The following is a 57671-nucleotide window of genomic DNA, read 5'->3' on the forward strand; positions in this document are numbered from 1 at the left end:
CGGTGGTCTTCTCCTGCCAGGTGGCGAAGTCCGTGACGCCTTCGGGCACCGACCACCACATGCGGCCGGGTCGGGAGAAATCGTCGGTCGGGCCGGTGTAGTAGATGCCGCCGGTGGCCGAAGGCGCGATCATGCACTCGATCGTGCGCACGGGTTCGGGAATGTCGAAATGGGACTTGCCGAGTTCGCGAATCGCCTCATCGGCCACACCCTGCATCCAGTCCCGCAGCGCCTCGGTGCCGTGCAGGGTCCGCTGCGGGTCGTTGTTGAGAGCGTCCATGACCTCGAACAGGTCGGCGCCGGGCATGATCTTCTCTGCCACTTCTCGCTGTTCGGCGTCGATGCGCTCGAGTTCTTCGAGGCCCCATGCATAGGTTTCATCGAAGTCGACCTCGGCGCCGAGGAAGTCGCGGGAATACAGCGCATATGCTTCGCGACCGCACGCTTCGTCGTCACCGGCGGCGGGCAGCACCTGTTCGCCGAGGAATTCAGCCAGGTCCGAGGCGGACTTGCGGGCCGCCTCGGCGTGGGTGTCGAGATCCGAACGCAGGGCGTCGGGAACATCGGCACCGGCGACGAGACGATCGAAGTTGCTGCCGGGCTCGGCCAGGGCGCGGGCCTGTTCGACGACCTTCTCGACCTGGATACGGGCGGCGACGCGACCGTTGTCACGCGCCATCGCCAGGGACTCCTGGTATCCGGCCAGCGAGCCGGGCACGGCAGCCAGGGTGGTCGAGATCGTCTCCCAATCGGCCACGGTATCCGTGGGCATGAGGTCGAAGGCGTCGCGGACCTGCTGCAGCGGCGATTCGATGACATTGAGGCTGGCGTGCTTGATCCCGGCGGCGAAGTAGTCCCGGTCGACGCCGAGGCGATCACGCATCGCATCGATGGTCACGAGGTCGACATCGTCGAGGTCGGAAGAGTCCGCGACATCATCGAGGCGAGCCAGCGTCCGCACGGTGACGTCATTGAGCGCGGAGAGTCCGGCCGGCGAGAAGTCGTCGAAGCCCTGTGCACCGTCGAGACCGAGGTAGAGGGCGAGCGAGGGGGAGAGGGCGAGCATGTCATCGACGTAGTCTTCAGCGACCGCATCGACGGCGGAAGGGGTTCTCTTCACAGTCATGATGACCACCCTATCGCGAGCTGAGTCACATCCGTGGTGGACCGGACCACGCAATCGCTGAGAACCCGCTAATGTGTCACTGTTCCCCGCAGGCAGCAGAAAGTGAGACCGATCTCCAGTGGCACGAGCGAAGCTGTGGACGAAGGACTTCATCGTCGGAATCGGGCTCAACCTCTCGATGTCGATGGTCTTCTACCTGCTCATGACGTCGATGGCCGGGTACGCGGTGGCGCGGTTCTCCGCCGGTGAGGCCGCAGCCGGCTTCGCCTCCTCATCGTTCGTCGTCGGTGCCGTGGTCGCTCGCGTGCTCACCGGGAAGTATCTCGACTTCATCGGCAGGCGCAAACTGCTCATCATCACCATGGCGGTCTCCGTGCTCGCCTCACTGGCCTATATCTTCGCTGGCGACCTCACTCTGCTCCTGACGCTGCGCATCGTCCACGGAATCGCCTTCGGCGCCGGGAACACGGCGATCATGACGGCCATCCAGAGCATCATCCCGGCCTCCCGCCGGGGAGAGGGCACTGGATACTTCGGCACGGCGACGACCCTGTCGACGGCGCTCGGACCGTACCTCGGCGTCATTCTGCCCCGCGAGTTCGACTTCGTCATGCTCTTCGTCGCCTCGGCGTTCATGTCCGTCCTCGCCCTCATCTGCTGTTTCCTCATCCGGCTGCCCCTGCAGGAGATCAGCGACTATCAGCGGCGCACGAAATGGCATCTCAAACTCGGCACCCTCGTCGATCGGGACGGGCTGCGGATCGGCTCGGTCATGCTTCTGGCCGGCATCGCCTACGCGGCGGCGCTGGTGTTCCTCGCCGGCTATGCGGCCGAACACGGCGTCGCCTCCGCCGCGTCCCTGTTCTTCGTGGCCTTCGCCGTGGCCTCCCTGTTCGCCCGTCTGTTCGTGGGACGGCTGCAGGACACCTTCGGCGACAATGCGGTGATCTTCCCCGTCTTCATCGCCGATATCGCCGGCAATGTCCTGCTGGCGCTGTGGCCGACGATGACGGGGATCGTCCTCGCCGGAGTGCTCATCGGCCTCGGCTTCGGCTCCCTCATGCCGTGCATGCAGGCAATCACCGTCAAATCCGTGCCGATGAGCCGCGTTCCCGTGGCCACGGCGTCGTTCTTCCTCCTCCTCGACGCAGGGTCCGGCATCGGCCCGGTCGTCCTCGGATTTCTCTACCCGTTCACCGGCGGAAACGGAATGTTCTTGGTCTGTGCCGGGCTCGTCGTGGTCGCCATCGGCGTGTACGTGTGGGTGCACGGACGTCGCCGAGGCGGTCGCCCCGGCCGCGAATACCTCACCTGATCCCGCTAATTGCTACCTGACGGGGGCCCAGCTACCTGGCGCGAGGTTGCTGGGCCCCCGTCAGGTAGTAATTGGGGAGATAGGGTGGAGGGAACGACTGGAGGATGAGAATGAAGTTCGCGCTCGCTCAGATCAACACCACCACCGAGGTGGCCGACAACCTTGAGAAGGTCCGTTCCTATTCCCGCCGGGCCGCCGCGGCAGGCGCACAGTTCGTCGTCTTCCCCGAAGCGACGATGTCGGCGTTCGGATCCGGCCTGCGCACCATCGCCGAGGAGCACTCCGAGACGTGGCGGGCCGCGCTGAGCGAGCTCGCCGCCGAGACCGGAATCACCGTCGTCGTCGGCGAATTCGCGGCCACGGACGACAAAGTCATCAACCTGCTCGCCGTCTATTCCCCTGACGGCCGGCGCAGCGACTATGCGAAGATCCACCTCTACGACGCCTTCGGATTCAAGGAGTCCGACACCGTCGAGGCGGGAGAGGCGCCGGTGCTCTTCACCATCGACGGCGAGGACATCGGCCTGGCCCTGTGCTACGACATCCGGTTCCCGAAGCTCTTCGCCGAACTCAGTCGGCGGGGCGCACGCCTGACCGTCGTCGCCGCCTCCTGGGGTGCGGGACCGCGCAAGGCCGAACAGTGGGAGATCCTCGCCCGCGCCCGTGCCCTGGACTCGAATATGTTCATCGCCGCCCTCGGCCAAGCCGATCCCGAAGTGACCGGCGTCCCGGTTCCGAAGAAGGGGCCGACCGGGGTCGGCCACAGTCTGGTCTCCGACCCCCTCGGGAAGGTGCTGAACTCACTCGACGGTGCCGAACGACTCGAACTCGTCGAGATCGACCTCAGCGCCGCCGATACCGCAGCGGAGACGGTTCCGGTGCTCACGAACGCGAAACTCGGGTACTGAACTTGAGACGGGCGCTCAACGCATTTCCGGTGAAAATGCAGCGACTGCAATACTGTTCCCATGAGTTCTGGTTCAGAGGTCCAAACGTCACCGCCGGTCGAGGGACTGCGCGAACGCAAGAAGCGTGAACGCGGGCAGGCTCTTCGCCGTGCCGCCATCGACCTGGCCCTGGAGAAGGGCTATCACAACGTCACCGTCGAAGACATCTGTGAGCGCTGCGGAGTCTCCCGACGAACCTTCTTCAACTATTACTCATCGAAGGACGAGGCGCTGCTCGGTCGCGCGGACACCGTCTTCGACGAAGAGGACCAACCGGCCATCGAGGAATTCGAAGCCGGGGGACCCCACGGGCGTCTCGTCGCCGACCTCGAACATCTGCTCGCATTCATCGTCGCCACTCGGATGGAGAAGCGCGACGATATGCACCAGTACCATCTCATGCTGAAAAAGGACCCGTCGCTGATACCGCTGCAGATGTCGCGGATGGGCAACAACGAACGGCTCTTCCGGCAGATCATCCAACGCCGACTCGACGGGACCTCCTCGGCGCCGGTGGACGTCATGGGGGCTCACTCCGGTGACTATGCCGACGACGATATCGAAGTCTCCCCGCGAGCCGAAGCCGTCGCCGCCTTGGCGATGATGGCGCTCAAGGCGACGTTCACCCGGATGCGACGAGTCGACGGAGATCCGGGACCAGTGATCGACAGACTCTTCGACGAACTGCGTGCGCTCTTCCGCGAAGAAGCCGACTAGAGAAACAGCAGACGGGAGTCCGTCGAGGGCCGGGTCCGGCGGGGCCTCAGCGACCCAGGTGCTGGTCCCAGGTCTGGGGGAGGCGCTTGCGCACATTGCGGCGTGGAGCCCGGAAACCCGCCCGATCGCCCTTGCGGGTTTCGGACTCGGCCTCCGCGCTGGCCTGCTGGGCCGCATAGGCGATCGCCACCTGACGGATCGCCACGACCGCGGCCACAGCCGCCGCACTGGCCATCTCGTCGCTGATCGGTTCGCCGTCATCGGCGCGCACCTGTGAGCGTCCCTCCACGGAGGGCACCCGCAGCGCCCCGTCTGAGGCTGTGGCCGCGCCCTCCTCGGCGGCCGCGTCCTCGCCGGGGCCGGTCACCTCGGCGTCGACTTCGCCGGGCAGGTCCGCCTCGGCGTCGGTCTGCAGATCATCGCTCATAGGGGGATGTTACCGTGCTTGCGCGCGGGAGCGTCGACGTGCTTGTTCTTCAGCGCACGCAGGGAACGCACGATCCGGCTGCGGGTCTCGCTCGGCTTGATGACGGCGTCGATGTAGCCTTCCTCGGCGGCCAGGTACGGGTTGAGCAGCGCATCCTCGTAGTCCTGGATGAGTTCGGCACGCGCCGCTTCGACGTCCTCTCCGGCCTCTTCGACGGCCTTGAGCTTACGGCGATAGACGATGTTCGCCGCACCCTGGGCGCCCATGACCGCGATCTGCGCGCTCGGCCAGGCGAGATTGATATCGGCACCGAGCTGCTTCGACCCCATCACGCAGTACGCGCCGCCGTAGGCCTTGCGGGTGATGAGGGTGACGAGCGGAACGGTGGCCTCGCCGTAGGCGTAGATGAGCTTGGCGCCGCGGCGGATGATGCCGCCGTACTCCTGGTCGGTGCCCGGCAGGAACCCGGGCACATCGACGAAGGTGAGGATCGGCAGGTTGAAGGCATCGCAGAGGCGCACGAAGCGTGCGGCCTTCTCCGAGGCGTCGATGTCGAGGGTGCCGGCCAGCTGCATGGGCTGGTTGGCGATGACGCCGACGCTCACCCCTTCGACGCGGCCGAAGCCGGTGACGACGTTCGGAGCGAAGAGCTCGGAGACCTGCAGGAAGTCGCCGTCGTCGAGGATCGTGGTGACGACGTCGAGGATGTCGTAGGGCTGCGAAGGCGAATCCGGCATGAGCGTGTCCAGCGCCTCGTCCTCGGGAGTCACCGACAGATCGGACTCGAATTCGTCGGCATCGGCCGGGTCGAGGTTGTTCTGCGGCAGGAACGAGAGCAGGTCGCGCACATAGTTGAGCGCATCGTCCTCATCCGAGGCCAGGTAGTGCGCGTTTCCGGACACGGTGTTGTTCGTCCGTCCGCCGCCGAGCTCCTCATGGCCGACGGACTCTCCCGTGACGGTCTTGATGACGTCGGGGCCGGTGATGTACATGTGGCTGATCTGATCGACCATGATCGTGACGTCGGTCAGTGCGGGGGAGTACACGGCGCCGCCGGCCGAGGGGCCCATGATGAGCGAGATCTGGGGGATCACTCCGGACGAGGCGACATTGAGGCGGAAGATCTCGGCGAACAGCGCAATCGATCCGACGCCTTCCTGGATCCGGGCGCCTCCCGAGTCGTTGATGCCGATGATCGGGCAGCCGAGCTTGAGAGCGAGCTTCTGCACCTTGACGATCTTGCGGCCGTTGGCTTCGGCGAGGGATCCGCCGAGGACGGTGAAGTCGTGAGCGAAGACCGCGACGGTCTTGCCTTCGATCGTGCCCAGTCCGCAGACGACTCCGTCACCGTCGGGGCGGTTGTCCTGCATCCCGAACTGGTGATTGTGATGGCGGGCGAATTCGTCGATCTCTTGGAAGGAGTCGGCGTCGAGGAGAGCGTCGATGCGTTCACGGGCGGTCTGTTTGCCGCGCTTGTGCTGGTTGTCCACCGAGCGCTGATTGCCCGTGTGGGCTGCTTCTCGGCGCTGGGTGAATGCGTCGATGCGCTCGGCTGTGGTCCGTGGGGTATCCGTCATGTCTCCACAATAACGATGACGTGAGACTTCGTTGTGCACTCTCACCAAAAGAATCTAGAGTGGTCTGGTGAACAGCCAACACAATTCCCTCCTCGTCGACGTCGACTCAGTGCGCCGCACCGCTGCGGACCGAGGTCTCTCGCTCCCGCCGCTGATCTGGGACGATAGCTGCACGTCGACGAATGACGAACTTGCGCGAGTGGTCCGAGAAGGAGCCGACGCCGGTTCGCCCGTGGCCGAATTCACCATCCGCGGCACCGACTTCCAGAACGCCGGACACGGCCGACTGGGCCGGACCTGGACGGTGCCCGCCCGCCGGTCGCTGACGTGGTCCATTCTGCTCACACCCCCGGCCGGGTTCTCCCAATGGGGATGGATCCCGCTCATCGCCGGTGAGGCCGTGCACTCCGCCGTCACCGAGGCGGGAGTGCCCGCCGCGATCAAATGGCCCAACGACGTGCTCACCGCCGAGGGCAGGAAGCTGTGCGGGATCCTCGCACGCGTCGAACCCCTGGCCGGCGGACCGCGGATCGTGTTGGGGATGGGGCTGAACACCCGGTTGGAGCCTGCTGATCTGCCGCGCGAAGACGCGAGCTCAATAGCGATCGAAACCGGAGCCGACGGTTCAGAAATTGATCATGAAGCATTGCTAATCTCGATTCTCGGCACACTGATCCCCTGCTACAGAGAGCTGATCGACTATGGAGATGAGGATTTCCGCGACAGCCGCACAGCGCGGAGAGTGCGTGATCATATGGTGACGCTCGGATCGAGGGTTCGGGTGGAGAGGCCCGACGGTTCCGACATCATCGGCACCGCCACGGGGCTGGACGCAGGAGCCGACCTCATCATCGACGATCAGGTGTGCTTAAGCGCCGGAGACGTCCACCATCTGCGTCCGGCCGCGGCCCCGACCGCTGCGGAGAGGAGCGAAGACTGATGGCGGTTTCGGACTTCACCGCCGGATTCGACATCGTCGAACCGGAACGGCTGGGCACACCCGAGGTCGGAGAAGCCGCAGGCACCTCCGCAGAGACTCGGCCGGCCGACGCCGGCACCCAGTCGCACAGCGACGCGCCCCGGTCCGCCGACGCATCGCAGCCGACCGCTCAGTCCCAGTCCGATGCCGTACCCCGGACGGAGTCGGATAGCCGGTCCGCCCCCGATTCTTCGCCGAGCCCGGAGCCGAAGGACGACGGTGAGACCTCGTCGACCGCCGAGGCGGACGATCGTTCCCCGGACACCCTCCCCGAGGAGGCGGCCGAGTCGAGTGCGGGCGATCCGTATGATGACGTCGACGGCGATGACGAGCCTGTCGGCGGCCTGACGGGGTCCGCTCCTCAGGCAGGAGAGGTCGGCGCGCAGCTCGCCGACGAGGTCACGGCTGATCCTGGCGCACCCCCCGCGGATGCTGCCGATGCGGATGCGGATGCGGCCGACCCGGACATCGACGTCGATGAGGACTTCTTCAGCGGCCTGCGTGAGGATCCGCGCACTACAGCGCTGCCGATCATCGACGAGGACGACGCCGACGGAGCTCTCGACGCGGACGGTCCCGACTTCGACGACACGATCTATGAGACCCGAACCGCGGCCGAACGACTCGAAGAGATCCTGCTCGACGGCAAGCGCGTCCTCGACCGACGGGAGGCCGCGAAACTCGGCGGGATCTCCACGGTCTCGGCCCGGAAGATGTGGCGGGCCCTCGGCATGTCCCAGGCGAAGCCGACGGATAAGGCCTACACCGTCAGCGATGCGCACGCCCTGCGGATCTGGGCCAAGCCCGTCGCCGACGGTCTCATCGACCAGACCACCGCGCTGTCCCTGGCCCGGGCGATCGGCCAGACGACGGACCGCCTCGTCGTCTGGCAGATGGAGACCCTTGTCGAATTCCTCACCGAGGAGAAGGGACTGACCGACCCGGAAGCACGCCGGGATGCCCTGGCCGTCGTCGAAGAGATGATCGACCCGCTGCAGAAGATGCTCACCTACTCCTGGCGGCGCAACCTCGCCGACGTCATGGGCCGTCTCAACGTCAATGTCTCCGACGGGCTGGCCATGGACAACAGGCAGGGCTGGTACGACTCCTCGATGCCGTTGGCCCGCGCCGTCGGATTCATCGATCTCGTCTCCTTCACCCGCCTGTCGCAGAAGATGGAGCCACGGCAGCTGGCGGACATGGTCCAGGAGTTCCAGGGCATGGCCTACAACATCGTCGCCACCGGCGGCGGACGGGTCATCAAGACCGTCGGCGATGAAGTGTTCTTCGCCGCGTCGACCCCTCTGGCCGGGGCCGAGATCGCCATGACGCTGATGGAGCGCGTGACCGCCGCCGAGGACCTGCCCCAGGCGCGCGTCGGCTTCGTCTGGGGACGGGTGCTCTCCCGCCTCGGCGATATCTTCGGCTCCAGCGTCAACCTCGCCGCCCGCCTGACGGCCGTGGCCGATCCCGGGACGATCTTCACCGACGAGGAGACCGCACGAGTGCTCTCGGCCTCGGACGACTACGTCTTCGAACCGCGCGATTCGATTTCGCTGCACGGACTCGGCGAGACCGCCATCGGTGAGATGAAGCGCGGCACGGCAGCCAAGATGCGCCTCGACCTCGACGACGATCCCGAGAACTCAGACCAGTGAGCGGCTGCAGCGGCCGCTGACAGCACAGGCGGCAGACAGCTGAGCCTGGCACCGAGGTGCTGGGCTCAGCTGCTGAAACGGCCGACGGGCCGAGTGGTTCGCCAGAGCAGGGCTCTCCGTCAGGGCCGGTCCGAGCTCAGAACAGGGCGGAGTCGTCGTCCTCGTCGTCATGAGAGACGATCACGGCGCCTTCGGTGTCGAACTTCGACCGCGCGATCTCGTCCTTGGCCTCATCGAGGTCGAGATCGAGCTCATCGAAACTGGTCGCCAGTCCTTGCTGCCCCTGCTGCTCCTTGCGTGCTGATCGCTTTCCGCCGGACTTCGGCTTCTCTTCGCCGGTGCCGGATGCAGAATCAGCGTCAGCTTCGGCTGATGCCTCAGCCGATTCGTCGCCGTCGGCCGCCGGGGAACGGTCGGCGGATTCGGCACCGCCGAGGCGGGGCAGCGTGCCGATGACATCGATCTTCGATTCCAACGGCGATCCCGTCCCATCGCGACGGGACAGTTCGGCCGGAAGCGTGCGTGCACCGCCGGCGGTGGCAGCAGCCTGCGGAGAGTCGCCGACCCAGGCCAGTGACAGTTCGGTCTCGCCCTTGAGGAACTTGTGGGCGCGCACCCCGGAGGTGGCTCGCCCTTTGGTCGGGAACTCGGAGAATTCGCTGACCTTGATCGACGACGATGGGGCGCCGTAGAAGTTCTCACCGCTGGCGATAGTGACGACCGCGAAGCTGCCGAGCTCGGCATCCGCGGCTCCGTCCTCGTCGGTCTTCGCCGCCTTCGGAGTCATTCCGAAGAAGATCACCTTCGCCTCGGCGGCCACCTTGATTCCGGCCACACCCGAGGCGTTCCAGCCCTGTGCACGCAGACCGGAGGCGTCGAAGGCGAGCAGCTGAGCATTCGAGGTCACGAATACGGAGAGGGAATCGTCGATGTCCTCGGGTTGGGCGACCCCGACGACGGAGTCCTTTCCCTTGAGGGTGATGGCTTCCCACTCGTTCTTGTTCGGCCGACCGGCCACCGACACGCGTTTGACGACGCCGTCGGCGGTGCCGAGGACGAATTCCCGGTCGAGGTCGATCAGACCGATGATCTTCTCGTTCTTCTCCAGCGCCGCATATTCGGCGATCTTCACACCGCCGGCGACATTGGGCCGTGCCGCGGCCGGCGGCAGGGCGGGCAGATCGACGACGTCGACCATGTGCAGTCGACCGGTGGTGGTGATGGCGCCGACCTTGCCCTGAGTGGTGGTGACGATCTCCGAGACCAGCGCATCATGGCTGGAGCGGCGACCCTCACGTGCCAGCGGAGCGGCATCCGAGGTGCGCGCAATGCGTCCGGAGGTCGACAGCAGCACCCGGCAGGGAGAATCGGCGATCTTGAGGTTCGTCGGAGCCTTCTTGCCCTTGGCCGTCAGCTCCTTCATCGAGCCTTCGATGAGGACGGTGCGTCGCGGAGAGCCGATGACCTCGGCCGTGGACTCCAGTTCCGAGGCGACGAGTTCCCGCAGCTTCGCCTCATCGGCGAGCAGCGATTCGAGGTAATCGATCGTCTTCTTCAGCTCGTCGCGTTCGGCCTCGAGTTCGAGACGCGAGAACTTCGTGAGCCGACGCAGCTGCAGATCGAGGATGTAGGTCGCCTGCAGCTCGGAGAGCTCGAAGACGTCCATGAGGCGGGTGCGGGCCGTGGCCGCATCGTCCGAGGAGCGGATGAGCTGGATGACCTCATCGATGTCGAGGATCGCAATGAGCAGACCTTCGACGAGGTGGAGCCGGTCCTTGGCCTTGCGCAGCTGGAAGACCGTGCGCCTGCGCACCACGTCGATGCGATGGGAGAGGTAGACCATGAGCAGCTCGCGCAGTCCCAGGGTCCGCGGCTGTCCCTCGACGAGGCAGACGTTGTTGATGCTGAACGATTCCTCGAGGGGAGTCTGGCGGTAGAGCTCCGCCAGCACCGCCTCGGGGTTGAAGCCGTTCTTCACGCCGATGACCAGACGCATGCCGTTCTTGCGATCCGAATAGTCATCGATCGAGGCGATTCCGGACAGCTTCTTCGCCCCGACCGCGTCCTTGACCTTCGACACGACCTTCTCCGGTCCCACGAGGTAGGGCAGTTCAGTGACGACGATTCCCTTGCGGCGGGCACTGATGTTCTCGATGGACACGGTGGCGCGGGTGCGGAAGGTGCCGCGACCGGTCTCATAGGCCTCGCGCACTCCGTCGAGGCCGATGATCCGTCCGCCGGTGGGCAGATCCGGGCCGGGGATGAAGCGCATGAGCTCCGAGAGTCCGGCATCGGGATTGCGGATGAGGTGGGCACAGGCGGCGATGACCTCGCCGGGATTGTGCGGGGCCATGTTCGTGGCCATGCCGACGGCGATGCCCGAGGCGCCGTTGATGAGCAGATTCGGGAAAGCGCTGGGCAGGACCTCGGGCTGGGTGAGTGTGTTGTCGTAGTTCGGCACGAAGTCGACGACGTCTTCGTCGAGCCCGGCGATCATGTGCATCGACGCGGTCGTGAGTCGAGCCTCGGTGTAGCGCGGGGCAGCGGGACCATCGTCGAGGGAGCCGAAGTTGCCGTGGCCGTCGACCAGGGGCACACGCATGATGAAGCCCTGGCTGAGGCGCACGAGGGCGTCGTAGATCGCGGTGTCGCCGTGCGGGTGGAGCTTGCCCATGACATCGCCGACGATGCGCGAGGACTTCACATGTCCGCGGTCAGGGCGCAGCCCCATATCGCCCATCTGGTAGACGATGCGCCGCTGGACGGGTTTGAGGCCGTCCCTGGCGTCGGGCAGTGCGCGGGAGTGGATGACCGAGACCGCATATTCGAGGAACGAACTCTCCATCTCTGAGGAGACGTCGACTTCGATGACTCTGCCTTCGGGCATGGAACTCCTTTGACGCACGAACTGTTCGATTCGAACACCCGCCCGCGCCGAGGCTAGACCTCAGCGGGGGAGGGCACCCGTCGATTCTAGCGTTCGATTTGCGAACTCCTGCTCAATCGGGCGTTCCCGGAGGGTTCGTGTCGGAGCTCAGGCATCGTCGCGGCCGCTGCGCAGCCACTGGAAGAACTCCTTGAGGTATGCCTCGACATGCGAGCGCTCAGCCGTGCCGGCGACGAGTTCGCTGACCATCATGCCCGCGACCGAGCTGTTGACCCGTTGCGCGTATTCGGCGTCGATGCCGGCGAAGCGCATGATGAATTCCCTGATCGCGCGGAGGTTCTTCTCCTTGGCGATCACTGCCTCAGGCGGCAGAGCCGGATCCAGGCTGAGCATCATCATCGTGTAGAACCGGTTGCGGTCCGTGGTCAGCCAGTTCATGCAGAAGTCGATGGCGACCTCGATCGGGTCAGCGCCAGGAGCACGTACCAGCTCCGGCAGGCGTTCGAGCTGCTGGGAGTTGAGCTCTCCGATGCGTTCCATGATTCCGGTGATCAGGGCATCGCGGGTGCGGTAGACATTCGAAGTCGACCCCACCGGCAGTTCGGCCAGTGCATCGACTGCCCGATGGGTGAGTCCGCGGACTCCTTGTTCGGCGACTACGGCGATCGCGGAGTCGGTGACGACGTCTCTGCGCGAAATCATGACTGTGAGGCCTCGCTCTCATGGGACACCTGCTGAACGCGGGCGCCTGGGACGGTGGATGACCAGTGACTGGCCACAGACAATGGCCGCCGGAGCGGCCATTCATTAAAACACGAATTCATAACATTTCGTGGTGAACGGATACAGACACTACCCGTCAAGTCTGCGAATTGGTATAGGACGCGCCAATATGCCGCTGTGACAGTGAAATTCGAAGACGGCCTGCGGCGGGTGTGGATTCTCCTTTCAGCTGGGCGGGCGTCTGCTCCGATCCGTCTCAGCTCAGCAGTCGACGGGTGCTGTCGATCCGAGTCGGGTCGGGCAGGAGGTCGACGTGGGCGCTGAGCACATGCGACTCGGTCTCTGTGGCGACCATCGGGTGGATGACGAGCTCGAGGATCTGCGGATGGTTCTCCACCAGCACAGCGAGCCTCTCCAGCACATTGCGCAGCGGTTCGATGTTCATCGGCGGCAGACCGCGATAGCCGAACAGCCGCGGGGAGGCCTTGATCGACCGGATCATGTCCCCGGCCTCCTTGTCGGTGATCGGGGCGACCCGATGAGCGACATCGCCGAGCAGCTCCGTGGTGTCCCCGGCCAAAGAGAACGCCAGCAGCGGACCGAGCAGCGGATCCTCACCGGCGCGGAGGACGCAGGGGACACCATGCGGGGCCATCGCTTGCACGTCGACGAGCGGCTCATCCTCACCGGCCAGCTGCCGGATGGTCTCCTGGATCGCGGTGAAATCCTCGGCGAGCTCCTCTGGGGTGTCGATGTTCAGGCGCACACCGCCGAGCTCCATCCGGTGCCGCAGCACCGTGGTCACGGCCTTGAGGGCGACCGGATACCCGATCTTCTCAGCCGCGGCGATTCCTTCGTCCACCGAGGAGGCCGTGACGTAGGGAAGCACCTCGATTCCGTAGGCGCTGAGCAGGTCGCGGGCGTCGTCGCGTTCGAGCCTGACGGGGGAGCCCGGCTGTGCCCCCTCCAGGGCTGCGTCGATGATCGTCCGCACCTTCTTGTCATCGATGTCGTCGAGCTCGGTGTAGCGCCCGTGGTCGGCGGCCCTCCACCGGGCATAGTCCGTGGCCCTGGCCAGAGCCCACACAGCATCTTCGGGACCGATATAGCTGGGGACGGTGTGGGAGACCCGGCTGCCGGCCTCATCGGTGAGGTACGTGGTCAGTTCGTCTTGGACACCGTGGATGCCGAGGAAGCAGGCGACCGTGGTCTTCCCCGAGCGTGCGGCCGACTCGGACAGCAGGCCGGCGATCTCCGTCTCCTCCGCACCGGCCGACGGGGTGAAGGTGACGATGACCGAGTCGACGTCGTCGCGGGCATACATCGCATCGAGTTCGGTCCGGAAGGTCTCCGCATCGACCTCGGGGTGCAGGGACACGGGCTCGGTGTCGACGCGCAGACCTTCGGAACGGGCGCGCTGCATGATCAGGGTGCTCATCGCCGCGGAGTTGCCGATGACCCCGACCCGGCGGCCCGCCGGCAGCTTCTGGGTCGAGAACACCTGGGTGAGGTCGAAGAGCTGGTGGATCGTATCCGCGCGGATCACTCCCGCCTGCTCGAGCACCTGGTCGAGGGTGTTCGGCGCCAGGGAAGAGGTACGCACGATATGCCCGGGCGGCAGCTCCCGGCCCGTGAGGTCGGACTTGATGACGACGACGGGTTTGACGCGCGAGACTCGACGGGCGATGCGCGAGAACTTGCGCGGGTTGCCGATGGATTCGAGGTAGAGACCGACGGTCTGCGTGGCCGGATCCTCCTCCCAATACTGGAGGAGGTCATTGCCGGAGAGATCGGCGCGGTTGCCTGCGGAGACGAAGGTGGAGATGCCCAGTCCGCGGGTCTTCGCCGCCGCGAGCAGGGCGGTGCCCAGCGCCCCGGACTGACTGAAGAGCCCGAGCGTTCCGGAAGCCGGGAGGAACGGGGCCAGAGAGGCGTTGAGCGAGATGTCGGCGGCCTCGTTGACCAATCCGAAGGAGTTCGGCCCGACCACGCGCATTCCGTAGGCGCGGGAGGTTGCGACCATGCGGCGCTGGAGTTCGGCCCCCTCGGGACCGGTCTCGGCGAATCCGGAGGAGATGACGAGCACGGCTTTGACCCCGTGCACGGCACAGTCCTTGACCACCTCGGTGACGGACTCGGCGGGCACGGCGATGACCGCGAGGTCGGCCTTGCCCGGCAGATCGGCGAGGCTCGGATAGGCCTGGACGCCGGCGATCTGATCGGCTTCGGGGTGGACGACCCACAGGTCGCCGGTGAACTTCGCGGCCGTGATGTTGCGGATGAGCAGATGTCCGGTGGAGTTGCGTTTGCGGCTGGCGCCGATCACCGCCACCGAGGCGGGGTGGAGGACCGTGCGCACGCTCAGGGCCTCGGCCCTGTGTTCCCTGGAGGCCTGCACTTCGATGGACCGTGCCGTGGGATCGATGTCGAACTTCACGGCCACGACACCGTCATCGAAACCGCGGGAGACCTCGTAGCCGGCGGCCTGGAAGACCTGCAGCATCGACCGGTTCTGGGGAAGCACCTCGGCGGTGAATCGCTGGATCCCCGATTCGCGCGCGGCCGCGGCCAGATGCTCCAGCAGGATCGAACCGACCCCGCGACCCTGGTGGGCGTCGGCGATGTTGAACGCCACCTCGGCGTCGGTGTCGGTGATCCGATCGAAGCGGCCGACGCCGATGATGTCGTCGCCGATGAGCATGATCAGCGCCACTCGGTCGTGGTGGTCGACGTTGACGAAGCGGTCGAGGTCGCGTTTGGGAAGCCGGGGCAGCGGAGCGAAGAAGCGCAGATAGACGGACTCCGGCGATTGGGCCTCGTGCATGCGGGCCAGAGCAGCGGAATCGTCAGGGGTGATCGGGCGAAGGTGGGCGGTGCCGCCGTCGCGGAGGACGACATCGGCTTCCCACCCGGCAGGATAGTCTTCCATGGTCCCAGCATATGCGTCGGGCGTCCTGATATGGCCGACCTCGCTGGGACAAGTCAGAGGAGTGGGGCACAATAGTGGGCATGGCATTACCCGAAGTTCTCGTTCACGATCTGCAGTCGGCCGGCTACTATCCCCAGCTCACTCAGGGCATCCTCGCCGACTCGCTCTACGACGAACCGGTCTTGGCCCACTTCGTCCACATCGACACACATGTCGACATCGAATCCATCCACCGGCATGTCACCGCCTTCGTCCTCACCGAGACCCGCCTCCTACTGGCTCACGTCGATGACGATCCGAACGCGGAACCCGGCGCCAAACCCCGCGCCGTCACGAGCAGCGAGGACATCGAACTCGATCGCCTGGGTACCGTGATGGTCGGCCGCACCTTCGCCGATCCGGCCGCCTACAAGCCCGGTGACAAGCCCGTCGAGGTTTCGCTGACCATGTCCTGGGGTGCGTCGAAGCGCATCGAGGCCTTCCCCGAGACCTGCGGAGATCCCAACTGCATGGGCGATCACGGATACGGCGGATCGATCTTCGCCGAGGATGTCATGCTCCGGGTCTCGGCCGAGGCCGAAGGGCAGGCCGCCGTCGACCGAATGGCCGACTTCGCCGGGAAGCTGCGCGCCGCAGTCTTCCACGCCCGGCTGCGGTCGCGCCGCTGATGAGCGAGGACTCGACGAGTCAAAGGCAGCAGGACCCATCCGGTGCTGAGCACCTGGGGCCCCCGGACTATGCGGGTCCCATGCTCTCCGATGTCGTTCCCGCCGCGGCGCTGAGCCTCGGTGCGGCCGACGCCCTCGATGCGCCGATGTCCGATCGTGCACGAACGCTCGGACTCGACCGGGAGTCCCGGGCGACGATCGTTGTGCTCATCGACGGTCTCGGGGAGCAGCAGCTGCGCCGCTACAGCGGATACACTCCCTTCTTCCGGTCGCAGGCCGGAACACGCCGTACCCTGTCCGCCGGATTCCCGTCGACGACGGCGAACTCTCTGTCGTCGTTGGCCACGGGCCGCCTGCCCGGCGCCCACGGCGTGGTCGGCTACCGCGTCCTCGACCCGGAGAAGGACGCGGTGTTCAACCAGCTGACGTGGAACCTCGACGTCGACCCCGTCGCCTGGGTCCCCGATGCGACGCTCTTCGAACGCCTCACCGATGCCGGAATCGATGTGGTCAGCCTCGGAGAGAAGAAGTTCGCCGGACGCGGCCTCAACCGGGCCTCGCTGCGCGGAGGCAGATTCCGGGACTCGAAGAGCCTGGAGGAGCGCTGTGCCCAGGCTCTCGCCGAGGCGAGGGCTCCGGGTCGCCGCCTCGTCTACCTCTATTGGGGCAATCTCGACAAGACCGGTCATGTGCACGGTGCGGACTCCGCCGCTTGGACAGAAGAACTCGAACGCGTCGATCTCGCCCTGTCCCGACTCGCCTCCGACCTGCCGCACGACGCGACCATGCTCATCACCGCCGACCACGGCATGGTCGACGTCGACCACGAACGTCGTTTCGACCTCGCTGAACTCCCTGAGCTCAAGGCCGGCCTGCGCCACGTCGGCGGAGAGCCGCGCGCACTGCATCTCTACGCTGCTGAGGGCGCGGAGGCGGACGTGCTCTCGGTCTGGCAGGAGACGCTCGACGACCGCGGGCTCATCCTGCCGAAGGCCTCGGCGATCGACCGCGGCTATTTCGGTCCAGTCGCCCCGCACGTCTATCCGCGGATCGGGGATTTCCTCGTCATCTGCACCGATGGCTTCGCCGTGGTCGATTCGGAAGTGGAATCCGCCTCGGCGCTGGCCCTCATCGGTCACCATGGTTCCACCACGGAGCAGGAGCTGGAGATCCCGCTGCTCGTCGTGTGAGCGGTGCCGACTGCAGCCGAGATGACTCACCACCGACCTTCTGGGAGCACCCGTTGACGACGATCCGCTGGACCGAGGACGGCATCGGCCGCACAGCCCACTGGCATTCTGAGAACGGGGCGCCGCCTCCCGCGACTGTGCAGATCATCGGAGACGAGACAACCGCCGACGAAGCCTGCCGATTGACACGCGCCGGAGTGGGACTGCTGTGGCGCGGAGACTTCCACAACGGCCGTCAACTCGTCCAGGCGATGAGCCGTCGGCTCAGAGGCGACCGAGGCGGAAACCGTGGAGGCACAGGGGGTCGACGTTCCGGCGGCCGTCGCGGCGGCCGGGGTCGATCCCGCGACAGACGGGGCAGAGACCGATTCGTGGGACCCGGGGACAGCGATGGCCCTGCTCTAGATCCCGCGCTGTCATTCTTCGCGGAACGTGACGCCATCGAGCAGCGGGCCCGGCTGCTCGGCAGAGTCGTCGTCGAGCTCGGCCCGGACTTCGACCTCGCCCTGCGCCGTTCCCCCGACGTCGCCGCCGCCTGCCGCGCCGCCTACGGCCCGGCCGACGGACCGGTCTGCGTGTCGCTCACCGAACTCGGCGGAGTGCTCAGCGCTTATGAATGGCAGCTGCGAGGAGTCGAGATCCCGGCTCTGGGCGATTTCGTCCATCCGCGCTACGGCGTCTTCTCGCCTGTGCGGGGAGAGTACCTCGATCTCGTCGCGCAGACGCCCCTGCCGTGGGGAAGGAACGTCGGTCCGGTTTCGACCGACACGGATTCCGCGCAGACGACCGGCACCGCATTCGACCTCGGAACGGGGACCGGAGTCCTCGCTGCGATCCTGCTGCGGCGCGGCGCTGCGACAGTGGTGGCCACCGACATCAACCCGCGCGCCGTCGCCTGCGCCAGTGAGAACCTCGACCGTCTCTGTCCTGGTGCCGATGTGAGCGTGATCGAGACTGACCTGTTTCCGCCCGGTCGTGCCGACCTCATCGTGTGCAATCCGCCGTGGCTGCCGGCCCAGCCGACCTCGGCACTCGAGATCGGCATCTACGATCCGGACTCCGCTGTCCTCCATCGCTTCGTCGAGAGGCTGACCGACCACCTCACACCGGCTGGGGAGGGATGGCTGATCATCTCCGACCTCGCCGAACGATTGGGCCTCAGGCCCTCAGGTGAGCTCCGCGCACGCATCGAGGCGGCAGGACTGCGCGTGCTCGAACGCATCGACACGGTGCCCCGCCATCCCCGCGCCGCTGATACCGCCGACGCGCTCCACGCTGCCCGCAGCGCCGAAGTGACCTCACTGTGGAGACTGGGACTGAGATGAGCTGCCGACCGCTCGGCCGATCCACGATTTGACCGCAGTCGATCCGCGACCGGCGCGGAAGATAGGATGGAACACGTGACTTTTCCTCGAATCGGTGTCATTGGCGGCGGACAACTGGCACGCATGCTCGCCCCCGCCGCAGAAGCCCTCGGCGTCCGTTTCTCCGTTCTTGCGGAGACCGCCGACGCCCCCGCCACACAGGTCATCAACGAGGTGACCGTCGGTGACTATACGGACTATCCGACGCTCAAGGCCTTCGCCGAGACCGTCGACGTCATCACCTTCGACCACGAACACGTCCCACCGGAGCATCTGCAGGCCCTCGTCGAGGCCGGACACGCAGTGCGCCCCGGGCCCGATGCCCTCATCTTCGCCCAGGACAAGATCCGGATGCGCACGAAGATGGACGAGCTCGGTCTGCCCAACCCCGGATGGGCGGAGATCACCTCGGCCGCCGATGTCGAAGCGTTCGCCGCTCGTGTCGGATACCCCTTCATCCTCAAGACGCCCCGCGGAGGCTATGACGGCAAGGGTGTGCGCGTCATCGACAGCCTCGACGAGGCCGTCGAGTGGCTGAACGAGGTTCCCCAGCTGCTCGCCGAGGAGAAGGTCGACTTCACCCGGGAGCTCGCCGTCATGGTCGGGAGGTCCCCGATGGGGCAGACCGCAGTGTGGCCGGTCGTCGAGACCTGGCAGCAGAACGGTGTGTGCAAGGAGGCCATCGCCCCGGCTCCCGATCTGCGTGATGAGAAGGCGCGGGCCATCACCGAAGCGATCCTCACTGTCGCCGGCACCCTCGAGGTCACCGGCGTCATGGCGATGGAGATGTTCGAGACTGCCGAGGGGTTCCTCATCAACGAATTCGCAATGCGCCCGCACAATACCGGGCACTGGACCCAGGACGGAGCGGTGACGAGCCAATTCGAACAGCACCTCCGCGCGGTCCTCGACCTTCCCCTCGGCAGCCCCGCGGCACGGGAGGACGTGTCCGTGATGGTCAACATCCTCGGCGCTGATCATGAGGACCTCTATCAGCCGTACCTGCACGTCATGGCTCACGACCCGGCGGTCAAGGTTCACCTCTACGGCAAGGGGGTGCGCCCGGGTCGGAAGGTCGGCCACGTGAACGCCTACGGCGAGGATCGGCAGCTCGTGCTCGCTCGAGCGCGGCATGCCGCCGATTTCATCGCCGGCGTCGACGTCGATCCGCATCCTCAGATGCCCGCTCCGGAGAATCTCCGGGCCGAGAGCGAACCCGGCGCACGCTGAGTCCCGGCGCCGACTGCACCCCGGACCCACCCGGCACCGATACGCGGATATCAACCGCCTGCAACGAAGGAAGCACAGATGACCACAGCGAATGAAGACTCCACTGACACGGCGGCTCCGGTCGGCATCGTCATGGGCTCGGACTCGGACTGGCCGACGATGAAAGCAGCCGCCGACGCCCTCGACGAACTCGGCATCGAATCGAGCGCCGAGGTGGTCTCCGCCCACCGCATGCCCGAGGACATGGTCGACTGGGCGAAGTCCGCGGCCGCGCGAGGCGTCCGGGTGATCATCGCCGGAGCCGGGGGAGCGGCCCATCTGCCCGGAATGATCGCGTCGATGACCTCGCTTCCGGTCATCGGAGTCCCCGTGCCCCTGAAGTACCTCGACGGAATGGACTCGCTGCTGTCCATCGTGCAGATGCCCGGAGGAGTTCCCGTGGCCACCGTTTCGATCGGCGGCGCCAAGAACGCCGGCCTGCTGGCGGCGCGCATCCTCGGGGCCGGTCAGGGCGCCGAAGCTGAGGCTGTGCGCACGCGTCTCGACGACTATCGGAGCCAGCTGCGGCAGGTCGCTCTCGACAAAGGCCGGGCGCTGCAGGAATAATAGGGCTTGCTGAACGTTTGATAAGTCTGAGGAGAATGATGTTCGACCTGTACCAGCCCAGCGAAGAGCACGAAGAGATTCGCGCCGCGGTCCGCAATGTCGTCGAGAAGAAGATCGCGCCGTTCGCGGCCGAGGTCGATGCGGACTCCCGCTACCCGCAGGAGGCGCACGACGCCCTCGTCGAGACGGATTTCTTCGCCGCGCACATCCCCGAAGAGTACGGGGGCATGGGCGCTGATGCGCTGGCCGTGGCGATCATCATCGAAGAGGTCGCACGCGGCTGCGTCTCGTCCTCGCTCATTCCGGCTGTGAACAAGCTCGGCAGCATGCCCGTCCAGCTCGGAGGCAGCGAAGAGATCAAGAAGAAGTACTTCCCGTCCGTGGCCGCCGGAGAAGCAGGATTCTCCTACGGACTGTCCGAGCGCGAAGCCGGATCCGACACCGCATCGATGAAGACCCGCGCCGAACGCGACGGCGACGACTGGATCCTCAATGGTGTCAAGACCTGGATCACCAACGCCGGAGAATCCGAGTACTACACGGTCATGGCCGTGACCGACCCCGACGGAGCCCGCGGACGCAACATCTCCGCCTTCGTCGTCGAGAAGTCCGATGAGGGCTTCACCTTCGGTGAGAAGGAGCGCAAGCTCGGCATCAAGGGCTCGCCCACCCGCGAGCTCCTCTTCGACAATGTCCGCCTGCCCGGCGACCGCATCGTCGGTGAGCCCGGGGAAGGCCTGAAGATCGCCCTGCGCACCCTCGACCACACTCGAGTCACGATCGCCGCGCAGGCCGTCGGCGTCGCCCAGGGCGCGCTCGATTACGCCCTGGCCTACGTCAAGGATCGGCAGCAGTTCGGCAAGTCGATCGCCGATAATCAGGCGATCCAGTTCATGCTCGCCGATATGGGCATGAAGCTCGAGGCGGCACGCCAGCTGACCTACACCGCTGCTGCCAAGAGCGAACGCGGCGATGAGGACCTCACGTACTTCGGCGCCGCGGCGAAGGCCTTCGCCTCCGACGCCGCAATGGAGATCACCACTGACGCCGTGCAGCTGCTCGGCGGTGCCGGCTACGTCGTGGACCACCCGGTCGAGCGGATGATGCGCGATGCGAAGATCACGCAGATCTACGAAGGCACCAATCAGATCCAGCGGATGGTGATGGGACGCAAACTCCTCGCCTGAACCGGGTTCGAGGTCTGAGCTGCCGGCCGCACATGGTCAAGGCCGCTCGGCGTCGGCCGGTCCGTGTCGAACGGGCGCTGCGGATTCCCCGGACGGGGAGCCTGCAGCGCCCGTTCTCCTGTCTGTGAAGAATCGCACACGCGACGAATCCGACATGCGCGGCGCGGATGTGCGGGAATCGATGGTTCTCACGCGACACAATAGGTGAACACAGTGGACTCTGAAGTGTCTTTGGCACAGTTGTCTGCTGTGGACATCCGCTGGGGCGATGCGACCAGTGCGAGGCCACCCGCGGACGTCGATGTCGGAAGCCGTCCGTGAGCAGAGCCCGAAGCGAAGGGAAGTCAGTGGCCGAAACGAGATATGTGGACCCGATCCGCCACCCGTCGTATGCTTCGCAGCCGACGCGTGATGTGCGGGCGTGGCTTCTGCTGCTCGTCACGGCTCTCGTGCCCGGGGGAGTGCAGCTGCTCTTCGGCCACCGCCGCTGGGCGAAGATCTCTCTGTCGATCACCGCCATCAGCTGGATCCTTGCTCTGATCGCCGGTGTGATCGTCCTCATCAGCCGGACGTTCCTCTTCACCATCGGCACGAACCCCTTCATCCTCACCTTTCTGACCATCTGGGTGCCCGTCATCGCGATCAACTGGGCGGTGTGCCTGTTCGACACCCTGCGGCGCATCCGGATCGTCACGATCTCCCGAAGGGCCCGCAAACGCTTCGTGGCGGCCTTCTGTGCCCTCCTGCTCATCGTCGTGGGCCCCTTGGCTTGGGGGACGACGATTCTCAACTCGCAGCGCGGACTGATGAGCGACCTGTTCGCCTCGGGCAAGGCACTCAAACCCGTCGACGGCCGATACAACATCCTGCTGCTGGGTTCGGACGCCGGAAAAGGGCGGACAGGAATCCGACCGGACTCGCTGTCGCTGGTCTCGATCGATGCGAAGACCGGCAAAACCGTCATCATCGGCCTGCCTCGCAATATGGAGAACGTGCCGTTCCCGGACGACTCGCCGTTGCACAAGCACTACCCGCAGGGATACAACTGCGGGGACGAATGTCTGCTCAATGCCGTCTTCCAGCAGGGCGAACAGCACAAGGATGAGTTCGAGGACCCGAAGACTGCCGGCGAGCAGGCGACGATGGACGCCGTTTCGGGCGCCACCGGACTCGAGGTCCAGTACTACGCGATGATCAATCTCAAGGGATTCGAAAACCTCATCGACTCCCTCGGCGGAATCACCCTCGTCTCCGGCAAGCGAGTGCCGATCTCGTCGAAGGTCGATCCGACCACTGGCGAGCATGGGCCGGTCAAGGGATGGATCGAACCGGGCAAACAGAAGCTCGACGGCTTCCATGCGCTGTGGTTCGCCCGCTCCCGAGAGTTCTCCAGCGACTACGAGCGGATGGTCCGCCAGCGCTGCGTGCAGACGGCGATGGTCAAACAGCTCGACCCGGCCACCGTGCTCACCCGCTACCAGTCGATTGCGAAAGCCACTCCGGGGGCCGTGTCGACTGATATCCCCTCGTCTCAGGTGGACTCGTTCGTCGACCTCGCGCTCAAGGTGAAGTCGCAGAAGATCGAATCCGTCGACCTCACCCCGCCGCGTATCACTCCGTCACAGCCCGACTTCGATGTGGCACATCAGCTGGTAGCCGATAAGATCGAGGAGTCGTCGAAGTCCTCCGAAGAGGACAAAGGCGCGTTCTCGGTTCCCGGAAGCGACCTGTCAGCCGCTGCCGGAGTCGATGCGGGACTCGATCCGAACTCCGGTTCAGGGCCGCAGCTGCTGGCACAGGGTGCCGGCGACACCTCAGCTGACAACGGCGAAGAAGCCGACGCAAAGGCGATCTGCTACGTGCCGTGAGGCGCTGCTGTGAGGTCGGTCGTGATGAGACCAATGACCGAATCGGTCGATCCCATGACGATTCCGGGAAAATCTTTTGCTCGGTGTGTCCCTTGTCAATACTGGGAACCACACTCGTGTAATTAGAATATTCTGCTCTGTGGCTAGTCTGACACGCCGAAAATGTGTAACAATTTTGAGATGTTGGGGTTGCCCACCGTTCTGCCAACGGTGAAGGGGACCTCGAGGCCTGAACTTCCCTGTCTTCCTCGAAAAGGCTGTAACGATGAAATATCTATTGCCCACTGTTGCGGGCTGCGCTTCTATTGCGCTGGTCGGCACCTTAGCGGTCACGGCACCGTCGGCTTCCGCAGCCACGACGACGCCTGATGTGTCCAAAGAGGCGCTGAACGTCAGCAAAGAGGGACTCAACGTCCCCGGTGCCCGCGATTCCAGTGATTCCACCGCCACTGCCGCCAACCAGAGCGCCACGAGCAATCTGCCGAATATCTTCAAGTCGCAGACTGCACTGGCCTCGGCCAAGGTGCCCGATATCGTCAACGCTTCGGCGTCGGCATCTGCGGCTTCGGTCAACAACGTCTCCGCCGGACTGACCTCCGGGGGCGACGACGCCGCGCCGTCCGAGGGATCGGCGCCGTCCGAGACCGAGCAGGCTCCTGCCGAGGGCGCAGAGACCGAGACCCCGAAGTCCGAGGACGAGGACGCGAAGGATTCGTCCGACGAGTCGAAGGCCGAGGGCGAAGACGACATCTCCGGTTCGGTCCGTCAGAAGACCGAAGACGGAGTGAACATCGCGCTCATCTCCGATGTCCTCGACGTTCCCGCGAACAACCCGAGCCTTGTCGGCTTCACCTTCTCCGAGTCGAAGTCCAATATCCGCATCCAGGTCCGCACCAAGCAGGGTTCGGAATGGGGCAATTGGGACACCCTGGACGAAGAGCAGCAGGAAGAAGCCCAGAACAAGGGTTCGGAGCCGATGACGGTGTCGAACGCTTCCGCTGTGCAGATGCGCATCCTCGGTGACTCCGCGCCGAGCGAGGCCGAACTCGTCCTCGTCGATCCGAAGCGGGACGCCGGCGACGCTCAGGCCGTCGCCGAGAACGATCCCGTCGAGCTCGACGATCAGGTCAGCGGCGACTCTGCCGGTGCTGAAACCGCGCCGGAGCAGTCGACCGAGGACTCGACCGACGCCGAGGCGGCATCCGCAGAGAACGTCGATGCGGCCGCCGGCGCTACGGTGACCAACCAGAACTACGTACCCGGATCGTCGACGGTGGACACCGTGGCGAAGAAGGTGTCGAAGCCGAAGATCGGCTCGCGCAGCTCGTGGGGTGCCAAGGCCTACCGCGGCAGCCCCGATTACGCCAGCGGCATCAAGCAGGCCGTCGTTCACCACACCTCCGGTTCGAACAGCTACTCGGCTGCCGATGTTCCCGGAATCATCCGCGGTATCCAGGCCTACCACCAGCAGGGCCGCGGCTGGAACGACATCGGATACAACGTCGTCGCAGACAAGTACGGCCGCCTCTGGCAGGCTCGCGGCGGTGACGTCTCGAAGGCCGTCATCGGCGCTCACGTCGCCGGACACAACACCGGAACCTTCGGCATCTCCGTGCTGGGTACCTACAACAGCGCGGCCCCGCCGAAGAAGACACGCGATGCCGTCGCCTCGGCGATCGCCTGGAAGTTCTCGATCAACGGAATCTCCAAAGCGACGAAGTCGAACCTGGTCGGCCACCGCGATCTGGGGCAGACCGACTGCCCGGGTGACGCCTTCTACGCCAAGCTGGGTGAGATGCGTTCGACGGTCAATTCGATCCTGAAGACCGGCGAACAGCCCAGCGACAGCAAGGACGACGACAAGTCCAAGGACGACGACAAGAAGACCGAGAAGCCGAAGGCGAAGACCTCGATCGAGAAGTACGCCGAGAAGAACAAGCTCGGCAAGGCTCTCGGCAAGGAATACGACGTCAAGGGCGTTTCTGGCGCCAAGGCACAGAAGTTCGAGAAGGGCACTGTCTACTGGTCCAAGAAGACCGGTGCCTACCACCTGTCCGGAGCGATCGCTTCGGCGTACAAGGGCAATGCAGTCACCGACTTGGGGCTGCCCACCTCTGCGGAGAAGGGCGGCCTCAAGGGCGGGGGCGTCGCACAGCGCTTCGAAAAGGGCTCGTTCTACTGGTCGAAGAACACCGGCGCCCACTACACCTCCGGCACCATCATGAAGTACTGGGGTGACAAGGGGACCGTCAAGGGTCACCTCGGTTACCCCAAGTCGGACGTGGTCTACAAGAAGGGCCGCGGTGAGCAGCTCTTCGAAGGCGCACGTCTGGTCTGGGCCGAAGGCTACGGAACCACCGAGTTCTCTCCCAAGGGTTCGATCGCCGGCGGAGTCAGCGACGACAATGCTCCGGGCGGCACGACGCCGCCGGGAGACGATTCCACCGATGACAAGTCGCCTGCAGACTCCGGGGAAGGTTCTGCAGACGACAAGGACTCGAAGGACGATAAGTCCAAGGATGATTCCAAGAAGGACGACAAGTCCAAGGACGATAAGAAGAAGGACGACGACAAGAAGAAGGACGACGACAAGAAGAAGGACAAGCCGTCCAAGGCCGAGAAGATCGCGGCCCAGCGTGCGTCCATCATCAAGGATGCGAAGGCCAACCTCGGCGTCAAGTACGTCTGGGGCGGGACCTCGCCGAAGTCCGGTTGGGACTGCTCGGGCTACACCCAGTACGTCTATGGCAAGAACGGCATCAAGCTGCCGCGCACAACCAGTCAGCAGCGTTACGCCGGCAAGGAGATCTCGCTCAAGGACGCCAAGGCCGGCGACCTGATCTGGATCCCCGGTCATATCGGAATCATCTCCGAGACCAAGGGCCAGATGTACGATGCCGGCTCGACGCGGACGAACACCACGAAGCGCAGTTACAGCTGGATGCTGAACCGTGGAGCCAAGGTCATCCGCGTAGTCGGCTGACACCAGGCATCGAGGACAGGGCGTACAGCGCCTGCCGGCCAGTGCCCCGAGGACGAACCCATTGTGGATCTCCCTCGGGGCACTGTCTGGTTTCCCGGACGATTCCGGTTGCGGCAGTGACCGGTCGATATGTATCTGCGCAGGTGACAAGCGGTGAATAGATTGTGACTTCGGCTGAACAGTCAGTGAAGTGCCGACCCCGGCCACGACAGCGGGGCTAGGCTGGACTGAGCACAACCGGAAATCACCGGATGTGAATCCAAATCGATCCTGTCAAAAGGGGGCCCGCAGTGCATCGTCTGCACAATACGGTCAAGAAGTTCGAATGGGGCAGCACCGACGCGATTCCCGCGATCCTCGGCACAGTCCCGGACGGCACCCCCTGCGCGGAACTCTGGCTCGGAGCCCACCCGGTCAGCCCCTCTCGACTCGACGTCGGGCACACGCCGTCCCAGGCTCCGCTGGAACGGCAGAACCGCCTCGGCGGGCAGCAGCCGACGGGCGGCGTGGCGACGGAGGCCGAGCCTCGGCTCGGACCCAACCTCATCGAGTACCTGGCGGGGGACCCTGAAGGTCTGCTCGGCCACGACTCCCTCGAGTCCTTCGGAGCGCGACTGCCGTTCCTGCTCAAGGTGCTCTCGGCGAGCAAGGCCCTGTCGATCCAGGTGCACCCGAATCGCGAACAGGCCCGGGCCGGATTCGCCGCCGAGGAAGCGGCCGGACCGGCGCTGGACGCTCCCGACCGGAACTTCAAGGACGCCTCGGCGAAACCGGAGCTCATCTACGCGCTCACCGACTTCCACGCGCTCACGGGGTTCCGCCCGCGCAAGGCCGTGCGAGCCACGTTCGAACGGATGCTCTCCCAGCCGCTGACTCCGCCGTCCTTGGACGTGCTCGGAGCGATCATCGCAGCGCTGAAGTCTTTCAGCGAATCCAAGGCGCTGTCACGCGCCGTTGAAATCATCCTCAGCGATCCGCGGACGCCCGGGCTCGTCGACGAGGTCGCCGCCCATGGGATCGACGAACTGCCGGTCGGACACATCAGCCGGTCAGGCAGCGCGGTCGACCCGGCGCAGACATTCTGCGAGCTGGTCACCGACTATCCCCATGACCCCGGCGCGCTGGTCGGACTCATGCTCAACCGAGTTCACCTGCAGCCGGGAGAAGCGCTGACCATGGACGCCGGAGTGCTGCATGCCTACCTCTTCGGCACAGGCATAGAGATCATGGCCTCGAGCGACAACGTCGTGCGCGGCGGGCTGACCTCGAAGCACGTCGACATCGAACAGCTGTCGAAGATCACGGACTTCCACGCCGGTGCACCCCGGATGGTCGAACCCGATCACTCGGGAATGCTGCTGGGACCCACCGATGACTTCGCTCTGCAGGCACTGCGGTGCCCGCGCACGACGACGGTGGAACGGCGCGGTGCGGCGATTGTGCTGTGCACTGCGGGAACTGTCACACTCAGCTCGCTCGGCTCGACGCTCACCCTCGAACGTGGGCAGAGCGCCTTCATCGCGGCCAACGAACCGACGGTGACGGCCGATGGCCACGGCGATGTGTTCGTAGCGACCACCGGACTGAATTCCGGAGCTGCCGGCCGCTGAGCGCGCGCTGTCCGCCACCACCGGCGGCTGAGCTCGTCTGCTCAACTCGCCCCAGCGAATGCTTACTCACCCCTGCGAACCGGTGTGCAGGGCCCCTGCGGAATTGTTGGGTCGATCCGCGGTGATTTCTTCAACGTAACCACCGTGGATCGACCCAACAATCTGCGTTTCCGACGGTGTCGAGCAACGTCCGACGGTCCTGACGGACGAATCCGGTGTTCGGCGGCGGTCGACGCCAGCGCGTGGGTGGTCAAGACTGCGGTGCGCTGGCAGCAGAACACAGAACAGTGGTCACGTTCGGATGCTTCTGAGCGATCAGAGAGAGCATCCGAACGTGACCACTGTTCGATCACCAAGTGTCCTCGTTCGGACACTGCACGCGTGAGGCCCGGGCCGGTCACCTGGAACTTAGGCGGCGACCTCGATGGTGGGGACGTCCTCGGGGACGTTCACCTCGGCGCCTGTCTTCTCCTTGACTTCGTCGACGGTCACGCCCGGGGCGAGTTCGACGAGGGTGAACGTGTCACCGCTGACGTCGAGTACGGCGATATCCGTGATGATGCGCTCGACGACGCCCTTTCCTGTCAGCGGCAGCTCGCACGACTTCAACAGCTTGTGCGAACCGTCCTTGGCGACGTGGTCCATGATGACGATGACGCGCTGGGCACCGTGCACGAGGTCCATCGCGCCGCCCATGCCCTTGACCATCTTGCCCGGGATCATCCAGTTCGCGATGTCTCCGTTCGTGGCTACCTGCATGGCGCCGAGGATCGCGGCGTTGATCTTGCCGCCGCGGATCATCCCGAAGCTCGCCGCAGAGTCGAAGTACGCGGCGCCCGGGTTCATCGTGACGATCTCTTTGCCCGCGTTGATGAGGTCGGGGTCGATCTCATCCTCGGTCGGGTACGGGCCGACGCCGAGCAGGCCGTTCTCCGACTGGAGCACGAGGTGGACACCCTCGGGCAGAAAATTGGGCACCAGGGTCGGCATGCCGATGCCGAGGTTGACGTAGCTGCCGTCTTCGAGTTCCTGGGCGGCACGGGCCGCCATCTGATTGCGTGTCAATGACATTTCTGTGTCTCCTCAGGCTTCTCGTACGGTGCGCTTCTCGATGGGCTTGTCCGCCACCTGTTCGGGCGTCAGCGGCACCACGCGGTGGACGAAGACGCCAGGCACGTGGACCATGTCCGGATCGATCTCGCCGGGTTCGACGAGCTTTTCGACCTCGGCGATGGTGATGCGAGCCGACTGTGCGGCCGGGGGATTGAAGTTCCGCGCCGAGGAGTGGAAGACGAGGTTGCCGTGCCGGTCACCGATCGCGGCACGCACAAGTGCGTAGTCGGGAGCCAGGGACTTCTCGAGGACGTATTCCTTCTCTTCTCCGAAGGTGTCGAAGACCTTCGTCTCCTTGGCCGGAGATTCCTTGACGACGTTGCCGTCCGCGTCGTACTTCCAGGGCATGCCGCCCTCGGCGACCTGCGTCCGGGCGCCGGTGATGGTGTAGAAACCAGGGATGCCGGCTCCTCCTGCACGCAGCTTCTCCGCCAGGGTGCCCTGCGGGGTGAGTTCGACCTCGAGTTCACCGGAGAGGTACTGACGGGCGAATTCCTTGTTCTCGCCGACATACGAGGCGATGATGCGGCGGAGTCGTCCGTCGGCGAGCAGAATGCCCAGTCCGCGGCCGTCGACGCCGGCGTTGTTGGAGATCACCTCGAGGTCTTTGGCTCCCTGGTCCTGGAGGGCCCGAATGAGGAATTCGGGCACGCCCACGACACCGAAGCCGCCCACGGCGATCGATGATCCATCTGCAATGTCGGCCACCGCTGCTGCGGGGGTATCAACTACTTTGTCCATGTGCCCAGTGTGCCATGGACCACTCCCAGCCCGGCGGCCAGGTCCGTGATGCGAGCATCGTCGACTCTGCTGGTGAGCAGGACCTCACCACCGCCGAGGAGGTGCTGCAGAAAGCGCGGCCACTCGCTCGGCAGCGGGGTCGAGTTCGAGGCGAGCAGTCCCTGCGGGCGGGCAGCGTCGGTCGATTCGGAACTCGTCCAGTCGATGATCTGACCGTCCACTTCGAGGATTCCCGAAGCGTCGAGGCGACGCGCTGTGACATCGGGGTAGGCGCGGATGGCGGAATTGACGTCGATGAAGTCGGTATCGACCGGGGTGCTCAGCGCCAGGGCCGGGGGATTGAAGACGAAGACCTCGTCGGCGTCGGCCACCTGGTCATCATCCTCGTGGCCGAAGGGGACGAAGGCCATGAAGTCCTCGTCCGGTGCCTCGTGCGCGATGACGACGCGGCCCCCTGCCAGCAGGACACTGAGGACAGCGACGAGTTCGCGCCAGTGCAGCCCCTCCGGCAGAGGAGCGAAGAGAGTGAAGTCCGGTCCGAGGTCGTAGTCGCCGAAGAGGCCGACTCCCTTATTCACCCAGTTCGAGACGACCGGGCCGGTGAGGTCGAGTCGATCGAAATCGGGCCCGCGCCAGATGAGGACGGGCCCGCCGGTGCGCGCGATGACTGAGAGATCCATATCCGCTTCCATGATTGTGTTCCGAATGCAGTCTGTCGGGAGGGTCAGTGAACGATGAGGCCGATGTCGATCGTCACCCCGCGGGGGAAGGCCCCGAGCTCACCATCGACCCAGTGATAGCGCGTGGAGGCGCTGAGATCCTCGGCGAAGAGGGCTGTATGGAGGCGTTCGACGAGAGATCCGAGCCCGACCATCGCCTCGAGCAGGGGCGGGCCGCCCGATTGGGCGGTCGCCGGTGAGTCAGAGGGGCTGAGCGAGATCCGCGATCCCGACCCCTCGATCCGCATCCGCCAGGCTGCATGGCCGGGAGTCCGCGACTGCCCGGCGCGGACGACGCGGATCGCTCGAGACACCCTTTCGAGGATGTCGTCGCTGTTGTCGCCGGCAGGGGCGCTGCCGGGCAGGTCGGTGACTCCCAGGCCGCGCTGAATGGCTTCGACATGGCCGTGTCGGAACCAGTCCTCGCCGAGGTCGCGGGAGAGTGCACGGGCGCCTTCGCGGCCGTTGTCGAGGTATCCGCCGGCTCCGCGGACCAACGCCATGGGCAGTCCGCGGGAGGAGCCCTTGACCAAGTCGGCGGCCGCTGCGATCTCATCGGCGATCGCGCGTACCGTCACGGTCTGGACGCGCCCGTCGTCGTCGGGGCGACCGCGCTGGTCGTCGAGACCGGAGAAGCCGGACAGGCCGATGGCAATATCGCCGACCCCGACCCGCCACGGCCGTGAACTCGTATCCGAGATGACCAGACCGATACGCACCTCGAAGGCCTGCTCGACCCGTCGGCGCAGGCCGTCGGCGGACCGGTCGCTGTCGAGTGGATGGAGGATGACGGCACCGCCGGAGTTCGACTGGTCGAGTCCCGCTGCGGCCTGAACGGTGCCCGCCGGGGTGCGCACGATCTGCACGGTGGTGCCGGAGCGATAGGAGCGTTCAGCGACCAAGTGGGTGCCGGTCTCCGCGACGAGTTCTTCGAACTCGGCACGATCTGAGACCGTACGCAGGCGTCCCTCGGCCTTGGAGACGACTTTCGAGGCGACGACGAGGATATCGCCGTCCTTGAGGTCGATGCGGTTGCGCCGGAGGGCGTTGATGAGGATCGCGGAGAGGTCGGAGCCCGACGCGATCTCTTCCTCGACGGGAGGCGCGTAGACGGTGAGCAGACGGTCATTCATGCCAGGCCACCGGTGATTCCACTCTCATCTCTCCATAATCCCATTGTGGGTGCCCACTTTCTAAATTCTCCAGGTTTGCTCAGGCGAATCCCACAGGTTGTGCCCTATGGCCGGGCCGTGACCTATATATGGGGTTCTGGGCGCGTGTGCATGTGAACGCATGTTCGAATAGCGTCTCACGGGGTGTCTCGATACTCCATAAGGGCTTGACGGGGCGGTAATGACACGCGTGTAATTTATACCTAAGGGGAACGCGCCGAGCAGGGATCCTTCAGGATTCGACCGTACATCGGACTGATCGCCTCAGTCACGGTACTGGACCTGCTCGAGCGTGAGAAAGGGGAAAACCGTGCAAAGTGCACAGAGAGAATGGCGGGAGAGAGAAGACTTCACCGCCGCACCGGGAGTCACCTCCCGCCGTGCCGAAGACTGGTTCATCGAACCGGGAGCACGTACACCCGAGACGCTGCCGGATCCGCTGGCCGTCGATCCGAGTGATCTGACGCCGCTGCCGCCGGACAATTCCGCCGTCTCTCCGCTGTCCCTGCTGCTGGGAGCCGCAGACGACGGTGAACTGTCCTGGCAGGACCAGGCCCTCTGCGCTCAGACCGACCCCGAGGCGTTCTTCCCGGAGAAGGGCGGATCGACTCGTGAAGCCAAGCGGGTCTGCGCCTCCTGCGACGTCCGTTCCGAATGCCTCGAATATGCTCTCGCCAACGATGAGCGCTTCGGCATCTGGGGCGGAATGTCCGAACGCGAACGCCGCCGGCTCAAGAAAAAGGTCGTGTGAGTCAAGCCGTCACCATCGTCGTCGTCTCCGGCGACGATGCCAGCAAGGTCGAGCTCGAAACAGCTCTTCGTCCGCACTACCCCGAGATCCCCGTGGTGGATCTCGGGGGGCGGACGGTCCGCGAAGCCGGTGAGATGCCGGAGATCGCGGAGTCGGATTTCCTGTGGTTCCTCACCCCTGACTCCCGTCCCGAACCAGACTGCCTCGATGAGCTGCTCGACGCCATCGGGGAGACGGAATCCATCGCCGCCGTCGGACCGAAGCTCATCTGCTCCGGCCACATCGTCTCCGCCGGAGTGAGCACCACCTCGGCGGGGGAGCGTTTCAACCCCGTCGGCTCCGGGGAGATCGACCAGGGCCAGCGCGACAGTCAGATCGAAACTCTGGGTCTCGACCTGCCGGGCCTGCTCATGGCCACCACCGAACTCGAGCGCATCGGGGCACCCTCCCGTGTGCTCGGTCCCGCCTATTCCGGTCTCGAATACTCCCGTCGTCTTCGCGACCTCGGCGCCCGCGTGCTGCTGGCCCCGCGAGCGCGGATGGAGATCTCCGCCGCGTCCGCTGCCCGGCTCGGCTCCTCGCCCCACCCGCCGAGGTCGAAGTCCCAGATCCGGACGGAGCAGCGCTACCGTCTCAGCCTCGCCGGTCAGGGGCTGGTCTCGCTGTTCTGTCTCCTTGCTCTCGGCCACCTCGGCCGAGTCATCGGCGGGCTGCTGTCGAATAACTTCCGTCCTGCCGGGTGGCACCTCGGTGCGCTCATCGGCCTTCCCGCAGATGTGTCGACCACCGCCCCGCTGAGACGTGCCAACGCCCGTCGCAACCGTGTGGCCAGACGATCGAACACCGGACATGTCGCCGCGCTCTACGCCGATGACGAAGAACTCGCCGTTCAACGCCGGACGATGAGCGGTGAGAGCGATGACTCTCGTCCGGCGGAGGTTCCCACCGGCGGCCCCGACGCCGATGCCGAACTCAACCCGGTCGGCGACACCGAAGAGGCCATCGACTCCTTCTCCCGACTGGAGATCTCCGGCGGTTCCAGTCTGCTGCGTGCACCCCTGACCTATGTGATCCTCGCCGCCGTGGTGATGAGCGGGGTCATCAGCTTCCGACTCTTCGGTCCCGGCCACCTCAACGGCGGCGCCCTGGGTTCGACCGACATCGGCTTCGGCGAGATCGTCGACCGTCTCCTCGGACGTCACCTCGACGTCTCGACCGGTGCGGCGGTGCCGGCCGACCCCTACCACCTTGTCCTCGGTGTGCTCTCCCTCCTCTTCTTCGGCCATGTCGATGTCATGGTCCGCTCCCTGCTGTTGGCCGCGCCGATCCTGGCCGCCATCACCGCTTACGCGGGAGCGGGGAGCGTACTGGCACGGCGATGGGTGCGCGGCTTCGCCGCCCTGCTGTGGATCGCGTCTCCGCTGTTCACGGCCGCACTGTCGGACGGTCGCCTCGGCGTGATCCTCGTCTGGATCTGTGCCCCGCTGGCGGTGCTGACTCTGCGCCGCAGCCTGAGGAACGGATCGATCGCCGCGGCAGCGGGCAGCGGCCTGCTGCTGTTCGTCATCACCGCGGGCATTCCACTGCTCCTATTGGTCACGGTCCTCGGCACCGCGGTGCTTCTCGTGGCAGGACGCGGCCTGCGCCATCTGTGGCTGCTCGCCCCGACCGTGTTCCTGGGCTGGCCGTGGCTGTGGGCCGTCGTCCGCGAGCCGGGAACTCTTCTCACGATGCCCGGACAGACCACGGCCACCGAGTCCGTGCCGACTTATCTGCTTGCCGTCGGGTTCCCTGCTCCGCTCGACATGTCCTGGCTGATGAAGCTGATCTCCGATCTCGGCTTCGGCGGGGTCTCTGCCGGCGCCCTCGAACTCTGGGCGCCGGTCCTGATGCTGCCGATGCTCATCCTGGCCTTCTTCACCCTCATCGAAGCCCGGCTCGAACTCTCTCGCCTGACCTGGGCGGTCGGACTCTACGTCGGCGGTCTCATCCTCGCTGCGATCCAGGTGCACCTGCCGGCGGAGACGGGACCGTTCCACCTCATCGCCTCATACCCTGCAGCGGGACTGACCCTGGTCAGCCTGGGGTCGATCCTGCTGCTGTCCCTCGGCGCCGACCGCACCGTGGGTCGCCGCCCCGGGCGCAACCGAGACACCGGTTCGTCCTCTGCGAAGAGTGCGGCCAAGGGAGTCTCCGCGGCGTCCGGCCGGCTGCCGATGCGCGGCCTTGTCGGGCTCGTGACAGTAGCGGCCATCGGGCTCATCGCCATCGGCGCCGGACGGGCCACATCCTCGCCCGAAGCGGTCACCGCGACCTCCGACAGCAACGTCCCCGCACTGGCCGCTGACCGCGCAGCGGGGGAGACCCAAGCGCGCACTCTCCGCCTGGACAATGTCGACGGAGAGGTTCTGGCCACCCTCATCGCCTCTGCCGACGGCACGGTGCTGGGCACATCGACGGTGACCTCGGCGGAAACCGTAGGAGGGTGGCCGTGGCAGCGCCGCCCGCTGCCGATCACCTCCGACCAGGTGCTCGTGGCTCAGGCCGCGTCCGCGCTCTCGGCCGATGACGCCGGTGACCTCGGCAGCATCCTCCGCGAACTCGGAGTCGATTTCGTCCTCGTCGGCCCCGATGCCGGCAGCCTGACCAACTCGGTATCCGTCTCCGAGGGGCTCCTTCCGGTCGGGCCCACCTCGTCCGGGCAGCTGTGGCGCGTCGACAAACCCTACAGCGGCCGTTTCCTCATCCGCGATGCCGAAGGGAAGGTGTCAACGGCGGCGATGAAAGGCACCACCGCGACGGTTCCGGCCGGTCAGGAGGGTCGCACCTTGACCATCGCCGATGCAGCGCACGGCATCACCGCGAGCATCGACGGTGAGCCGCTGCCGCAGCCGAAGCCCGGCGAAGAGGCATGGGCAAGCGAATTCGACCTCCCCGCAGCCGGAGGAACGGTCGAGATCTCGCTGAACTCACCCCTCTACCCGATCGGCGTCATCGTCGGATGGGTGCTCGGACTGCTCAGCCTCATCGTCGCCATCCCCTTCGGCCGGGCGGGGAATGTGACGCGGAAGACCGGTCGTGAGGAGCAGCAGGCATGAAGCACCAGCGCAGCATCGTCACCTTCACGGCCATCGCCGTGCCCGGGGTGCTCGTGGCCATGACCTCGTTCCTCACCCCGCTGACGCCCGGCACGCTGGACCGCAGTCCGGAACAGGTGCGCATGCCCACCGCGGACACCCGCGTCGTCTGTCCCGGCCCCCTGCTCACTGCCGGAGAAGCCGAAGGCACCGATGCCGAATTCGTCGACGACTCGAAGGTCTCGACCCGTGTCGTCTCCGCCTCCGCACCGATCGGAGCCGCAGACGGATCGACCTCCTCGGCCCGTCTCCAGGTCGCCGATCTCGGCGGTTCGATCGACTTCGACAATCCCTCCGGCCAGGGCTTCGTCTCCGGAGACGACAGCATCGACTCGACGAAGCTCGTCACCGGTTTCGCCCGCCCCGGGGCTCCAGCCCTGACAACCGGCCTCGAAACCGTCGAAGGCAGCTCCGGTGACCTCACGGGCCTCGCCACCCTCACCTGCGCCCAGGCATCGAGCAGCTTCCGGATCGTCGCCGGATCCGGAGCCACCGGCTCGAACTCGCAGCTGCTGCTGAGCAATCCTGGAGACGTTCCCGTCCAGGCGAAGGTTGCGCTCATGACCCCGGGCGGCGAATCCGCCGAACCGACCGAACTCAGCATCAAGGCCGGTCAGCAGCGTGCCGTCCCGCTGGGCGGGCTGGCTGGAGGGGCAGAGGCCCTTGCCGTCGACGTCACCGTCGACGGCGGAGTCCTGGCCGGTTCCGTCCAGGAGACCGTCCTCGACGGACTCAAACCGCAGGGCATCGACCTCGCGGCCGGTGGGGCAGGGGCCGATCGCCAGCAGGTGCTCACCGGGCTCAGCGGCAAGGATGTGCGAGTCCGGGTCGCGAACCCGAGCAGTGACCTCGCCGAGGTATCCCTGAAGGCGTACGGGCCGGCTGGAGAGATCGACATTCCCCGTTCCTCGATGACCGTTGTCGGCCGCGGTGTCGCCGAGGCCGATCTCGGGGATCTCGACGCCACGAGCCTCGTCGTCGAATCCTCTCAGCGCGTCCAGGCCGGAGCCTTCATCGGCAAAGACGGTGAGAAGGGTGCCGCCGACTTCGGCAGCATCCCGTCGACCGACTCCCTCGCCGAGACCCAGATTCTGGCGCTTCCTCGCACCGGTGAGTCCTCCCTGAACCTCTCGCCCGGTCAGGGACATGTGCAGGTGCAGGGAATGCTCGACGACGGAACGCTTACCGATCCTCAATCGATCGACCTCAACCCGACGGGAACCACCGTGCTCAATCCGAGCGACGTCTCCGAGGAGTCGGTGCGCGCACTCGTCCTCAAAGGATCCCAAGCCTCGGGCTCACAGGCCGATGGGGTGCATGCGACCCTCGTCGTGACCACCGAGGACGGAATCTCCACGGTCGTCCCGGCGCCCGCTCCGGCAGGTGTGGCCTACCGGGATATCCGGCTCGGCTGAGGTCTCACGAACCAGGACCCTGCGGTGACTGCGGATCTCAGGTGCGACGGAGGATATCGACCTGGTCCGCCACCACCTCGGCGATGAGCGCATCCCGGACGTCACTGCCGGCATGATCTTCGATCACCCGCCGATAGAGGACGATATGGGTGGGACGGTCCCCGGCCGCCGGGAACACACGGCCGAAGCTCGGTTCTGTCGAACTCGCCGGTGGGACGGAATCGACCGCCAGCACCACCTCGGCGAGGAGGACGGGCTCGTGCCTGCGCATCCGGGCGAACTCGGCGGCCGCGACCTTCGCAAAACTCTCCGCCCGACTCAGCCGCGCGGGCACCTCGGCCCGGTGCAGCGGAGACCGCAGACCCCGCCCATGTCGGTCGCGATGTCGCCTTGGTCTCATAGCACTTCATTCTACGTGCGGTGCCGCCGTGCCTGAGCGAATCGGCGGGATGCGGCGTGTAGAGTGTGGGACTGTGTCAGCCGTGAGAATGTGTTCAAAAGTCAGCTGTTCGCGCCCCGCCGCCGCCACCATGACGTACGTGCACGCCGATGCGACCGTGGTCATCGGACCTCTGGGCAGGCGCGCCGAACCGGGCGCTCATGACCTGTGCGCCGAACATGCGGCGAAGCTGACCCCGCCCGTGGATTGGCAGCTCATCCGGATCGACTCCGGGCAGGCCCCGCCCGAACGCAGCCATGACGACCTGCTGGCGATCGCCGACGCCGTCCGCGAGGCCGCCGATCGCGCCGATCAGACCCCGGCCCGGAACGCACCGGGACCGGCCGACGATCCGGCCGCTTCGGGACGTCGACACGGTCACCTGCGCATCATCGGCGACTCATGAGCCACCGCGAGCCGGACTCGACCCGAATCGAACCCGCCCAGCAGATCCCGACCGACTCCGAACTCGGACGGGCCCGGACGGCTGCCCTCGACGCCGCCGTCGGAGCCTACGACATCCGCGGTCGCATTCCCGACCAGCTCGACGACGACATCCTGTTCGCCCTCGGCTGGGCGACGGCCCGAGCCATGGCAGAGATCCACACCGCCACCGAGGTGGTCATCGGCCACGATATGCGACCGAGCTCTCCCGGATTCGCCCACTCCTTCGCCGCGGGAGTCGAGGCTGCCGGCTCGACGGCCGTCCTGCTGGGGCTGTGCTCGACCGATCAGCTCTACTTCGCCTCGGGCATCTTCGAACTGCCCGGCGCCATGATCACGGCCAGCCACAATCCCGCCGACTACAACGGGATCAAGATCTGCGGACCTCGCGCCGCCGGAGTCAGCCTGGCCTCCGGGCTCTCGCGAGTCAGAGAACTCGCGATCACCGCACCGCAGACCGACGGTCGGACCATCGCCGAAGATGAGACTGCCGCATCCCGGATGCGGGAGCAGTACGCGGCACGGATCCGCGAGCTCACCCACGTCGATGAGGTCACGGGACTGTCGATCGTGCTCGACGCCGGAAACGGCATGGCCGGGCGCCTCCTCGGGGAGGTCTTCGGCACGGATGCGGGAGCCGCCTCGGTGCCCTTCGACGTCATCGGCCTCTTCACCGAACTCGATGGGACGTTCCCCAACCACGAGGCGAACCCGCTCAAACCCGAGAACCTCGTCGACGCGGCACGCGCTGTCGTCGACAACGGCGCCGATCTCGGGCTCGTCTTCGACGGGGACGCCGACCGCTGCTTCTTCATCGACGAGACAGGCACGACGATGTCGGCCTCGGCCGTCGGCGCACTCGTCGCCGAACGCGAGATCGCACGGGCCCGGGCACTCGGCGACGACCGACCCACCGTCATCCACAACCTCATCACCTCCCGCAGCGTAGCCGAGACGATCACCGCCGCCGGCGGACACGCACTGCGGTCGAAGGTCGGCCATTCGGGAATCAAGACGCTCATGCGCGAAACCGGAGCCGTCTTCGCCTGCGAACACTCCGCGCACTTCTATTTCGACGAGTTCTTCGGGGCGGACTCGGGAATGCTCGCCGCCTGTCACCTCATCGCCGCCCTCGCCGAATCACGCGCCCCCGCCTCCCGTCTGGTTGCCGACTATGACCGGTTCGTGCAGTCGGGGGAGATCAACTTCACCGTCGCCGACCCCGACGCTGTGCTCGCCGACTTCGCCGCACATGCCGGAGACTTCCCAGAGAACACCGTCGACGACCTCGACGGAATCGGCCTGCAGGGTGCGGACTGGTGGGTGAACCTGCGCAAGTCCAATACCGAACCCCTCGTCCGACTCAACGTCGAAGCCGCCGATTCGGCGCAGGTGGACGCGCTCACCCGCCGAGTCACGGACTTCGTCAACGCTCACGCCTGAAGCCGGATCGACGGCAACCGGTTCTCTGCAACTGCTATTCGGCTGTAGGGCAGCATGGGTATGACTGCCCGCTGACAGTCTTCGCTGTCCGCAGAACGAGCATGACGCGACAAGCCGCCTGCCCGGCAATAGACTCGAAGCCGATCAGACAGCCCGCCGTATGGAGGTACCGTGCTCGATTCCACTGACTTCAAGGTCGCCGATCTCAGCTTGGCCGAGGCCGGCCGACATCAGATCCGCCTCGCCGAAAGGGAGATGCCGGGCCTCATGGCGCTGCGTGAGGAATACGCCTCGACGGCACCGCTGGCCGGCGCCCGCATCGCCGGCAGCCTGCACATGACCGTGCAGACGGCTGTCCTCATCGAGACCCTCGTCGCACTCGGTGCAGACGTCCGGTGGGCCAGCTGCAATATCTTCTCCACGCAGGACGAGGCCGCAGCGGCCGTCGTCGTCGGCTCCGGCACTCCCGAGGCCCCTGCCGGCGTCCCCGTCTTCGCATGGAAGGGTGAAACCCTCGAAGAGTACTGGTGGGCCGCTGACAAGATCTTCGACTTCGCGGATGGACCGAACCTCATCCTCGACGATGGCGGCGACGCCACCATGTACGTGCTCAAGGGCACCGAATTCGAAGCCGCCGGGGGAGTGCCCACCGCCGGCGCCGAGGACTCGGAGGAGTTCAAGGTCCTGCTCAAGCAGATCGCCGCGTCCATCGAGTCGGCCCCTGGACGCTTCGCCCGTCTGGCTGCCGGAATCAAGGGAGTGAGCGAGGAGACGACGACCGGAGTCAACCGCCTCTACCGCCTCGCCGAACAGGGGACTCTGCCGTTCCCTGCCATCAACGTCAACGACTCGGTGACGAAGTCGAAGTTCGACAATCGCTACGGCATCCGCCATTCGCTGCCCGACGGGCTCAACCGCGCCACCGATGTCCTCATCGGCGGAAAGATCGCCGTCGTCATCGGCTACGGCGACGTCGGCAAGGGTGCCGCCGAAGCGCTGCGCGGACAGGGTGCGCGCGTCATCGTGACCGAGATCGATCCGATCTGTGCGCTGCAGGCCACGATGGACGGCTACCAGGTCGACCTCCTCGCCGAGGTGGCTCCCCAGGCCGACATCATCATCACCACGACCGGAAACACCCGGGTCCTCGACGTCGATGTGCTGCAAACGCTCAAACCCGGCGCAATCGTCGGCAACGTCGGTCACTTCGACGAGGAGATCGATCTGGCAGGGCTGTCCCGCCTGCCCGGAGTGGAGAAGATCGAGATCAAACCGCAGGTCCACGAGTGGAGCGTGCCCGTGCCCGCCGAGGCGGGACTCGGTCGCGACCGCACGGACTTCCTCGTCCTCTCCGAAGGGCGCCTGCTCAACCTGGGCAACGCCACCGGTCATCCGTCGTTCGTGATGAGTGCGTCATTCAGCAATCAGGTGCTCGCCCAGATCGAGCTGTGGCACGCCCACGATGACTACGGCCACTCGGTGCATCGGCTGGCGAAGGAACTCGACGAGAAGGTGGCACGCCTCCATCTGCCGGCGCTCGGGGCGAAGCTGTCCGAACTGAGCAAGGAACAGGCCGAGTACATCGGCGTCGACGTGGCAGGACCGTTCAAACCCGAGCACTACCGGTACTGATCGAGCACTGCCGGTTCGGTCCGGCGGCGGAGCGGGCGAACCCGGTCGCAGTCCGGGACCGCTCCGTCGACCGAGAGCAGTCGAGCCGCGGTGTCAGCGGCGGACAGTCAGACTGCGTCGTCAGCGGCGGGTGAGGCTGAGGCCGTGGGGGAGCGTCTCGACTCCGGACCGGAAAGCGTTCGCACGGTCGCTCCGACGGCGCTGTTTCTCGACTTCGGCGATGCGCTGCCGATGGATGACTGCGGATAGGAACTGTTCGGGAAACGTTCCCTCCGGCGGGGCCGGAGCCACATAGGGATTGAGCTCGGTGGCGAGCTCGATCGCTCGCTGCCACCTCGACTCCGCACCGAGCTGGGGCGCCATGGCGAGGAACGCGACGATGCGCCGATGCAGACCATCGGGGATCGCTGTCACGTCTGTGCGGTTCAGCCATTCGTGCAGATGAGGGGCCACATGGGTGTGCATGGGCGGCAGAGGTCGGCTGCGTTCGCTGACGGCGATGGTCCCGGCCAGATAGTCGCCGAGGCGTTTGGCCTGCGGTGAGAGCAGACCGGACAGAGCCGCGATGCCGCCGCCGCTGGACACGATCTCGAACGGCCACAGCAGAGCGCGGATGAAGGAATGGCGCAGCCGCACCGCACCGCCGTCGTCGCGAACAACGCGCAGCCCGAGGATGAGCTTGCCCAGCGAACGACCGTGACTGAGCACCTCGACGAGCATCGGCAGCAGCACGAACACGAAGATCGTCATCACGGTCATGAGTGAGCCGAGAAGCAGTCCGTTGAGATCGAGCACCTTGAGCATGAGCCAGAACATGGCGATGAGCAGACCGACATTCACCAGCGAATAGACGATGTAGTCGATGAGACAGCTCAATGCCCGCGCCGCGAGAGCGGCCGGTTGGACGTTGAGTTCGACGGCTTCACCGGTGATCAGAGTACTCACCCGACCATCGTGTCATACTGCCGCGTTCCGAGGCGGTCGTTTCGCCGAGAGCTTGCCGTGTGCCTCTCGCCGAGTCGGAGGTGCCGAGGCGTCGTCTCCGATAGGGTGGAGGGATGGATCCGAACCTGCTGGCCCAGCTGCACGGCGATGACTGGCTGGAGCTCTCGGCATTGGCGAAGAAGAACACGCTGACACCCGAGCAGACGAGCCGCTTCCTCGAGCTCTACCGGACCGCGTCGAAGGATCTGTCGCGGATCACGACGGTGGCTCCCGACTCTCTCGAAGCCGCTCGGCTCTCGGCGATCGTCCACCGCTCCCGCAATCATCTCTCGTCCGTGCCCAGCGGAGGACTGTCCGGGCTCGGACGGTTCTTCGTCATCAGTCTGCCGCTGTCGCTGTACCGGCTGCGATGGGACTTCGTCATCGTGGCCGCCGGATTCCTCGCCGTCGCCGTCCTGTCGGGCATCTGGGCGGGACCGCATCCGGAAGTGCTCGAGACCTTCGGGGATCGAGAGTTCCGACGGCAGTTCGCCGAACATGATTTCGTCGACTACTACAAAGAGAACCCGAACGGCTTCTTCGCCGTCGGCGTGTGGACGAACAACGCGTGGATCGCCGTTCAGTTCGTCCTCCTCGGCATCACGGGCGGCTATGTCATCGTCGGACTGTTCTCGAATGCCGTCAACGTCGGCTTCTCCGGAGCGATGATGTTCGAGTTCGACCGGGCCTCCGACTTCTTCCTCTACATCCTGCCCCACGGGATCCCGGAGATCAGCTGCATCATCCTCGCCGCTGCCGCGGGTCTGCGTCTCTTCTTCGCCTGGGTGGTGCCGGGTCCCAGGCTGCGCCGCGACAAGCTCGCCTCCGAGGCTCGGTCGCTGCTCGTCGTCGCCGGCGGTCTCGTGCTGCTGCTGTTCGGTTCGGGACTCATCGAGGGCTTCGTGACCCCGAACCCGATTCCGCCGGCGGTCAAGATCGCCATCGGAGTGGCGTATACCGCGGCTGTCGTCGTCTACGCGTGGTACTTCGGCAAGCGTGCCGCCGCAGCCGGACTCAGCGCCGATCTCGACGAGCATCAGGCCGGATACTCGGTCATCTCCACCGACCGCTGATCAGATTGTCGCTGACAGTTCGCCGCTGAGCGGGGTCGCGGTCACAGCCCGCCGGTGACCTTGAGCCGAATGTAGAGATCGGCCAACGCTCCGGGAAGCTTCTCCGGCAGAGCCTGGACGGAGGAGATGCCGAGTCCGCGCAGCCGAGACTGCAGCGACGCCGTCGCGAGCATCTCGGCCTCGGCGGCCGCCGCCGTATATACGTCGTCGGCGTCGCCGCGCCGGGCAGCCAGGTCCGCAAGTGCGGGATCTTCGACTCCGGCGACGACGACCCGGTGGTGTGCCGTGAGAGTCGGCAACACTGGCAGGACGTCCTCGGCGATGGTCGCCTCATCGAGCTGAGTGACCAAGACGACGAGCGCCTGCTGCCGGGAGGTCTGCAGAACCGCAGCGGCGATCGACTCCCAGTTCGCCTCGTAGAGCTCCGGGTACACAGGCGTCAGCGCCACCGACAGGTCATGGACCGGATCATGAGCCCGATGGCTCGACGCGACTGCCCGCACCCGGGCATCGGCGACGATGACATCGACCCGATCGCCGGCACCCGTGGCCAGAGCCGTCAACAGCAGCGACGCCTCGAGCGCGGCGTCGAAGACCGTTCCCTCACCACAGCGACGGGCGGCGAACCGGGAGGAATCGACGACGATGACGACGCGACGATCCTTCTCCGGTCGCCAGGTTTTGACCACGAGATTCTGCGCGCGGGCGCTGGCTCGCCAGTCGATCGACCGGACATCGTCACCGTCGACGTAGTCGCGCAGCGAATCGAATTCCGTGCCCATTCCGCGGATCATCACCGCGGACCGCCCCTCGAGCTCCCGCAGCTTCTGCGTCTTCGACGGCAGCTCCCTCCGGGACACGAAAGGTGGCAGAACACGCACAGAGGCGGGAACATCGATGCTCTTCTGCCGCTGGATCAGCCCGAGCCTGCTGCGACTGCGCACGGTCACCAGATCGCCGGGCAGCGCGCCGCGTCGCGTCGGCTCCAGCTCGGTGATCACCTCTGTCTGCTCGCCCGGTTCCAGCACGTGACGAGAACGGGTCTCGACCGGCCCGGCGCTCGGTGCCCAGGCGTCGCGGACGTGGAGGCGCAGCCGGCGGCTGGTCCCATTGATGAGAGTCAGCGTGCTGTGGGTGCTGTCGCCGAGGCGGACCATCGGTCCCGGTGTGCGCTGGACTTCCAAACCGTGGATCCGGGGAACGAAGAAGAAGTCGAGGACCGCTGCCAGGACGATCACACCGGCCACGATCAAGGCCGTCGGCCATGTGGGCACCAGCATGACGGGCACGAGGCCGAGAAGAGTGAGCAGGAACAGTCGGGTGGTCATTCAGCGGGGCACTTCGGTCGTGGCGATGATCGAGTCGAGGACCTGACCGACGTCCAGACCGTCCATCTGCGCCTCGGGGCGCAGGATGACCCGGTGCGACAGCGACATATGGGCCAGAGCCTTGACGTCATCGGGGGTGACATAGTGCCGACCGCTCAGCCACGCATGAGCGCGGGCGGCTCCGAGCATCCTCGTCGCTCCGCGAGGTGAGACGCCCAAGGCCAGGGACGGGGTCTGGCGGGTGGCTCGGGCGAGGTCGACGATATAGGTGATGATCTGCGGGGCGATGTAGATCTTGGCGATGGCTTCGCGGGCCTGGCCGATGAGTTCGGCATCGGCGACCGGACGCAGACCTGCCGCGGCCAGGGATCCGGCGTCGAAGCCTCGGGCGTGACGGTCGAGAATCTCGAATTCGTGATCCCGTTCGGGCAGGTTGAGGACGAGCTTGAAGAGGAACCGGTCGAGCTGAGCCTCCGGGAGCGGATAGGTGCCTTCGTATTCGACGGGGTTCTGTGTGGCTGCGACGAGGAACGGTTCGGGCAGCTTCCGTGAGCGTCCCCCGACGGACACCTGATGCTCCTCCATCGCCTCGAGCAGGGCCGACTGGGTCTTCGGCGGGGTGCGGTTGATCTCATCGGCGATGAGGATGTTCGTGAACACCGGGCCGGGACGGAATGAGAAGTCCGAGGCGGACGCGTCGTAGACCAGCGAACCGGTGACATCGCTGGGCATGAGGTCGGGAGTGAACTGCACACGCGAGCTGTCCAGGCTGACCGCGGCGGCGAAGCTGCGCACGAGCAGAGTCTTCGCCACTCCGGGAACCCCTTCGAGAAGCACGTGCCCCTGGCACAGCAGTGCGATGAGCATTCCCGTCACTGCCTGGTCCTGGCCGACGACGGCCTTGGCGATCTCGGTGCGCACACCGGTGAACGCCTCCCTGAGCGGGTCCGGCTCAGCCTGCGGAGCCTGCGCGCTGTCCGGAGCAGGGGTCTGCGGCGCGACCGGCTCCTGGGGCCGAGGTGCGGCCGGAGGCTGAGAGGCGACCGGTTCCTGAGAATTCGTAGGGCCCTGGGGCGGCTGAGTCATGGGATCTCACTTTCGATCTGGGTGAGCTGATGGACGAGTTCGGTGAGTTCGGCGTCGGTGTGAGCCGACGCGGAGACGAAGACATAGCGGAGACGGCCCGGATCGGCCCCGGTGACGGTCGCGATGTGAGCGATGATGTCGGGTGTGCGGGCATCGGGGCTGAGACCAAGTCGTTTGGCGATGCGCAGCAGGGCTCCGGCCCGCAGCGTGTGCAGCGCCCCGTCGCGATCGTGGCTGCGCGAGCTCAGGGCTGCCCGACCGTGCACGGTCTCCACGGCAGGCACGATGACCGGCAGACGTTCGAGAGCCAGCGGCCCGAACCGGCGCCCGATGACGAGCAGCAGGACGAGGAGGCAGGGGACCAGCCACAGGACTCCTGCGAGGAACCAGCCGGGCACGAAATCGATCGTCGACGGAGGCGACTGCCCCTGTCCCGAACCGTCGAAGGTCGGATAGTAGACGACGAGGTTCTGCGTCTGGGACAGCTGCGAGAGCACAAGAGAGGCATTGCCCTCTTCGTCGATGTTCTCATTGGTCACCCAGTCGGGGCTGCCGAGCACGGTCAGCGGAATGGAACCGCCCGAATCGGTGAGGAACTGTCCGCGCGCAGACCCTGGAGCCACCTCGGTGCCGTCGATCTCGGCGACCCCGGGGCCGGTGAACGGGTAGCAGGCGGTGATCCCCTCGGTGCCCTTCTCCGTCTCCGCGTATTCGACCTCGCCGGTGGACACGGCACCGGCACTGCGGGCGATCGGTGAATCGCAGGACGGTGCGGACGTGGCCTCCGGATCGGCCAACGGGCCGAGGTTGTCGTTGACCGTGATCCGGTCGGTGAACTCCGACACCGTCGGACCGGGATCGACGAGGACGAGCCGGTTGCCGTGGGTGCGCAGAGCGTACTCGAGGCCGGCGATGTCCCCGGGGGACAGAGCCGCGGTGTTCGCGGGAATGAGCAGGGTGGTGTCGGGTCGGGCGGCGGCCGAGCGGGCCTGCTCCTGTTCCTCGGTGGTGGTGACATCGACGTCATGGTCGCGCAGGGTCTCGACGAGGGCCTTCGTGCCGGTGCGCTCCGTCGAGTCATAGTGCAGGGGCTCTGCAGACTCCTCGTGGCCGGTCAGCAGCACGAGCACGATCACGGTGACGAGGATGACGAAGGCCGCGACGATCCACACGGCAGCCGACCGCAGCCGAGCGCGCAGCGGAACCCGCGAGGTCGACCGGGTGCCGCGGGCGGCGACATCCAACTGTGCGCTCATACAGCTGCCTCCCGGCGGACCGGCAGTGCGCTCAGCGTCCGGTCGAGTGCGCACAGATCCGCATAGACCTCGCCGAGGCTGCGGTCGGCACGTGTCTTCGCCTCGGTCGCCTCCCCGTAGCGGAGGTCGTTGAAGACCTCGGCCACCCCGTGGACGGCGGATCCGTGCTCGGGCAGGGCCACCTCGGCGGAACGGGCGATCTCACTCGCTGTGGCCGAGGACTCGAGCGAGACGATCTGCTTGACGGACAGGATCGCGAAGATCGCTCGGGATTCGTCGATGACCGCGGTCTCGAAGTCCCCGGCCTGCGCGGCCCGGGCCGCGCTCTCGCGCCACGGGCCCGGTTCGGGCTGGGAGACCACGGGATCGAATGCGGACAGCGGGACGCCGACACGGCGGAATCCGGCCCGACGCACGCGCCAGACGATGAAGGCGACGATCGCGGCGAGGCCGAGGACGACGACGATGAGCAGCCACGGGGAGTTCGCGCCCAGGGCGGCATGGACGAGCGAATCCCACAGGGAGGACAGCCACCGGCCGATCCGTTCCAAGGGGGTGAGATCGTTGGCGGCGTATTCCGGTTTCGAGAGTTCGTGCTCTACCCATTCGCGGCCGGTGTCCCGGTCGATATTCGCCGAGGCGGCGCGAAGCTGTGCCGCGCCCGGCTGGGAGGACGCGGCGGTGTGGAGGTGGCGGGCCGCCTCGGTGATGGGGGAGAGGATCATCGGTCCTCCTCGGCGCGGATGAGGACGAGGTCGAGCCCCTCCGAGCGCATCTGCTGATCGAAGAAGCAGACCGTGACCAGGCAGGCGAAATAGGCGAAGAGGATGGCGGAGGAGATGAGCGTGAGTGCGAGCAGCAGACCCACGGAGACGATGGCGATGGCCGCCTGCGCCGTCGTCGACTCGGTTGTCGTCGTCATGCCGACGCCCAGGAGAACCGAGATGATGAAGACGATCGGGGTGATGATGAGTTGGACGAGCTGATTGGACAGGAAATAACCGAGCGCCAGCTGGCCGAGCATTCGCCAGAAGCCGCGCCCGGTCAGTTTCCAAGACCGGCGGATTCCGGCACGGACGCTCAGGTCCTCGACCGCGATCGCCGAACCCAGGAACGCCAGGCGCAGGTTGACCCAGATGAGCGCGACGAACCACAGCAGGGCGGCCAATGCGGCCCAGACGAAGGCGAGGATCGCCGAATCGGCGCCGAGGAACAGCAGCGTCGGGGCGGTGAGGGCCAGCAGCAGGCCGAGATTGATTCCACTCATCAGCAGTGTGGCCAGGATGAGGCGCAGGCGGCGACCGGACAGGGACTTCCACGCCATCGACAGAGTGGTCCTGCGGGCGCCGAAGGAGGCGCGGGTTCCGGTGGCGATGATGCCGGAGAGCAGATGGGCCAAACCGAGGCTGAGCAGGCTGAGTGCCACCGAACCCAGCTGGGCCAGGGCGATGAAACCGGAGGCGGCATCCTCATTGCCGCTGAGGTCGTTGAAGAACGGCAGGAACTGCACTGCGATGAGGGCACCGATCGCGGCGAGCAGCAGGCTCCAGAGGGAGAAGACGATGAGAGAGGAGCCGATGGACAGAGTCGGGACGAAACGCAGCAGGCGGAATCCCGAATCCAGCGCCTCGATGAAAGTCAGCGGACGTTTGGGCAGGAGCCCGCGTGGGGGAGGCGGCTGCCATCCGCGCGAGGGCGGGGACGGCGAACGCCGCTGCCAGCGGCCGGTGTGCCAGTCGACCTCCGAGGTCCATGCATTCGTCTGTCCCATCACGCCAATCCTGCCATGATTCGCCGGCAAGTGCCGAGAGACCTCCCTGTCGGATTCGGTGCGCGTCGGCCGTGTCGATCCCGGCCGTCGGGGGACGGCCCGGGGACGGTTCGGGGTTGGTCTGAGGGGCGATCGGGAAAGGCGATCGGGAGGGAGGTCGGGCGGCCGTTCCGACGGTCGGCCTCGGGGAGTGAATGGCCCGCTGCAGGGGGCCGTGCGGCGCGGCAGCTGAACCGTCGGTCTCCGCTGTCGGCGGATCCGGTGCATGAGGCAGTCGACAACGCCCGATAGGCTAGGAGTGTCGGGAACCGAAGAACACGCGAACATAAGGGACAATGGGAGCATGAACGCTCGAATCCTCGTAGTTGATGATGACACGGCTTTGGCCGAAATGATCGGAATTGTGCTCAAAAGCGAAGGCTTCGAGCCCTTCTTCTGCGCCACCGGAGACCAGGCCTTCGAAGAATTCCAGAAGGTCAATCCGGACCTCGTGCTCCTCGACCTCATGCTGCCCGGCAAGGACGGACTCGAAGTGTGCCGGGAGATCCGTGAGATCTCCTCGGTGCCGATCATCATGCTCACGGCGAAGTCCGACACCGTCGATGTCGTCCTCGGCCTCGAATCCGGTGCCGACGACTATGTGCCGAAGCCATTCAAGCCCAAGGAGCTCATCGCCCGTGTCCGCGCTCGGCTGCGGATCTCCGAACCGCAGGCTCCCGAGCTGCTGACCGTCGGCGACGTCGTCGTCGACGTCGCCGGCCACACGGTGACCAAGGGCGGATCACCGGTGTCGCTGACCCCTCTCGAATTCGACCTCCTCGTCGCCCTGGCTCGCAAACCGTGGCAGGTGTTCTCCCGCGAGACCCTGCTCGAAGAGGTGTGGGGCTACCGTCATGCCGCCGACACCCGACTGGTCAACGTCCATGTGCAGCGTCTGCGGTCGAAGATCGAACGCGATCCGGAGAAGCCGGACATCATCGTCACCGTCCGCGGCGTCGGCTATAAGGCCGGCCGAGCCGCGTGACTTCCGAGTCAGCCGCGGACGGACCCGTTCGCACCGCGGCCTCGGCACTGAAGACGTTCTGGAACTTCATACTCCGATCGTTCAGCCACTCCCTGCAGGTCCGCATCGTCGTGCTCACGATCGTGCTCACTTCGGTGGCGATCTTCGGCGTCGGAACCTATATGTCCCAGCAGATCGCCCGCGGTCTCTTCGACACCCGCCTGGATTCCCTGTCCTCTCAGACTCGGTCGATCCTGGCCGAGCTGCGCTCCCTGGCACCCGTCGACGGGCAGGCGGTCACCCAGGACACGCTGAGTTCGCAGCTGTCCTCGATCTACAACCGTTCGGCCGGGTCGGTGTACTCGCTGACCCTGCAGCCGAAGGACCCGAACTCCTCCTTCTCGACGATCACCGCCGGTGGGTCGAATGAGGACGGTGAGGCCACGCAGGTGCCCGTCTCCGATGAACTCCGCGAGGCCATCCGCAAGGCCCCGACCGACGACAAGCTCTACCAGTCGGTGAGCTTGCCCGACGGGACCGGACCGGGTCTGCTCATCACCCAGGAGCTGCAGATCCCGGGCGCCGGCCAGTTCCAGCTCTACTACCTCGGCGACCTCAGCGAACAGCAGGACACGCTCAACTTCGTGCAGCGTTCGATGTTCGTCGCCGCCCTCGTCCTCGTCGTCCTCGTCGGTGCCGTCGCCTGGATCGTCACCCGACTCGTCGTCACACCGGTGCGCACCGGGGCCGAGGTGGCCCGGCTCATCGCGGATGGTGACCTCGACGAACGCATGCCCGTCCACGGCAACGATGAGATCGCCGTCCTCGGTGAGAGCTTCAACGATATGGCCGACACCCTCCAGCACCAGATCGAGCAGATGGAACGGCTGTCGGTGCTGCAGAGGCAGTTCGTCTCCGACGTCTCCCACGAACTGCGGACACCCCTGACGACGATCCGTGCCGCAGCGGACCTCATCTACGATTCCCGTGACGACCTCGACCCCGTCACCGCGCGCAGCGCGGAACTGCTCAACTCGCAGGCAGAACGGTTCGACAACCTGCTCTCCGACCTGCTGGAGATCTCCCGCTACGATGCCGGTGCCGCGGCGCTGGTGCCCAAGCCCGTCGATATCGGCGCGATCGTGACCTCGGTGATCGAGACCGTGTCGATGGTGGCCGAACAGATGGACACCGCCATCGTCGTCCACGCTCCTTCCTCACCGGTCATGGCGGAGGTCGACCGGGTGCGGATCACCCGGATCGTGCGCAACCTCGTCGTCAACGCCATCGAACACGGTGAGAACAACCCCGTCGACGTCTATGTCGCCTCCAACGCCGAGGCGGTGGCTGTGAGCGTGCGCGACCACGGAGTGGGCATGAACGAAGAGCAGGTCGAGCACGTCTTCGACCGGTTCTGGCGTGCCGATCCGGCACGCAAGCGCACCCTCGGCGGGTCGGGTCTGGGCTTGGCGATCTCGCTCGAGGACGCGCACCTGCACAACGGCTGGCTGCAGGTCTGGGGCAAACTCGGCGAAGGATCCTGCTTCCGGCTGACGATTCCCCGGCGCCCCGATCAGGAGATCACCTCCTCACCTCTGCCTCTGCCGCCTCGCGATGCGCAGATCCGCGGTTCCGCGCTCGTGGCGGGACCGCTGTCCTCGGACGGCTCAGTCCGCATCCAGACCGGATCGATCCCGATCGTCGTCGAAACCGAGCCGGAGATGCTCGAAGATGACCACGAACCCGTCGCCGAGGCGGCCCCTCAGTCATCATCGCCGGAGACGACCACGACTTCCTTTGAGGCGGTCTCGGACGATGGGGCCGCCGCCGACGAGTCGGACAGCGCGGCTGCCGACGGCTCTGAGACAGGCACCGCCGAGACTGGGCCGCGGTCCACGGACGTCGGCGATCCGGACCTGGACGGTGACGGCATGGACGACGGAGAAGGAGGACGGTCATGATGCGCACGAAGCCCAGAGGGCTGCGAGTGAAGACCGTGTTGGTCTCCGTGTTCACCGCCTTGACCCTCGTCGGCTGCTCGTCGATCCCGACGTCATCGCCTGTCGGCCATATCGAAGACGACTCGGGCGATGCAGGTGCGAACAACGCGCGGATCCCCGACGGTCCCGAACCCGGGGACAGCCCATCGGACATCGTGCGCGGGTTCCTCCGTGCAGGAGCGGGCGCCGGCAACAACTTCTCCGTGGCCCGGTCATTCCTCACCGAGGGTGAGGCGCAGAAATGGAGCCCACAGGAATCGGTGTCGGTGCTGCCCAACGGCACAGATCTCGACTCCTTGAACGTCGGAACCACCTCCGACCAGAAGACGATGAGCATCTCGCCCCCGGTCGTCGGTCTCGTCGACTCCTCCGGAGTGTACAACTCCACCGAACCGGGCACTCGGTCCACGATGGAATTCTCGCTGCGGCAGGAGAACGGGGAGTGGAGGATCTCCTCGGCGCCGGACGGGCTTCTCATCAGCCAGACCGACTTCCAGACGATCTTCCTCAACTATTCGCTGCAGTTCTTCACCTCCGACTATTCGTATCTCGTCCCTGACTCCCGCTGGTTCCTCCGGTCTTCCTCGACCCCGACGGTGCTGATGAACGAGCTGCTCAGCGGACCCGCTCCCTACCTCTCGGGAGCGGTGATCACGTCGATTCCCGATGGTGCCAAGCTCAGCGATTCGGATTCGAACGTGGTGACGATCGAGAACGGCGTCGCCAATGTGGCCCTGGGACCGCAGAACCCGGCCCCGTCCGACCGCGAAAAGGGACTTATCCGTCAGCAGATCGCCACCACCCTGCAGGTCATTCCCTCGATCTCGGCAATCGATCTGAGCATCGGCGGGCAGACGGTTCCGGCCAGTCTGCAGCCGAAGACCGATACGTCGGTCCAGGTGGACGGGCCACCCGTGGTTCTCGCCGACGACCACCTCTCTCGGGTCTCGGGCACCACCGTGGCCAAGGTCGAGAACAGTCCGAATCTGAAGAAGGCGAAGGCGAGCGATCCCGCGGTGTCATTGGACGACTCTCTCTACGTCTATCTGGCCGACGACGGCAAGCAGCTCATGCGGTTGAAGTCCGACGCCGTCGACGCTACTCCGATCCTCAAGGGCAAGAAGCTCGTGCGCCCCAGCATCGATCGCTTCAACACGACATGGACGGGTGAGGCTGAGAACAAGGGCGAGCTCAAGGCCGTTGGTCGTGACGGCAAATCCTCCACCGTCGCCGCCGACTTCCTCAACGGTCGACAGCTCATCGATATCGAGGTCTCCCGAGACGGCACTCGTATCGCGCTGCTCAGTCGCCACAAAGGGGAACCGGATCGCGTCGATGTGGTCGGCATCCCCAGGGACAAGGCGGGCAATCCGGCCGGTCATGTCTCTGAAACGCCGATCGAAGTGGGTGCGAACTTCCACGAGATCAAGGATGTCTCATGGGCAGGGTCGACGTCTCTCGTGGCTCTGGCCGCAGAGGAAGGCGAATCAGCGCAGCCGTTCCGCATCGGAGTCACCGGCCCTGCTGAACAGCTCGGTGAGGTCTCGGACGGAAGCCGCATCGCCGGTGGAGTGGACGGACGCTCGATCCTGGTCACCGGTGCCGATGGCGCGCTGTACAGCTACAACTCGAACGCCTGGCAGAAACTCGTCGACGTCGAAGCGAAGGATCCCTCCTATCCCGGTTGACCCGCACAGCATTGCCTGTCCCAGCTGACCCACGGAGCCTTTCCCCTCCCGGCTGGGCCGTGGAGCCTTTCCCCTCCCGGCTGGGTCGTCGGGCGGCGGTGCGCGGCTGTTCTGGAAGGCGACTCACCGCCGGCACCCCGAGCTGGGCATGCAGTAGATTTCTCCCATGGGGCTGCTCGGGGAGTTCGGCGAACTGCTCCTGCCTCGCCGGTGTGCCGGCTGCGGGCGGGAGAACGTGTCCCTGTGCACCCGCTGCCTGCAGCTGCTCGGTGGGATCCCACGGGCGATGGAACCGCGCTACGGCACGATTCCGGTCGTCGGGGTCTGCGAATACAACTCGCAGATCTCGAAGATGGTCGTCGGTTTCAAGGACGACGGACGCCGGGACATCCTCGATCCCTTGGCCCTGGCTCTGACCCGTTCGATCGTCGCGGCCCTCGAGCTCATCGGCTACTCGGGTGGGGCGATCCGACTGTTTCCGGCGCCCAGTTCGGATCGGGCCAGACGTCGTCGAGGCGGATCGCATACGGCCGCCCTGGCGAATCGGGCGAAGGAGCTGTCGCCGGAGCTGCCCCTGGAAGTCCACGATGTGCTCGCGGCGAAACGATCGCGTGACCAGGTCGGACTCGGGGCGATCGAGCGGGCTCAGAATGCTCAGCGGACCCAATATCTCGACCGGAGGAGAATCGCTGAGATCGCGGAAGTCCGTCCCGTGTCGGGCACCGAATCCGCGCCGACGGACCTGCTCATCGATGACTTCTCCACCACCGGCGCAACCTTGGCAGAAAGCGCACGTCTGCTAGCATCGGTGCAGATCAGGCCCGCTGTAGGAGCTGTTCTCGGTCTCGGTCGCGGGGGCACTCGATTTGTCTCTCCCTTTACTGTATAACGGTGTTTACCCATCCAAGGGCATGGGATCGGATGAATCCGACGAGCGAGTCGCTAAGGACACATCATGGACATTGTTGTCAACGGCCGTCAACTGACCATCTCCGACAGCTTTCGAGCCCACATCGAGGACAAGATCGCCAAGGTCGAGCAGCTTGCCCCTCGCGCTCAGCGTGTCGAAGTGCATGTCACTCACGAGAAGAACTCCCGCCAGCCCGAGACGAGTGAGCGGGTCGAGCTCACGGTTGTGGCGAAGGGACCGGCAATTCGGGCAGAGGCCATGGCAAGCGACAAATATGCGGCACTCGATCTGGCATGGGCGAAGCTCGTCGAACGGCTGAGGCGAGCGAGAGACCGGCACAAGGTGCCCCGGTCGGGACATCACCGCAAGGAATCCACCGCCGAGGTGCTGGCGAAGATGCCGGTGGCCGAACCGATGGTTCCCGATGCGAACGCCGACGACGCGAAGTCTGCAGCGGACCACAGCGTCGACCAGACGAACGGCCGCATCAAGGCCGAAGGCGATTCGCCGGTGGTTCTGCGAGAGAAGACCTTCACCGCCTCACCCATCGGCATCGAAGAGGCGTTGAACAGAATGGAACTCGTCGGACACGACTTCTACCTGTTCATCGACGAAGAGTCGAGCAAGCCGTCCGTCGTCTATCGCCGTAAGGGCTGGAGCTACGGAGTCATCGCCCTCGACCACGACCTCGAAGAAGCCATCGACTGACCAATTACTACCTGACGGCGGCCCAGCAACCTCGCGCGAGGTTGCTGGGCCGCCGTCAGGTAGTAATTGGGGTATAGCGTTGGGGTATGCAGAGGATGACACGTGCCGCGGCCCGCAGGACGGCGATCGCGGCAACGGGACTGGACCGACCGCGACCGGTGAAGGTCACCGCCCGACACCTCAAGAAGGTCTTCGCCACCCTGGGACTGACCCAGATCGACTCAGTCGCCCGAGTCGTCCGATCCCACTATCTGCCCTTCTACTCTCGTCTGGGTCCCTACCCGCGGGAGACCCTCGACCGCCTCTTCTACTCTTCTCCGCGCATGGGCGTCGAGTACTGGGCACACGCCGCGGCCTTCGTGCCGCCGCAGACATGGAAGCACTTCGCCCGCGCCCACAGCGAATGGTGGCGCAACGACTTCGGACAGCGCCACCCGGAGACCGGGGAGGAGTTCCGAAACCTCCAGACTCGCGTCCTCACCGCCCTGTCCACCCGGCCGATGACGGCACGTGAAGTCGCCGAGGTGGTCGACCACGATCTGCCGGAGATCCACCGCGGACATTGGGGCTGGAATCCCAGCCAGGTGAAAGTCGCTCTCGAAGCGCTGTTCGCCGGTGGAGTCATCAGCGCCTCGGGACGCAACGACCACTTCGAACGCATCTATGCCCTGGCCCGTGACGTCTCACCCCAGCTGCCGCAGCTGCCATTGAATTACGGGCCGCCGGAGGATCCTCGGCTGGGGCTGGACCCGAATGCGGAGCTTCCACGCGGAATATCCGGGGTCGAAAACAATGTCTACGAACTCACCCGTATCGCGGCACGTGCCCTGGGGATCTCCCGGTCCGAGGACATCGCCGACTACTTTCGGCAGCGGCGGGCACCGACCGACGCCGCCATCACCGAACTCGTCGCCTCAGGCGAGCTGCGCGAAGTCGACGTGGAAGGTGTACCCGCCTTGAAATGGCATGAGGCTCGGACCCCGCGCATCGTGAATGCCCGAGCGTTGCTGGCGCCGTTCGACCCCTTGGTCTTCTACCGGCCGCGCATCGAATGGCTCTTCGACTTCCACTACCGCATCGAGATCTACACCCCGGCGGCCAAGCGTGTGCACGGCTACTACGTCACTCCGTTCCTCCTCGGTGATCGCCTCGTCGGGCGAGTCGACCTGCACAGGGATCGGGCGGCGGGCATCCTGCGTGCTCACCAGGTGACATGGGAGCCGGGGGAGGAGCACATCACCGAGCTGACGGACGAGCTCATGACGATGGCTGCGTGGCTGGGCCTGACCGCCGTGGACCTCGAAGGTACTCACCTGCCATTAAGCTAGGGGCTATACAGTCGTTCGAGTCGTTGTCCGGCAGACATGCCGATTAGGAGAAAAGTGGCTAATTTCCTCGAGAAGCTTCTGCGCACAGGTGAAGGCAGAACTCTGAAGAAGCTCCGCCGATACACGGATGCCATCAATCAGCTGTCCGATGAGTTCAGCGAGATGACGGACACCGAACTGCGGGAGGAAACCGGCCGGTTCAAGGAGCGCTACAAGGACGGCGAGAGCCTCGACTCCCTGCTTCCCGAAGCCTTCGCCACCGTTCGTGAGGCATCGAGCCGGACCCTGGGTCTGCGGCACTTCGACGTCCAGCTCATGGGCGGCGCCGCTCTGCACCTGGGCAACATCGCCGAGATGAAGACCGGTGAGGGCAAGACTCTCGTCGCCACGGCCCCGGCCTACCTCAACGCGCTCACCGGCGATCCGGTCCACATCATCACGGTCAACGACTACCTGGCTACCTACCAGTCCGAACTGATGGGCCGCGTATTCCGCTTTCTCGGCATGGAGACCGGCTGCATCCAGGCGAATATGCCCTCGGACCTGCGCCGCAAGCAGTACGCCGCAGACATCACATACGGCACGAACAACGAGTTCGGCTTCGACTACCTGCGCGACAACATGGCCTGGTCCGCGGACGAGCTCGTCCAGCGCGGTCATGCCTTCGCCATCGTCGACGAGGTCGACTCGATCCTCATCGACGAGGCGCGCACCCCGCTCATCATCTCGGGTCCTGCCGAAGGCGATGCGAACCGCTGGTACGGCGAATTCGCCAAGGTCGTCAAGCGCCTGAAGACCGATCGCGACTACGAAGTCGATGAGAAGAAGCGCACCGTCGGCGTCCTCGAACCCGGAATCGAACGCGTCGAGGACTACCTGGGCATCGGCAACCTGTACGATGCGGAGAATACCCCGCTCATCAGCTTCCTCAACAACGCCATCCGCGCCAAGGAGCTGTTCAAGAAAGACAAGGACTACGTCGTCCTCGACGGCGAAGTCCTCATCGTCGACGAGCACACGGGGCGTGTGCTCAAGGGCCGCCGCTACAACGAGGGCCTGCACCAGGCCATCGAGGCGAAGGAAGGGGTGAAGGTTCAGGCAGAGAACCAGACCCTGGCGACGATCACTCTGCAGAACTTCTTCCGCCTCTACGAAAAGCTCTCGGGAATGACCGGTACGGCCGAGACCGAAGCCGCGGAGTTCATGTCGACCTACAAGCTCGGTGTCGTCCCGATTCCGACGAACAAGCCGATGCAGCGTGTCGACCAGTCCGACTTCGTCTATAAGAACGAGGTCGCGAAGTTCGACGCCGTCGTCGACGATATCGTCGAACGCCACGAGACCGGACAGCCCGTCCTCGTCGGCACGACGAGCGTCGAGAAGAGCGAATACCTGTCGAAGCATCTGGCCAAACGCGGCGTCAAGCATGAGGTCCTCAACGCGAAGAACCACGCCCGTGAGGCGTCGATCGTGGCGATGGCCGGACGCAAGAACGCCGTCACTGTGGCCACGAACATGGCCGGACGCGGTACCGACATC

Annotated in this window: 45 protein-coding genes (2 of these 45 only partly in view); 28 read left to right on the plus strand and 17 right to left on the minus strand. The window is 65.7% G+C overall.

What is annotated here, in order from left to right:
- Positions 1 to 1126, minus strand: the 5' portion of a protein-coding gene (locus KTJ89_RS00765) for a DUF885 domain-containing protein (RefSeq protein WP_259356611.1). Its footprint begins 548 nt before the window's first position; only the first 1126 of its 1674 coding nucleotides appear in the window; it begins with the start codon at positions 1124 to 1126; its stop codon lies beyond the left edge, outside the window.
- 118 nt (positions 1127 to 1244) lie between these two features.
- Here KTJ89_RS00765 and KTJ89_RS00770 point away from each other — a divergent pair, with 118 nt between their 5' ends.
- The 3 genes from KTJ89_RS00770 to KTJ89_RS00780 all read left to right on the plus strand — a co-directional run bounded on the left by KTJ89_RS00770 (position 1245) and on the right by KTJ89_RS00780 (position 4105).
- Positions 1245 to 2441 (plus strand): MFS transporter, encoded by a 1197-nt coding sequence (locus tag KTJ89_RS00770; protein ID WP_139907453.1) that lies wholly within the window; start codon positions 1245 to 1247, stop codon positions 2439 to 2441.
- A 110-nt stretch (positions 2442 to 2551) separates the two neighbouring features.
- Complete coding sequence (locus KTJ89_RS00775) at positions 2552 to 3349, plus strand: carbon-nitrogen hydrolase family protein (protein ID WP_259356612.1); 798 nt, start codon at positions 2552 to 2554, stop codon at positions 3347 to 3349.
- A gap of 60 nt (positions 3350 to 3409) precedes the next feature.
- Positions 3410 to 4105: a TetR/AcrR family transcriptional regulator gene (locus tag KTJ89_RS00780; RefSeq protein ID WP_139470248.1), complete on the plus strand. Its 696-nt coding sequence runs from the start codon at positions 3410 to 3412 to the stop codon at positions 4103 to 4105.
- Positions 4106 to 4151: 46 nt separating this feature from the next.
- On the opposite strand, the gene KTJ89_RS00785 is transcribed toward KTJ89_RS00780, so the two are convergent.
- The gene (locus tag KTJ89_RS00785) at positions 4152 to 4532 is read right to left on the minus strand and encodes a hypothetical protein (RefSeq protein WP_253903675.1); all 381 of its coding nucleotides are present in this window, start codon (positions 4530 to 4532) and stop codon (positions 4152 to 4154) included.
- Positions 4529 to 6109: an acyl-CoA carboxylase subunit beta gene (locus KTJ89_RS00790; protein WP_139470250.1), complete on the minus strand. Its 1581-nt coding sequence runs from the start codon at positions 6107 to 6109 to the stop codon at positions 4529 to 4531. Before KTJ89_RS00790 ends, KTJ89_RS00785 begins: the two co-directional genes overlap by 4 nt.
- 67 nt (positions 6110 to 6176) lie before the next feature.
- Here KTJ89_RS00790 and KTJ89_RS00795 point away from each other — a divergent pair, with 67 nt between their 5' ends.
- Both KTJ89_RS00795 and KTJ89_RS00800 read left to right on the plus strand, forming a co-directional pair.
- Positions 6177 to 7049 carry a biotin--[acetyl-CoA-carboxylase] ligase gene (locus tag KTJ89_RS00795; RefSeq protein WP_259356613.1) on the plus strand — a complete coding sequence of 291 codons (873 nt, stop codon included), beginning with the start codon at positions 6177 to 6179 and terminating at the stop codon, positions 7047 to 7049.
- Positions 7049 to 8746 carry an adenylate/guanylate cyclase domain-containing protein gene (locus tag KTJ89_RS00800; protein ID WP_139907456.1) on the plus strand — a complete coding sequence of 566 codons (1698 nt, stop codon included), beginning with the start codon at positions 7049 to 7051 and terminating at the stop codon, positions 8744 to 8746. The genes KTJ89_RS00795 and KTJ89_RS00800 overlap by 1 nt, the downstream gene beginning before the upstream one ends.
- Before the next feature lie 136 nt (positions 8747 to 8882).
- Here the strand turns inward: KTJ89_RS00800 and KTJ89_RS00805 are convergent, their stop codons facing one another.
- The 3 genes from KTJ89_RS00805 to KTJ89_RS00815 form a co-directional block, all read right to left on the minus strand.
- Positions 8883 to 11633 carry a DNA gyrase/topoisomerase IV subunit A gene (locus KTJ89_RS00805; RefSeq protein WP_259356614.1) on the minus strand — a complete coding sequence of 917 codons (2751 nt, stop codon included), beginning with the start codon at positions 11631 to 11633 and terminating at the stop codon, positions 8883 to 8885.
- Positions 11634 to 11780: 147 nt separating this feature from the next.
- Positions 11781 to 12335, minus strand: coding sequence for a TetR/AcrR family transcriptional regulator (locus KTJ89_RS00810; RefSeq protein WP_139470258.1), 555 nt, complete (start codon positions 12333 to 12335; stop codon positions 11781 to 11783).
- 277 nt (positions 12336 to 12612) lie between these two features.
- Positions 12613 to 15285, minus strand: a complete 2673-nt coding sequence (locus tag KTJ89_RS00815) for a bifunctional acetate--CoA ligase family protein/GNAT family N-acetyltransferase (RefSeq protein ID WP_139907458.1) — start codon at positions 15283 to 15285, stop codon at positions 12613 to 12615.
- An 80-nt stretch (positions 15286 to 15365) separates the two neighbouring features.
- Between KTJ89_RS00815 and KTJ89_RS00820 the strand changes: the two genes are divergently transcribed.
- The 9 genes from KTJ89_RS00820 (at position 15366) to manA (ending at position 27991) form a co-directional block, all read left to right on the plus strand.
- Positions 15366 to 15953 carry a DUF5998 family protein gene (locus tag KTJ89_RS00820; protein WP_101546592.1) on the plus strand — a complete coding sequence of 196 codons (588 nt, stop codon included), beginning with the start codon at positions 15366 to 15368 and terminating at the stop codon, positions 15951 to 15953.
- 80 nt (positions 15954 to 16033) lie between these two features.
- On the plus strand, positions 16034 to 17143 hold the full coding sequence (locus KTJ89_RS00825; RefSeq protein ID WP_229663886.1) for an alkaline phosphatase family protein: 1110 nt from the start codon (positions 16034 to 16036) through the stop codon (positions 17141 to 17143).
- Positions 17144 to 17196: 53 nt separating this feature from the next.
- Positions 17197 to 18468, plus strand: coding sequence for a methyltransferase (locus KTJ89_RS00830; RefSeq protein ID WP_259356615.1), 1272 nt, complete (start codon positions 17197 to 17199; stop codon positions 18466 to 18468).
- Positions 18469 to 18534: 66 nt separating this feature from the next.
- The gene (locus KTJ89_RS00835) at positions 18535 to 19737 is read left to right on the plus strand and encodes a 5-(carboxyamino)imidazole ribonucleotide synthase (protein ID WP_259356616.1); all 1203 of its coding nucleotides are present in this window, start codon (positions 18535 to 18537) and stop codon (positions 19735 to 19737) included.
- A gap of 78 nt (positions 19738 to 19815) precedes the next feature.
- Positions 19816 to 20343, plus strand: coding sequence for a 5-(carboxyamino)imidazole ribonucleotide mutase (gene purE, locus KTJ89_RS00840; RefSeq protein WP_139470269.1), 528 nt, complete (start codon positions 19816 to 19818; stop codon positions 20341 to 20343).
- 38 nt (positions 20344 to 20381) lie between these two features.
- A complete protein-coding gene (locus KTJ89_RS00845; RefSeq protein ID WP_139470308.1) occupies positions 20382 to 21530 on the plus strand; it encodes an acyl-CoA dehydrogenase family protein in 1149 nt (382 codons plus the stop codon).
- Positions 21531 to 21877: 347 nt separating this feature from the next.
- Positions 21878 to 23398, plus strand: coding sequence for an LCP family protein (locus KTJ89_RS00850; protein ID WP_139907461.1), 1521 nt, complete (start codon positions 21878 to 21880; stop codon positions 23396 to 23398).
- A gap of 265 nt (positions 23399 to 23663) precedes the next feature.
- A complete protein-coding gene (locus KTJ89_RS00855) occupies positions 23664 to 26381 on the plus strand; it encodes an NlpC/P60 family protein (protein ID WP_259356617.1) in 2718 nt (905 codons plus the stop codon).
- A gap of 290 nt (positions 26382 to 26671) precedes the next feature.
- Positions 26672 to 27991: a mannose-6-phosphate isomerase, class I gene (gene manA, locus KTJ89_RS00860; protein ID WP_139907462.1), complete on the plus strand. Its 1320-nt coding sequence runs from the start codon at positions 26672 to 26674 to the stop codon at positions 27989 to 27991.
- A gap of 408 nt (positions 27992 to 28399) precedes the next feature.
- Here manA and KTJ89_RS00865 read toward each other — a convergent pair whose 3' ends face one another.
- From KTJ89_RS00865 to KTJ89_RS00880, 4 genes are read right to left on the minus strand one after another with little or no spacing between them, the layout of a single operon-like run.
- Positions 28400 to 29062: a 3-oxoacid CoA-transferase subunit B gene (locus KTJ89_RS00865; RefSeq protein ID WP_259356618.1), complete on the minus strand. Its 663-nt coding sequence runs from the start codon at positions 29060 to 29062 to the stop codon at positions 28400 to 28402.
- Positions 29063 to 29074: 12 nt separating this feature from the next.
- Positions 29075 to 29845, minus strand: a complete 771-nt coding sequence (locus tag KTJ89_RS00870) for a CoA transferase subunit A (protein ID WP_259356619.1) — start codon at positions 29843 to 29845, stop codon at positions 29075 to 29077.
- Positions 29833 to 30525: a hypothetical protein gene (locus KTJ89_RS00875; protein WP_139907464.1), complete on the minus strand. Its 693-nt coding sequence runs from the start codon at positions 30523 to 30525 to the stop codon at positions 29833 to 29835. The genes KTJ89_RS00870 and KTJ89_RS00875 overlap by 13 nt, the downstream gene beginning before the upstream one ends.
- Before the next feature lie 44 nt (positions 30526 to 30569).
- Entirely contained in the window at positions 30570 to 31697 is a 1128-nt protein-coding gene (locus KTJ89_RS00880; RefSeq protein ID WP_139907465.1) for a coenzyme F420-0:L-glutamate ligase, read from the minus strand.
- Between the two features lie 349 nt (positions 31698 to 32046).
- Here KTJ89_RS00880 and KTJ89_RS19230 point away from each other — a divergent pair, with 349 nt between their 5' ends.
- The 3 genes from KTJ89_RS19230 to KTJ89_RS00895 are packed head-to-tail and all read left to right on the plus strand — an operon-like array spanning position 32047 to position 37039.
- Positions 32047 to 32487, plus strand: coding sequence for a WhiB family transcriptional regulator (locus tag KTJ89_RS19230; RefSeq protein WP_276330045.1), 441 nt, complete (start codon positions 32047 to 32049; stop codon positions 32485 to 32487).
- Positions 32484 to 35585: a glycosyltransferase family protein gene (locus KTJ89_RS00890; protein ID WP_259356620.1), complete on the plus strand. Its 3102-nt coding sequence runs from the start codon at positions 32484 to 32486 to the stop codon at positions 35583 to 35585. Before KTJ89_RS19230 ends, KTJ89_RS00890 begins: the two co-directional genes overlap by 4 nt.
- Entirely contained in the window at positions 35582 to 37039 is a 1458-nt protein-coding gene (locus KTJ89_RS00895) for a DUF5719 family protein (RefSeq protein WP_259356621.1), read from the plus strand. The genes KTJ89_RS00890 and KTJ89_RS00895 overlap by 4 nt, the downstream gene beginning before the upstream one ends.
- A gap of 37 nt (positions 37040 to 37076) precedes the next feature.
- On the opposite strand, the gene KTJ89_RS00900 is transcribed toward KTJ89_RS00895, so the two are convergent.
- Positions 37077 to 37439 (minus strand): metallopeptidase family protein, encoded by a 363-nt coding sequence (locus KTJ89_RS00900; RefSeq protein ID WP_259356622.1) that lies wholly within the window; start codon positions 37437 to 37439, stop codon positions 37077 to 37079.
- 88 nt (positions 37440 to 37527) lie between these two features.
- On the opposite strand from KTJ89_RS00900, the gene KTJ89_RS00905 reads away from it, so the two are divergent.
- The 3 genes from KTJ89_RS00905 (at position 37528) to ahcY (ending at position 40997) form a co-directional block, all read left to right on the plus strand.
- The gene (locus KTJ89_RS00905; protein ID WP_216656773.1) at positions 37528 to 37884 is read left to right on the plus strand and encodes a DUF3499 domain-containing protein; all 357 of its coding nucleotides are present in this window, start codon (positions 37528 to 37530) and stop codon (positions 37882 to 37884) included.
- A complete protein-coding gene (locus KTJ89_RS00910; protein WP_259356623.1) occupies positions 37881 to 39365 on the plus strand; it encodes a phosphohexomutase domain-containing protein in 1485 nt (494 codons plus the stop codon). Before KTJ89_RS00905 ends, KTJ89_RS00910 begins: the two co-directional genes overlap by 4 nt.
- A gap of 171 nt (positions 39366 to 39536) precedes the next feature.
- Positions 39537 to 40997: an adenosylhomocysteinase gene (gene ahcY, locus KTJ89_RS00915; protein ID WP_259356624.1), complete on the plus strand. Its 1461-nt coding sequence runs from the start codon at positions 39537 to 39539 to the stop codon at positions 40995 to 40997.
- A 120-nt stretch (positions 40998 to 41117) separates the two neighbouring features.
- Here ahcY and KTJ89_RS00920 read toward each other — a convergent pair whose 3' ends face one another.
- A complete protein-coding gene (locus tag KTJ89_RS00920) occupies positions 41118 to 41942 on the minus strand; it encodes an RDD family protein (RefSeq protein WP_229663889.1) in 825 nt (274 codons plus the stop codon).
- 113 nt (positions 41943 to 42055) lie between these two features.
- Here KTJ89_RS00920 and KTJ89_RS00925 point away from each other — a divergent pair, with 113 nt between their 5' ends.
- Positions 42056 to 43054, plus strand: a complete 999-nt coding sequence (locus KTJ89_RS00925; RefSeq protein WP_259356625.1) for a stage II sporulation protein M — start codon at positions 42056 to 42058, stop codon at positions 43052 to 43054.
- A 41-nt stretch (positions 43055 to 43095) separates the two neighbouring features.
- Here the strand turns inward: KTJ89_RS00925 and KTJ89_RS00930 are convergent, their stop codons facing one another.
- The 5 genes from KTJ89_RS00930 to KTJ89_RS00950 are packed head-to-tail and all read right to left on the minus strand — an operon-like array spanning position 43096 to position 48495.
- Positions 43096 to 44382, minus strand: coding sequence for a DUF58 domain-containing protein (locus KTJ89_RS00930; protein ID WP_259356626.1), 1287 nt, complete (start codon positions 44380 to 44382; stop codon positions 43096 to 43098).
- On the minus strand, positions 44383 to 45468 hold the full coding sequence (locus tag KTJ89_RS00935; protein WP_259356627.1) for an AAA family ATPase: 1086 nt from the start codon (positions 45466 to 45468) through the stop codon (positions 44383 to 44385).
- A complete protein-coding gene (locus KTJ89_RS00940; protein ID WP_259356628.1) occupies positions 45465 to 46724 on the minus strand; it encodes a DUF4350 domain-containing protein in 1260 nt (419 codons plus the stop codon). The genes KTJ89_RS00935 and KTJ89_RS00940 overlap by 4 nt, the downstream gene beginning before the upstream one ends.
- Positions 46721 to 47449, minus strand: a complete 729-nt coding sequence (locus KTJ89_RS00945; protein WP_259356629.1) for a DUF4129 domain-containing protein — start codon at positions 47447 to 47449, stop codon at positions 46721 to 46723. Before KTJ89_RS00945 ends, KTJ89_RS00940 begins: the two co-directional genes overlap by 4 nt.
- Positions 47446 to 48495, minus strand: coding sequence for a DUF7847 domain-containing protein (locus KTJ89_RS00950; protein WP_259356630.1), 1050 nt, complete (start codon positions 48493 to 48495; stop codon positions 47446 to 47448). Before KTJ89_RS00950 ends, KTJ89_RS00945 begins: the two co-directional genes overlap by 4 nt.
- A gap of 343 nt (positions 48496 to 48838) precedes the next feature.
- Here KTJ89_RS00950 and mtrA point away from each other — a divergent pair, with 343 nt between their 5' ends.
- The 7 genes from mtrA to secA form a co-directional block, all read left to right on the plus strand.
- Complete coding sequence (mtrA, locus tag KTJ89_RS00955) at positions 48839 to 49519, plus strand: MtrAB system response regulator MtrA (protein ID WP_062861422.1); 681 nt, start codon at positions 48839 to 48841, stop codon at positions 49517 to 49519.
- On the plus strand, positions 49516 to 51459 hold the full coding sequence (gene mtrB / locus KTJ89_RS00960) for an MtrAB system histidine kinase MtrB (RefSeq protein ID WP_139907478.1): 1944 nt from the start codon (positions 49516 to 49518) through the stop codon (positions 51457 to 51459). Before mtrA ends, mtrB begins: the two co-directional genes overlap by 4 nt.
- Positions 51456 to 53186 carry an LpqB family beta-propeller domain-containing protein gene (locus KTJ89_RS00965; RefSeq protein ID WP_258041929.1) on the plus strand — a complete coding sequence of 577 codons (1731 nt, stop codon included), beginning with the start codon at positions 51456 to 51458 and terminating at the stop codon, positions 53184 to 53186. Before mtrB ends, KTJ89_RS00965 begins: the two co-directional genes overlap by 4 nt.
- A gap of 166 nt (positions 53187 to 53352) precedes the next feature.
- On the plus strand, positions 53353 to 54075 hold the full coding sequence (locus tag KTJ89_RS00970; RefSeq protein ID WP_139470303.1) for a ComF family protein: 723 nt from the start codon (positions 53353 to 53355) through the stop codon (positions 54073 to 54075).
- 66 nt (positions 54076 to 54141) lie between these two features.
- Entirely contained in the window at positions 54142 to 54804 is a 663-nt protein-coding gene (gene hpf / locus KTJ89_RS00975) for a ribosome hibernation-promoting factor, HPF/YfiA family (protein ID WP_139470306.1), read from the plus strand.
- 86 nt (positions 54805 to 54890) lie between these two features.
- Complete coding sequence (locus KTJ89_RS00980) at positions 54891 to 56132, plus strand: winged helix-turn-helix domain-containing protein (protein WP_259356631.1); 1242 nt, start codon at positions 54891 to 54893, stop codon at positions 56130 to 56132.
- Positions 56133 to 56186: 54 nt separating this feature from the next.
- Positions 56187 to 57671, plus strand: partial view of a preprotein translocase subunit SecA gene (secA, locus tag KTJ89_RS00985; RefSeq protein WP_139907480.1) — the 5' portion only. 1206 nt of this gene lie beyond the right edge of the window; 1485 of the gene's 2691 nt are visible here — the first part of the coding sequence; its start codon is at positions 56187 to 56189; its stop codon lies beyond the right edge, outside the window.

Source organism: Brevibacterium sediminis (assembly GCF_024895295.1).
In the GTDB taxonomy this organism is placed as follows: Bacteria; Actinomycetota; Actinomycetes; order Actinomycetales; family Brevibacteriaceae; genus Brevibacterium; species Brevibacterium sediminis.

Coding starts and splice junctions, on each gene's coding strand:
- KTJ89_RS00775 (WP_259356612.1), top strand. CDS start 2,552: ATGAAGTTCGCGCTCGCTCAGATCAACACCACCACCGAGGTGGCCGAC.
- KTJ89_RS00780 (WP_139470248.1), top strand. CDS start 3,410: ATGAGTTCTGGTTCAGAGGTCCAAACGTCACCGCCGGTCGAGGGACTG.
- KTJ89_RS00785 (WP_253903675.1), bottom strand. CDS start 4,532: ATGAGCGATGATCTGCAGACCGACGCCGAGGCGGACCTGCCCGGCGAA.
- KTJ89_RS00790 (WP_139470250.1), bottom strand. CDS start 6,109: ATGACGGATACCCCACGGACCACAGCCGAGCGCATCGACGCATTCACC.
- KTJ89_RS00800 (WP_139907456.1), top strand. CDS start 7,049: ATGGCGGTTTCGGACTTCACCGCCGGATTCGACATCGTCGAACCGGAA.
- KTJ89_RS00805 (WP_259356614.1), bottom strand. CDS start 11,633: ATGCCCGAAGGCAGAGTCATCGAAGTCGACGTCTCCTCAGAGATGGAG.
- KTJ89_RS00810 (WP_139470258.1), bottom strand. CDS start 12,335: ATGATTTCGCGCAGAGACGTCGTCACCGACTCCGCGATCGCCGTAGTC.
- KTJ89_RS00815 (WP_139907458.1), bottom strand. CDS start 15,285: ATGGAAGACTATCCTGCCGGGTGGGAAGCCGATGTCGTCCTCCGCGAC.
- KTJ89_RS00820 (WP_101546592.1), top strand. CDS start 15,366: ATGGCATTACCCGAAGTTCTCGTTCACGATCTGCAGTCGGCCGGCTAC.
- KTJ89_RS00825 (WP_229663886.1), top strand. CDS start 16,034: ATGCTCTCCGATGTCGTTCCCGCCGCGGCGCTGAGCCTCGGTGCGGCC.
- KTJ89_RS00835 (WP_259356616.1), top strand. CDS start 18,535: ATGGAACACGTGACTTTTCCTCGAATCGGTGTCATTGGCGGCGGACAA.
- purE (WP_139470269.1), top strand. CDS start 19,816: ATGACCACAGCGAATGAAGACTCCACTGACACGGCGGCTCCGGTCGGC.
- KTJ89_RS00845 (WP_139470308.1), top strand. CDS start 20,382: ATGTTCGACCTGTACCAGCCCAGCGAAGAGCACGAAGAGATTCGCGCC.
- KTJ89_RS00855 (WP_259356617.1), top strand. CDS start 23,664: ATGAAATATCTATTGCCCACTGTTGCGGGCTGCGCTTCTATTGCGCTG.
- KTJ89_RS00865 (WP_259356618.1), bottom strand. CDS start 29,062: ATGTCATTGACACGCAATCAGATGGCGGCCCGTGCCGCCCAGGAACTC.
- KTJ89_RS00870 (WP_259356619.1), bottom strand. CDS start 29,845: ATGGACAAAGTAGTTGATACCCCCGCAGCAGCGGTGGCCGACATTGCA.
- KTJ89_RS00875 (WP_139907464.1), bottom strand. CDS start 30,525: ATGGATCTCTCAGTCATCGCGCGCACCGGCGGGCCCGTCCTCATCTGG.
- KTJ89_RS00880 (WP_139907465.1), bottom strand. CDS start 31,697: ATGAATGACCGTCTGCTCACCGTCTACGCGCCTCCCGTCGAGGAAGAG.
- KTJ89_RS00895 (WP_259356621.1), top strand. CDS start 35,582: ATGAAGCACCAGCGCAGCATCGTCACCTTCACGGCCATCGCCGTGCCC.
- KTJ89_RS00900 (WP_259356622.1), bottom strand. CDS start 37,439: ATGAGACCAAGGCGACATCGCGACCGACATGGGCGGGGTCTGCGGTCT.
- KTJ89_RS00905 (WP_216656773.1), top strand. CDS start 37,528: ATGTGTTCAAAAGTCAGCTGTTCGCGCCCCGCCGCCGCCACCATGACG.
- KTJ89_RS00910 (WP_259356623.1), top strand. CDS start 37,881: ATGAGCCACCGCGAGCCGGACTCGACCCGAATCGAACCCGCCCAGCAG.
- KTJ89_RS00925 (WP_259356625.1), top strand. CDS start 42,056: ATGGATCCGAACCTGCTGGCCCAGCTGCACGGCGATGACTGGCTGGAG.
- KTJ89_RS00930 (WP_259356626.1), bottom strand. CDS start 44,382: ATGACCACCCGACTGTTCCTGCTCACTCTTCTCGGCCTCGTGCCCGTC.
- KTJ89_RS00935 (WP_259356627.1), bottom strand. CDS start 45,468: ATGACTCAGCCGCCCCAGGGCCCTACGAATTCTCAGGAACCGGTCGCC.
- KTJ89_RS00940 (WP_259356628.1), bottom strand. CDS start 46,724: ATGAGCGCACAGTTGGATGTCGCCGCCCGCGGCACCCGGTCGACCTCG.
- KTJ89_RS00945 (WP_259356629.1), bottom strand. CDS start 47,449: ATGATCCTCTCCCCCATCACCGAGGCGGCCCGCCACCTCCACACCGCC.
- KTJ89_RS00950 (WP_259356630.1), bottom strand. CDS start 48,495: ATGGGACAGACGAATGCATGGACCTCGGAGGTCGACTGGCACACCGGC.
- mtrA (WP_062861422.1), top strand. CDS start 48,839: ATGAACGCTCGAATCCTCGTAGTTGATGATGACACGGCTTTGGCCGAA.
- KTJ89_RS00965 (WP_258041929.1), top strand. CDS start 51,456: ATGATGCGCACGAAGCCCAGAGGGCTGCGAGTGAAGACCGTGTTGGTC.
- KTJ89_RS00970 (WP_139470303.1), top strand. CDS start 53,353: ATGGGGCTGCTCGGGGAGTTCGGCGAACTGCTCCTGCCTCGCCGGTGT.
- hpf (WP_139470306.1), top strand. CDS start 54,142: ATGGACATTGTTGTCAACGGCCGTCAACTGACCATCTCCGACAGCTTT.
- KTJ89_RS00980 (WP_259356631.1), top strand. CDS start 54,891: ATGCAGAGGATGACACGTGCCGCGGCCCGCAGGACGGCGATCGCGGCA.